The sequence below is a fragment of the Asticcacaulis endophyticus genome (assembly GCF_014652575.1).
Lineage (GTDB): Bacteria > Pseudomonadota > Alphaproteobacteria > Caulobacterales > Caulobacteraceae > Asticcacaulis > Asticcacaulis endophyticus.
Genome location: NZ_BMZB01000001.1, coordinates 1,752,641 through 1,810,311, shown reverse-complemented (window position 1 = coordinate 1,810,311; position 57,671 = coordinate 1,752,641). Strand labels below are relative to the sequence as shown.

Annotated in this window: 43 protein-coding genes and 1 tRNA gene (2 of these 44 running past the window's edge); 22 read left to right on the top strand and 22 right to left on the bottom strand. The window is 56.3% G+C overall.

The features are described from left to right. The 6 genes from IE102_RS08115 to hutI all read right to left on the bottom strand — a co-directional run. A protein-coding gene (locus tag IE102_RS08115; protein ID WP_189485879.1) for a TonB-dependent receptor crosses the window boundary here: on the bottom strand, nucleotides 1–1,832 show its 5' portion. 481 nt of this gene lie to the left of the window's left edge; the window shows 1,832 of its 2,313 coding nt (coding positions 1–1,832); its start codon is at nucleotides 1,830–1,832; the stop codon falls past the left edge of the window. A gap of 467 nt (nucleotides 1,833–2,299) precedes the next feature. Further along, nucleotides 2,300–2,845, bottom strand: a complete 546-nt coding sequence (locus IE102_RS08110; protein WP_229807625.1) for a HutD/Ves family protein — start codon at nucleotides 2,843–2,845, stop codon at nucleotides 2,300–2,302. Further along, nucleotides 2,842–4,521, bottom strand: a complete 1,680-nt coding sequence (gene hutU, locus IE102_RS08105; RefSeq protein ID WP_189485878.1) for a urocanate hydratase — start codon at nucleotides 4,519–4,521, stop codon at nucleotides 2,842–2,844. Before hutU ends, IE102_RS08110 begins: the two co-directional genes overlap by 4 nt. Before the next feature lie 12 nt (nucleotides 4,522–4,533). Further along, nucleotides 4,534–5,346: an N-formylglutamate deformylase gene (gene hutG / locus IE102_RS08100; protein ID WP_189485877.1), complete on the bottom strand. Its 813-nt coding sequence runs from the start codon at nucleotides 5,344–5,346 to the stop codon at nucleotides 4,534–4,536. Continuing rightward, the gene (gene hutH / locus IE102_RS08095) at nucleotides 5,343–6,887 is read right to left on the bottom strand and encodes a histidine ammonia-lyase (protein ID WP_189485876.1); all 1,545 of its coding nucleotides are present in this window, start codon (nucleotides 6,885–6,887) and stop codon (nucleotides 5,343–5,345) included. The genes hutG and hutH overlap by 4 nt, the downstream gene beginning before the upstream one ends. After that, nucleotides 6,868–8,076, bottom strand: coding sequence for an imidazolonepropionase (hutI, locus tag IE102_RS08090; protein WP_189485875.1), 1,209 nt, complete (start codon nucleotides 8,074–8,076; stop codon nucleotides 6,868–6,870). Before hutI ends, hutH begins: the two co-directional genes overlap by 20 nt. A gap of 146 nt (nucleotides 8,077–8,222) precedes the next feature. On the opposite strand from hutI, the gene IE102_RS08085 reads away from it, so the two are divergent. Continuing rightward, on the top strand, nucleotides 8,223–9,581 hold the full coding sequence (locus IE102_RS08085) for a formimidoylglutamate deiminase (protein WP_189485874.1): 1,359 nt from the start codon (nucleotides 8,223–8,225) through the stop codon (nucleotides 9,579–9,581). Continuing rightward, nucleotides 9,578–10,327 carry a histidine utilization transcriptional repressor HutC gene (gene hutC, locus IE102_RS08080; protein WP_189485873.1) on the top strand — a complete coding sequence of 250 codons (750 nt, stop codon included), beginning with the start codon at nucleotides 9,578–9,580 and terminating at the stop codon, nucleotides 10,325–10,327. The genes IE102_RS08085 and hutC overlap by 4 nt, the downstream gene beginning before the upstream one ends. A 9-nt stretch (nucleotides 10,328–10,336) precedes the next feature. On the opposite strand, the gene IE102_RS08075 is transcribed toward hutC, so the two are convergent. The 5 genes from IE102_RS08075 to IE102_RS08055 all read right to left on the bottom strand — a co-directional run bounded on the left by IE102_RS08075 (nucleotide 10,337) and on the right by IE102_RS08055 (nucleotide 20,047). Continuing rightward, complete coding sequence (locus IE102_RS08075; protein ID WP_189485872.1) at nucleotides 10,337–11,914, bottom strand: alpha-amylase family glycosyl hydrolase; 1,578 nt, start codon at nucleotides 11,912–11,914, stop codon at nucleotides 10,337–10,339. A gap of 85 nt (nucleotides 11,915–11,999) precedes the next feature. Further along, nucleotides 12,000–13,508 (bottom strand): tryptophan halogenase family protein, encoded by a 1,509-nt coding sequence (locus tag IE102_RS08070; protein WP_189485871.1) that lies wholly within the window; start codon nucleotides 13,506–13,508, stop codon nucleotides 12,000–12,002. A 102-nt stretch (nucleotides 13,509–13,610) separates the two neighbouring features. Beyond that, on the bottom strand, nucleotides 13,611–16,427 hold the full coding sequence (locus IE102_RS08065; RefSeq protein WP_189485870.1) for a TonB-dependent receptor: 2,817 nt from the start codon (nucleotides 16,425–16,427) through the stop codon (nucleotides 13,611–13,613). Between the two features lie 436 nt (nucleotides 16,428–16,863). After that, a complete protein-coding gene (locus tag IE102_RS08060; protein ID WP_189485869.1) occupies nucleotides 16,864–17,877 on the bottom strand; it encodes a LacI family DNA-binding transcriptional regulator in 1,014 nt (337 codons plus the stop codon). Nucleotides 17,878–17,977: 100 nt separating this feature from the next. Continuing rightward, nucleotides 17,978–20,047 (bottom strand): glycoside hydrolase family 97 protein, encoded by a 2,070-nt coding sequence (locus IE102_RS08055; RefSeq protein ID WP_189485868.1) that lies wholly within the window; start codon nucleotides 20,045–20,047, stop codon nucleotides 17,978–17,980. A 633-nt stretch (nucleotides 20,048–20,680) separates the two neighbouring features. Here IE102_RS08055 and IE102_RS08050 point away from each other — a divergent pair. Beyond that, complete coding sequence (locus IE102_RS08050) at nucleotides 20,681–23,095, top strand: glucan 1,4-alpha-glucosidase (protein ID WP_189485867.1); 2,415 nt, start codon at nucleotides 20,681–20,683, stop codon at nucleotides 23,093–23,095. 151 nt (nucleotides 23,096–23,246) lie between these two features. Here the strand turns inward: IE102_RS08050 and IE102_RS08045 are convergent, their stop codons facing one another. Continuing rightward, nucleotides 23,247–24,272, bottom strand: a complete 1,026-nt coding sequence (locus IE102_RS08045) for a LacI family DNA-binding transcriptional regulator (RefSeq protein WP_189485866.1) — start codon at nucleotides 24,270–24,272, stop codon at nucleotides 23,247–23,249. A gap of 189 nt (nucleotides 24,273–24,461) precedes the next feature. On the opposite strand from IE102_RS08045, the gene IE102_RS08040 reads away from it, so the two are divergent. From IE102_RS08040 to IE102_RS08020, 5 genes are all read left to right on the top strand, one after another. Further along, complete coding sequence (locus tag IE102_RS08040; RefSeq protein WP_189485865.1) at nucleotides 24,462–25,037, top strand: RNA polymerase sigma factor; 576 nt, start codon at nucleotides 24,462–24,464, stop codon at nucleotides 25,035–25,037. Continuing rightward, nucleotides 25,012–25,980, top strand: coding sequence for a FecR family protein (locus IE102_RS08035; RefSeq protein ID WP_189485864.1), 969 nt, complete (start codon nucleotides 25,012–25,014; stop codon nucleotides 25,978–25,980). The genes IE102_RS08040 and IE102_RS08035 overlap by 26 nt, the downstream gene beginning before the upstream one ends. Before the next feature lie 107 nt (nucleotides 25,981–26,087). Continuing rightward, a complete protein-coding gene (locus tag IE102_RS08030; protein ID WP_189485863.1) occupies nucleotides 26,088–29,102 on the top strand; it encodes a TonB-dependent receptor in 3,015 nt (1,004 codons plus the stop codon). A 65-nt stretch (nucleotides 29,103–29,167) separates the two neighbouring features. Continuing rightward, nucleotides 29,168–30,121 (top strand): alpha/beta hydrolase, encoded by a 954-nt coding sequence (locus IE102_RS08025; RefSeq protein WP_189485862.1) that lies wholly within the window; start codon nucleotides 29,168–29,170, stop codon nucleotides 30,119–30,121. Nucleotides 30,122–30,132: 11 nt separating this feature from the next. Then, a complete protein-coding gene (locus tag IE102_RS08020) occupies nucleotides 30,133–31,248 on the top strand; it encodes a pectinesterase family protein (RefSeq protein WP_189485861.1) in 1,116 nt (371 codons plus the stop codon). On the opposite strand, the gene IE102_RS08015 is transcribed toward IE102_RS08020, so the two are convergent. Continuing rightward, nucleotides 31,245–31,385, bottom strand: coding sequence for a hypothetical protein (locus tag IE102_RS08015; protein WP_189485860.1), 141 nt, complete (start codon nucleotides 31,383–31,385; stop codon nucleotides 31,245–31,247). The genes IE102_RS08020 and IE102_RS08015 overlap by 4 nt on opposite strands. A 212-nt stretch (nucleotides 31,386–31,597) precedes the next feature. Between IE102_RS08015 and IE102_RS08010 the strand changes: the two genes are divergently transcribed. Next, nucleotides 31,598–33,427: a site-specific integrase gene (locus IE102_RS08010; protein ID WP_189485859.1), complete on the top strand. Its 1,830-nt coding sequence runs from the start codon at nucleotides 31,598–31,600 to the stop codon at nucleotides 33,425–33,427. Between the two features lie 164 nt (nucleotides 33,428–33,591). Then, nucleotides 33,592–36,645 (top strand): type ISP restriction/modification enzyme, encoded by a 3,054-nt coding sequence (locus IE102_RS08005; RefSeq protein ID WP_189485858.1) that lies wholly within the window; start codon nucleotides 33,592–33,594, stop codon nucleotides 36,643–36,645. Between the two features lie 204 nt (nucleotides 36,646–36,849). Here the strand turns inward: IE102_RS08005 and IE102_RS08000 are convergent, their stop codons facing one another. Further along, on the bottom strand, nucleotides 36,850–38,280 hold the full coding sequence (locus IE102_RS08000) for a DUF8370 family protein (protein WP_189485857.1): 1,431 nt from the start codon (nucleotides 38,278–38,280) through the stop codon (nucleotides 36,850–36,852). 249 nt (nucleotides 38,281–38,529) lie between these two features. Here IE102_RS08000 and IE102_RS07995 point away from each other — a divergent pair, with 249 nt between their 5' ends. Together IE102_RS07995 and IE102_RS07990 are read left to right on the top strand one after the other, a co-directional pair. Continuing rightward, entirely contained in the window at nucleotides 38,530–39,090 is a 561-nt protein-coding gene (locus tag IE102_RS07995; protein WP_189485856.1) for a recombinase family protein, read from the top strand. Nucleotides 39,091–39,477: 387 nt separating this feature from the next. Then, nucleotides 39,478–40,611, top strand: coding sequence for a hypothetical protein (locus IE102_RS07990; RefSeq protein WP_189485855.1), 1,134 nt, complete (start codon nucleotides 39,478–39,480; stop codon nucleotides 40,609–40,611). Between the two features lie 220 nt (nucleotides 40,612–40,831). On the opposite strand, the gene IE102_RS07985 is transcribed toward IE102_RS07990, so the two are convergent. Both IE102_RS07985 and IE102_RS07980 read right to left on the bottom strand, forming a co-directional pair. Further along, nucleotides 40,832–41,986, bottom strand: a complete 1,155-nt coding sequence (locus IE102_RS07985; RefSeq protein ID WP_189485854.1) for an acyltransferase family protein — start codon at nucleotides 41,984–41,986, stop codon at nucleotides 40,832–40,834. 417 nt (nucleotides 41,987–42,403) lie between these two features. Beyond that, nucleotides 42,404–42,495, bottom strand: a tRNA-Ser gene (locus IE102_RS07980). Nucleotides 42,496–42,735: 240 nt separating this feature from the next. On the opposite strand from IE102_RS07980, the gene IE102_RS07975 reads away from it, so the two are divergent. Then, nucleotides 42,736–44,274, top strand: a complete 1,539-nt coding sequence (locus IE102_RS07975; RefSeq protein WP_189485853.1) for an undecaprenyl-phosphate glucose phosphotransferase — start codon at nucleotides 42,736–42,738, stop codon at nucleotides 44,272–44,274. A gap of 10 nt (nucleotides 44,275–44,284) precedes the next feature. Here IE102_RS07975 and IE102_RS07970 read toward each other — a convergent pair whose 3' ends face one another. Beyond that, entirely contained in the window at nucleotides 44,285–46,351 is a 2,067-nt protein-coding gene (locus tag IE102_RS07970) for an AsmA family protein (RefSeq protein ID WP_229807624.1), read from the bottom strand. A 132-nt stretch (nucleotides 46,352–46,483) separates the two neighbouring features. Between IE102_RS07970 and IE102_RS07965 the strand changes: the two genes are divergently transcribed. Genes IE102_RS07965 through IE102_RS07955 form a run of 3 tightly spaced genes read left to right on the top strand, consistent with a single transcriptional unit; the run spans nucleotide 46,484 to nucleotide 49,673 of the window. Continuing rightward, on the top strand, nucleotides 46,484–47,953 hold the full coding sequence (locus IE102_RS07965; protein ID WP_189485852.1) for a lipopolysaccharide biosynthesis protein: 1,470 nt from the start codon (nucleotides 46,484–46,486) through the stop codon (nucleotides 47,951–47,953). Between the two features lie 2 nt (nucleotides 47,954–47,955). Further along, nucleotides 47,956–48,906, top strand: coding sequence for a glycosyltransferase family 2 protein (locus IE102_RS07960; protein ID WP_189485851.1), 951 nt, complete (start codon nucleotides 47,956–47,958; stop codon nucleotides 48,904–48,906). After that, nucleotides 48,903–49,673 carry a polysaccharide deacetylase family protein gene (locus IE102_RS07955; protein WP_189485850.1) on the top strand — a complete coding sequence of 257 codons (771 nt, stop codon included), beginning with the start codon at nucleotides 48,903–48,905 and terminating at the stop codon, nucleotides 49,671–49,673. Before IE102_RS07960 ends, IE102_RS07955 begins: the two co-directional genes overlap by 4 nt. 6 nt (nucleotides 49,674–49,679) lie before the next feature. On the opposite strand, the gene IE102_RS07950 is transcribed toward IE102_RS07955, so the two are convergent. After that, nucleotides 49,680–50,216 carry a hypothetical protein gene (locus IE102_RS07950; RefSeq protein ID WP_189485849.1) on the bottom strand — a complete coding sequence of 179 codons (537 nt, stop codon included), beginning with the start codon at nucleotides 50,214–50,216 and terminating at the stop codon, nucleotides 49,680–49,682. A gap of 164 nt (nucleotides 50,217–50,380) precedes the next feature. Here IE102_RS07950 and IE102_RS07945 point away from each other — a divergent pair, with 164 nt between their 5' ends. The 4 genes from IE102_RS07945 (at nucleotide 50,381) to IE102_RS07930 (ending at nucleotide 54,026) form a co-directional block, all read left to right on the top strand. Next, nucleotides 50,381–51,097: a glycosyltransferase family protein gene (locus IE102_RS07945; RefSeq protein WP_189485848.1), complete on the top strand. Its 717-nt coding sequence runs from the start codon at nucleotides 50,381–50,383 to the stop codon at nucleotides 51,095–51,097. Nucleotides 51,098–51,106: 9 nt separating this feature from the next. Next, nucleotides 51,107–52,462 carry a M48 family metallopeptidase gene (locus tag IE102_RS07940; protein ID WP_189485847.1) on the top strand — a complete coding sequence of 452 codons (1,356 nt, stop codon included), beginning with the start codon at nucleotides 51,107–51,109 and terminating at the stop codon, nucleotides 52,460–52,462. Nucleotide 52,463: 1 nt separating this feature from the next. Then, on the top strand, nucleotides 52,464–53,069 hold the full coding sequence (locus tag IE102_RS07935; protein WP_189485846.1) for a hypothetical protein: 606 nt from the start codon (nucleotides 52,464–52,466) through the stop codon (nucleotides 53,067–53,069). Between the two features lie 78 nt (nucleotides 53,070–53,147). After that, the gene (locus tag IE102_RS07930; RefSeq protein WP_189485845.1) at nucleotides 53,148–54,026 is read left to right on the top strand and encodes a tetratricopeptide repeat protein; all 879 of its coding nucleotides are present in this window, start codon (nucleotides 53,148–53,150) and stop codon (nucleotides 54,024–54,026) included. A 3-nt stretch (nucleotides 54,027–54,029) separates the two neighbouring features. Here the strand turns inward: IE102_RS07930 and IE102_RS07925 are convergent, their stop codons facing one another. Further along, nucleotides 54,030–54,470 (bottom strand): GNAT family N-acetyltransferase, encoded by a 441-nt coding sequence (locus IE102_RS07925; RefSeq protein WP_189485844.1) that lies wholly within the window; start codon nucleotides 54,468–54,470, stop codon nucleotides 54,030–54,032. 209 nt (nucleotides 54,471–54,679) lie between these two features. Here IE102_RS07925 and IE102_RS07920 point away from each other — a divergent pair, with 209 nt between their 5' ends. Continuing rightward, a complete protein-coding gene (locus IE102_RS07920; protein ID WP_189485843.1) occupies nucleotides 54,680–56,203 on the top strand; it encodes a catalase in 1,524 nt (507 codons plus the stop codon). A gap of 62 nt (nucleotides 56,204–56,265) precedes the next feature. Here IE102_RS07920 and IE102_RS07915 read toward each other — a convergent pair whose 3' ends face one another. From IE102_RS07915 to IE102_RS07905, 3 genes are read right to left on the bottom strand one after another with little or no spacing between them, the layout of a single operon-like run. Then, nucleotides 56,266–56,631: a TspO-related membrane protein gene (locus IE102_RS07915; RefSeq protein ID WP_189485842.1), complete on the bottom strand. Its 366-nt coding sequence runs from the start codon at nucleotides 56,629–56,631 to the stop codon at nucleotides 56,266–56,268. Beyond that, nucleotides 56,631–56,864 carry an alkylphosphonate utilization protein gene (locus IE102_RS07910; protein WP_189485841.1) on the bottom strand — a complete coding sequence of 78 codons (234 nt, stop codon included), beginning with the start codon at nucleotides 56,862–56,864 and terminating at the stop codon, nucleotides 56,631–56,633. The genes IE102_RS07915 and IE102_RS07910 overlap by 1 nt, the downstream gene beginning before the upstream one ends. A gap of 44 nt (nucleotides 56,865–56,908) precedes the next feature. After that, a complete protein-coding gene (locus IE102_RS07905; RefSeq protein ID WP_189485840.1) occupies nucleotides 56,909–57,343 on the bottom strand; it encodes a hypothetical protein in 435 nt (144 codons plus the stop codon). A gap of 312 nt (nucleotides 57,344–57,655) precedes the next feature. On the opposite strand from IE102_RS07905, the gene IE102_RS07900 reads away from it, so the two are divergent. Further along, on the top strand, nucleotides 57,656–57,671 hold the 5' end (the start) of the coding sequence (locus IE102_RS07900) for a UbiA family prenyltransferase (RefSeq protein ID WP_189485839.1). It continues 1,445 nt past the right edge of the window; only the first 16 of its 1,461 coding nucleotides appear in the window; the start codon lies at nucleotides 57,656–57,658; its stop codon lies off the right edge, out of view.

The following is a 57,671-nucleotide window of genomic DNA, read 5'->3' as shown; positions in this document are numbered from 1 at the left end:
AAGCCCTTGACCTCAGCCGCACCGGCATTAGAGATGAAGCTGAACGCACCGTTGGGGGTACGGCCCGACACCTGCATGTTCTCCCACTTAACCATGTAGAGCGCGGCGTTGACATACAGGGCACGGTCGAACCAGCCCGTCTTGATACCGGCTTCGTAGTTGGTCAGACTGTCGGACTCATAGGGGATAAGGGCATCCGGCAGGCCAAAGGTCTGGTTGACGCCGCCGGGACGATAGCCTTCGGCCACGTTCACATAGGCCATGATATCATCATTGAATTCATAGCTGGCATTGACCTTCAGCAGGGTGCCGTCTTCCTTGGTCCGGCGCACATAGTACGGACGGTAGGTTGCGCCGATCAGATCCCAAGGCACATCGGTCTCACCACCCACGGACTTTTCATACTCAAAGTAACGGCCGCCCAGAGTGACCTTCAACTTATCGGTTACGTCATAATTGACTTCACCAAATATCGCCTTTTGCTCCAGATGATCATCGACATAGCGGTGATAGATGAACTTGATCGGCTTGATCAGCTCACCCGTGGCTTCATCGGCCAGAACGTCGGAACCGACCGTGTCCTGATCTCGGTTTTCGTAATAGACACCCGCCGTGAAGTTGATCGGGCCGGAATAGTTGGAGCTGACGCGGATTTCGTTGGTCCAGTTGCGCACTTCGTCCGGGTAATAGATCGCTGCCGGATAGTAGGAATTCACATAGGCCAGATAGTCTGTGTATTGCTGGGTGCCCGCCACGCAGGTCACGCCCAGATAGGCCGAGCAGCGCGCCGGTGTGCGGTAGCTGGCCACATAGGAGGTATCGTCCGCCGCATAGATCGACTTAGCTACGAAATAGCTTGATGACCCGGTGATGGTGTAGTCGCCGATATCCCAGTTGGCCGACAGCGAATAGACCTTAGTGTCTTCTTCGTAAGGCAGCAGCAGCTTTGATTCCTGCACATAGTCGCCGTAGGCCGGGTTCCAGTTGTTGTTGGATACGGCATCCGTGCTCTGAACAAAGGCCGCGGCATCGATGGTCAGGTTATCGAGCGGGGTATAGCGCAGCAGCAGGCGCCCGCCCTTAGTCGTGCTTTTATTGATGTCTTCGCGGTCAAGGTAGCGGTTGTCGATCCAGCCGCCCTGCTCACGCTCATACATCACCACACGGGCCGCCAGTTTATCCTCGATCAGCGGCACGTTGGCCATCGCCGATAACTGATGATTAGCCTTGCCGCCGTCAACGCTGGAATAATTGCCGGAGACAAAGCCTTCATAGACCTGACGCGGCTTTTTCATGATGATGCGAACCGCGCCGCCCATGGTTGAACCGCCGTACATGGTGCCTTGCGGGCCGCGCAGGACCTCGATGCGCTCAACGTCGGTCGCCGTCGTGTCCGGGTTACGGCCACCGGCATCCGAAGACACGCCGACCGAACCGGTGATCGGGGCTTCGTCGTAGAACACGCCGACCAGAGCTTCGCCAGTGCCCTGAATACCACGAAGGCTGATCCGGCCACGGCCAGGACCGTCATCGGAGACTTTCAGCGACGGCACGAACTTGACATATTCGTCCATGGTCATGGCGCCAACCTTGGCCAGGGTATCACCAGTGACCGCCGAAATCGCCATCGGGGTTTTCTGAAGCTTGGTGTTACGCTTGGTGGCTGTGACCACCACTTCCGCGACCGGTTCATCTGCGGCAACGGCATCTGCGGGATCAGCCGCGTCATTAGCATAGGCGAAACTTGCCGCCGCCATCATAGAAGTGGTCAGCAAGGCCAGACGTAAAGATTGGACGCGCATACCGTGGAACGCTTTCGTGTTGGTCGCCATCTGAATATCCCCTTTCAGATTCCCACAGCCCCGAACTGATCACCGGATCAGACAGCGTGAGAAATTATGTCTAGACATATTCACAACGACATTCAGACATCGTCAACTCTTTTTACGCATCCGCGAAGCCGTATCCATCGCAACAAATATTCTTTATTATGTATACATAATTTGGATTAAATTATTTATTTTCAATTCATTACAATACGGGTCATTTTATGCAATGACCTGATATTTCATATTTTTACAGTTGCGTGAACTGCAATTGTCACGCACTGCAACAATTAATTACACATAAGTGAAAACCGTCGTCGTATTTTTTTCACAATGCGGAACCGTGACCTCATCGCGGCTCAACCCAGAGGCTAAATGACTCAACTCGCTCATAATAGGTTCTGTGAAACGTACGCTAAAAAAGGCCGCAGATCGAAATCTGCGGCCCTTATTCGAGACTAAACATAGTTATTTCAGACGCTCAGAATATCGATGCGGATCAGCTTACCCGCGCCGTTCACCGCACCGTCGGTCGGCCAGTCATCCAGCCACAGCGCGTCATAGATGTTAAACTTATGACTGCACACGACCGTGGGCGCGCAGGCCAGCAAAACCGTCGCCCCGGCAAAGGGCGTAAGTCTCGCCTGCGGTGCCACAACCGTAACCGTGGCCATAAACCGCCCCCGCTGGGTCATGACGTTCAGATCAGTGACCGGCCCGCCTAGCGGCTCGCCCTGCGCCGGAACATCACCGGCAAAGGCCAGCCCCTGCTCGGCCTGTAACGGATGCGCATAGCCGTCCACCGTCAGGTGTAAATACCCTTCCAGCACCGTCAAATGCCGGTCGATGCCCTCAAAGGCCGAAAACGGCCCCGCGATATCCACCGTGGCCATGCTGATGCGCCAGTCGAAATCGGTCATGGACGCACCGGGAGGCGACACAGCGATCTCACGCGTGACCCCGCCGCCGTTTTTCCACGGCTGAGGCACGCGCGCGCTGGCGGGCAAATAGCGGATCACCCCAATATGCCGGGCAAATCGAGACCCTTTTCGCGGGCGCAATCAAGCGCAATATCGTATCCGGCATCGGCGTGACGCATGACGCCGGTGGCCGGATCATTCCACAACACTCGCCCCAGACGCTGAGCCGCATCTTCGGTGCCATCAGCGACGATGACCATGCCCGAATGCTGCGAATAGCCCATGCCGACCCCGCCGCCGTGGTGCAAAGACACCCAGGTCGCACCGGACGCCGTATTCAGCAGCGCATTGAGCAGCGGCCAGTCAGACACCGCGTCCGATCCGTCCTTCATGGCCTCGGTCTCACGGTTAGGCGACGCGACCGACCCCGAATCGAGGTGGTCACGGCCAATGACGATCGGCGCTTTCAGTTCACCGCTTTTGACCATCTCATTGAAGGCCAGACCCAGACGATGACGATCGCCCAGACCGACCCAGCAAATCCGCGCCGGCAGGCCCTGAAACTTGATCTTCTCGCGCGCCATATCCAGCCAGTTATGCAAGTGCGCGTTGTCGGGCAGCAATTCTTTGACCTTGGCGTCGGTTTTGTAGATATCTTCAGGATCGCCCGACAGGGCCACCCAACGGAAGGGCCCGACTCCGCGGCAGAACAGCGGACGGATATAGGCCGGCACAAACCCAGGAAAATCAAAGGCATTCTCCACACCTTCGTCCTTGGCGACCTGACGGATATTGTTGCCATAGTCGGTCGTCGGCACACCGGCCTTAGCGAAATCGAGCATGGCCCGAACGTGCTGGGCCATCGACGCCTTAGCCGCCTTGGCAACCGATTCCGGGTCAGTTTCGCGTACAGTTTGCCACTGATCCACGCTCCAGCCCGACGGCAGGTAACCGTTGATCGGGTCATGGGCCGAGGTCTGATCGGTCAGCAAATCAGGGCGCACCCCGCGCTTAAATAATTCCGGCAGAATGTCGGCAGCGTTGCCGAGCAAGCCGACCGAAATCGGTGTCTTGGCCGTGCACGACTCTTCGATCCACGCCAGCGCCTCATCAATGCTTTCGGTCGAACGATCAAGGTATCCCGTGCGCAGGCGCATATCGATGCGCGACGCCTGACACTCGATGGCCAGACATGACGCCCCTGCCATGACAGCCGCCAGAGGTTGCGCCCCGCCCATGCCGCCCAGCCCTGCGGTCAGCAGCCATTTACCGGCCAATGAGCCGTTATAATGCTGACGGCCCATCTCGACAAAGGTCTCATAGGTGCCCTGCACGATGCCTTGCGTACCTATATAGATCCACGATCCGGCCGTCATCTGGCCGTACATCATCAAACCCTTTTTATCGAGTTCGTTGAAGTGTTCCCAGTTCGCCCATTTCGGCACCAGATTAGAGTTGGCGATCAGCACGCGTGGAGCATTTTCATGGGTTTGGAACACACCGACCGGCTTGCCTGACTGGACTAATAAGGTCTGATCATTTTCCAGACGCTTGAGGGTCTCGACGATCTTGTCGTAGCTGTCCCAATCGCGGGCGGCACGGCCAATGCCACCGTAAACCACCAGATCTTCGGGGCGCTCAGCGACATCGGGATGCAGGTTGTTCATCAGCATCCGTAAGGGCGCTTCGGTCAGCCAGCTTTTGGCGGATAGTTGCGTGCCGGTGGACGGTTTGATAACGCGGACATTGCCCGGAAATGTGGGGTGCGGGTTCATCTTGGGTACTCCTTAATTGCGGGCAGCGAACGCCAGAACGGCGGCGATAATATGAGAAAGCTGGGCTTGCAAAGCGCCGGCGCGGTCTGCGTCAAAGGGCGTGGGCCAATTATCCAAATCAACTGTTGACGGCTCATCCATATAGCCGCGACAAGCCAGTTCCATCTGGATGGCGTGTACCCCAATAAGCGGCTGACCATAGTGGCGAGTGGTCCAGCCGCCCTTGAATCGGCCATTCAGGACATGGCTGAAACCGCTTTGTTCACAAACGCTTTTTACCGCTTTGCTTAAAGCCAGATCGCAGGTGGTGTCGTCATTTGTGCCGATATTGAACTGCGGCAGTTCACCTTCAAACAGGCGCGGTACATTTGAGCGGATTGAGTGCGCATCATAGAGTACAACCGTGTCATGGACCGCTTTCAGACGCGCGATCTCGGCCTCAAGGGCTTCATGATAGGGATCAAACCAAACGGTACGGCGATGGCTGATTTCAGTCTCATCCGGTGCCCAGCCGTGCCGATACAGAGGCTCACCATCAAAGGTAGTGGTCGGACACAACTCCGTCGTCGCCTGCCCCGGATAGAGCGACGCGCCGGACGGATCTCGGTTCACGTCTATAACTGTGCGCGACATCGCCGTGCGGACGGTGGTCGCCCCCATGTCACGCACAAAGCTGTACAACTGATCAATCCACCAGTCGCAATCCTTACGCGCCCGCCACGGATCAACCAGACGCGCTTCGATATCGGGCGGAATCTCCGTGCCGGTATGCGGAAACGCGACGATCAGCGGGGCGTCGCCGCGATGGATTTCAAGGCCACTCATGCCGCGACATCCGGCAGTTTAAGTTCGGCCACCGCGGCAATCGCGCCTGAGCGCACCAGGGTGATTGCCTTCTGCATATCCGGATGGAAATGGCGGTCGTGATCCAGCGACGGCACCGCCCGGCGGGTGAGTTCACGCACACGCTCCAGAGCCTCAGATGAGGTCAGCGGCGCGTGGAAATCAACCCCTTGCGCGGCCGCCAGAAGCTCAATCCCGATGACGGCAAAGGCGTTTTCGCACATCTCCATCAATCGGCGCGCCCCGTGGGCGGCCATGGAGACGTGATCCTCCTGATTGGCTGAGGTCGGTATAGAATCAACGCTGGCCGGATAGGCGCGCTGCTTGTTTTCCGACACAAGGGCCGCCGCCGTAACCTGCGGGATCATGAAGCCGGAATTGAGCCCCGGACGCGGTGTCAAGAATGCGGGTAAGCCTGACAACGCCGGATCAACCAGCATTGCAATGCGGCGTTCCGACAGAGACCCGATTTCACACACCGCCATGGCGATCATGTCAGCAGCGAAGGCGACCGGCTCGGCGTGGAAATTTCCGCCAGACAGGGCCTCATCCGGGTCCGTGAAAATCAGCGGATTATCCGTCACGCCATTGGCTTCGGTCAGGAGCGTCACCGCCGCCTGACGCAGGATATCCAATATCGCGCCCATGACCTGCGGCTGGCAGCGCAGACAGTACGGGTCTTGTACGCGCTCATCGCCCTTGAGGTGGGAGGCGCGGATGGCCGAGCCGCTCATTAACTCCCGCAAAGACGCCGCTGTGTCGATCTGGCCCTTATGGCGGCGCAGATTGTGGATGCGCGCATCAAACGGCGCATCCGATCCCTTGGCCGCTTCGGTCGATAAGGCCCCGGTGACCAGCGCCGTCTGCATCAGAACTTCGGCTTCAAACAGACCTGCCAGAGCGTTGGCGGTCGAAAACTGCGTGCCGTTGAGCAGCGCAAGCCCCTCCTTCGGGCCGGGGGTGAGCGGCGACAGACCGGCTGAGGTCAGGGCCTCCATCGCGGACATAACCACGCCGGACGCGTCTATATCGCCCACCCCGATCATAGCGGCTGCCATATGCGACAGAGGTGCCAGATCGCCTGACGCGCCCACACTGCCCTGACACGGCACCACCGGGATCAGGTCGTGATCGAGCATGGCCTGCATCAGTTCCAGCGTCTCAGGCCGAATGCCGGAGGCGCCCTGGGCCAGACTGACCAACTTAAGCGCCATCATCAGGCGCACCACCGATTTGGGCGACGGCGCGCCAACCCCGGCAGCATGGCTGAGGATGATATTACGCTGCAAGGTCGCAAGGTCCGCATCGTCGATGCGCGTCGAAGCCAGCTTACCAAAGCCGGTATTGATGCCGTAGACCGGCTCACCTTTTGAGAGGATGCGGCTAACAGCAGCGGCACTTTCCGCGACCTTGGGCAGGCACTGCGCATCCAGCCGGAACGTCGCCCCGCGATAGATGGCCCGCCACTCAGCTAATGATACCGCGCCCGCGACTAGAACCAACTCACTCATAATGTACTCCATTGAAAACGCGCGCGAAAAGTGGATTAAAGCCGATGCGGTAGACCAGTTGTTCCGGCGTCTCGACGTCCCAGATCGCCAGATCACAGGCCTTTCCGGCTTCAAGACTGCCGGTTTCAGCGTGCAGGCCCAAGGCACGGGCCGCGTGCAGCGTCACCCCCAGCAGGCACTCATCGACCGTCATACGAAACAGGGTCGCGGCCATGTTCATGACCAGCAGCAGCGACGTCAGCGGCGACGTGCCCGGATTACAGTCGGTCGCCAGCGCCATCGGCACGCGGGCGTCGCGCAAAGCCTGAATCGGCGGCAGCTTTGTTTCCCGCACAAAATAAAACGCCCCCGGCAGCAGGGTCGCCACCGTGCCGGACGCCTTCATGGCGGCGATGCCCGCCTCATCCAGGTATTCAAGGTGATCCGCCGACAGGGCGCTATATCGCGCCGCCAGTGCCGATCCGCTCAGGTTCGATAGCTGCTCGGCATGGAGTTTAACGCGCAAACCCTCCGCCCGCGCCGCCTGAAATACCCGCTCGGTCTGAGCGGGGCTAAATCCGATGCCTTCGCAAAATACATCGACCGCATCGGCCAGCCCTTCGACGGCCACAGCCGGGATCATGACCTCGCAAACTTCAGTGATATAGTCGTCAGCGCGACAGGCATATTCCGGCGGCAGGGCATGGGCACCCAGAAACGTCGTTTTGATACGCACCGACCGTAAACGCTCTAACGCCCGCGCCGCCCGCAGCATCTTAAGCTCATCCTCAAGCGTCAGGCCATAACCGGACTTTATCTCAATGGTTGATACCCCCTCCGCCAACAGCGCATCGAGCCGCGGCAAGGCCTGGGCGATCAGCTCCGCCTCACTGGCCGCGCGGGTCGCTTTCATGGTCGAAACGATCCCGCCGCCCGCGCGGGCGATCTCTTCATAGGACGCCCCTTCAAGCCGCAGCTTGAACTCATGGGCGCGGTCGCCGCCGTAGATAAGGTGGGTGTGCGGATCAATAATACCCGGCGTGATCAGCCGCCCCCCAACGTCATAAACCCTGTCAGTTTGCAGATTATCCCGCGCTGGCCCGGCATAGACAATGCGCCCATCAGCCGCCGCCACCACGCCGCCGTCAATGATGACAAAGCCAGTCTCATCCGGTCGCGTGACCAGCAAACGGGCATTTTTCCAGAGGCAATCGCAGTGCATGACAGTCAGCCTGTGTCAGGAGGAAACCATGACGAAAATAAGTCTAGACATTTTTGATAATGTATAGACATATCCATTGGCAAGCGCGATTATGCTGCCGTGCAAAATATTTTTAGGTTACCCGTAAACATCAGTGGAACAACAGGATGAGCCGTTCGCATCTATGGTTTGACCGCGCCCTTCTGAGCCACGGCTGGGCGCACGGGGTACGCCTTAAGATCGAGGGTGGCCGGATCATTTCGATTGCGGCAGACACCCTGCCCGAAGCCGATGATGAGCGCCATGCCATAGGTGTGCCGGGTATGCCCAACCTTCACAGCCATGCCTTTCAGCGGGTGATTGCGGGCCTTACCGAACGGCGGGGGCCAAATGCCGATTCCTTCTGGAGCTGGCGCGAACAGATGTACCGCCTTCAGGGCCGCATCGGGCCGGATGAGCTTAAAATTATCGCTTCGCTGGCCTATATGGAGATGCTGGAGGCGGGCTTTACGCGCGTCGGGGAATTTCATTACCTGCATCACGATCAGGCCGGTCAGGCCTTTGCTGATCCGGCAGAAATGTCGGCCATGATCTGCGCAGCCGCCGACACGACCGGTATCGGCCTGACGCTGCTGCCGGTGTTTTACGCTCACTCCGGTTTTGGTGGTCAGACGCCCACCGCCGGGCAGGCGCGTTTCATCCACGATATCAGCGGATTTTCACGGTTACTTGAGAGTGCACGTCGGCACGCTGCACACCTGCCGGATGCCGTGGTCGGCATCGCCCCCCATTCCCTGCGGGCGGTGACGGGTGACGAACTGAACGCCCTCATCCCTTTGGCCGAAGGCGCACCGATTCACATTCATATCGCCGAACAGACGCGGGAGGTTGAGGATTGTTTGGCCCACAGCGGGCAGCGCCCGGTCGAATGGCTGCTTAATCACCTCACCGTTGATGCCCAGTGGTGTCTGGTGCACGCCACCCACATGACCCAAGATGAAACCCTGCGGCTGGCCCGTTCCAAAGCTGTGGCCGGCCTGTGCCCGATCACCGAAGCCAATCTGGGCGACGGCATTTTCCCGGCGGCAGATTACCTTAAACACGGCGGCAGGTTCGGGATTGGCTCGGATTCCAACGTCCTGATCAGTATGGTTGAGGAACTGCGGATGCTGGAATACCCGCAACGCCTGCACCACCGCGCCCGCAATGTTTTGGCGACGTCTGGCGGCTCGACCGGAGAGCGGCTGTTTTCCGGCGCTCTCTCCGGCGGGGGCCAAGCTTTGGGCACGGGCGCAGGCCTTGCCGTTGGCCACAGTGCGGATATAGTCAGCCTCAAGGCCCGCCATCCCTCACTGGCGGGTAAGGGGGACAAAGACGTGATCGACAGCCTGATTTTTGCGACCTCAACGGGCGCGATTGACTGCGTCTGGCGGCATGGACGCAAATGGGTCAGCGACGGACGGCATGCGACACGTGATGCGATCACAGATGACTATGCTCGCCTGATGGAGCGGCTGTTGTCATGACCGCCCTCAGCGACCCTGGTAAGCCCGCCCTACCGCTGCATGTCCAGATCCGCCGCGACCTTGAGGATCAAATCCGCTCCGGCGTGCTGATGCCGGGGCAAAAGGTGGCTTTTGAGCATGAACTGATGACGGTCTATAACTGCTCACGCATGACGGTCAATAAGGCCATGTCGGCGTTATCGGCGGCGGGCCTGATTGAGCGCCGTAAACGGGCGGGCACCTTTGTCAAACTGCCACGGCTGGACTCTACCGTCATCGACATTCCCGATATCCAGATAGACATTACCGCGCGCGGCGAGTCTTACGGCTTTGAACTGACCGAACGGCGTGTGCGCACCGCCGTGACAGCAAAAGAGCGCGAACTGGCCGGAGAGGATGGCCGCGTCTTATGCCTGACCGGCCTTCATCTGGCTTCCGGAAAACCGCTGGCGGTCGAGGAACGGCTGATCAATCTGGCCGCTGTGCCGCAAGCCGAAGCCGTCGATTTCAGCCACATGTCGCCCGGCCACTGGTTGCTGGAGGCGGTGCCGTGGACGCAAGTGGAAAATGAGATCAGCGCGACCGAGGCCGATGCCGAACTGACGCGACGGCTGGGGATTGAAAAAGGACAAGCCTGCCTCGTGCTCGACCGACGCACCTGGAGCGGGCCTGAGCGCATCACGACGGTGCGCCAGACCTATGACGGCACGCGCTACCGGCTTGTGGCCCACTTTGATACCCTCAGACGCAGCGCCCCGCGGCCTTAACCCTGCGCCCTACTTAACCTGAACATAGGCGGCGACGCCGTGGGGCGCCAAGGAGACCACCACCGTGCCGCTCCGCGCCGTCAGTTGCGTGGTATCCAGCGCGGATGTCCACGCACCCGTCCCGGCCATAGACAGAGTTTTCGGGGCGCCGGTCAGGTTGATCAGCACCCGCGCCTGGGCGCCGTCTTTTTGACGGGCAAAGATCAGATGGTCATCACCGGCTTTGGAGAGAAGGGTGAATTGCCCATCCGCCAGCACCGGATGGTTTTGCCTCGCCAGATAAAGCGCGCGGTAGTATTCCAGCAGGCTGTCTTTGACGCCGGCTTGGGCCGCGACGGTATGGGTAGCGGCATTGACGGCATAGGGACGATAGGGCTTAGAAGCGGTCGTAAAGCCGTGCCCCGCCGATGCATCCCACGACATCGGTGCGCGCAGGCCCGGATCATCATATTTGCCATTATTGGCCATCCCGATTTCTTCGCCATAGTAAGAAAATGGCGTGTCCGATGCCAGAATAGAAATGGCCGCCGCCACACGGCAAGCCCCCTCATTGCCGGCAAACTCATGGATCAGCCGGTCGCCGACGTAACTGTCATGGCTTTGCAGCACCAGCGGCATCAACGGGCGTTTTTCACTACTGAGCACCGCGGCCAGCTTTTCCGACAGGTGGCCTGATTTGGCGCTGTCCTTGATCTCTTTTTGGGTGCCGAACGCAAACGAATTGGTGCAGGCCTCACCGGCATAGAGGGCGGGCTGCTCCGACGCCTCACAGATCAGATAGCGGTTGCCATAGGATTTCACCACCGCGTTTAAATGTTTCAAAATCTCAAGGTTTTCGGGCTGATCCATATAGGCAGTAGGGCCATTTTCCACCAGCATGGTCACGGCGTCGATGCGGAAGCCATCGACGCCCTTATTCAGCCAGAAGCGGAAATTATCAGCATGATAGGCCAGAGCCTTGGGGTTTTTGAGGTTGAAATCCGGCATCTGATCATCGAACAGGCCGTAAAAATAGCCGCCCCCGACCTTATTCTGACGCCACGGCCCCCAGGAAAAGCCCTGCCACTTCGGATCGGTATCCGCGAATATGTACCAGTCACGATAGTGGCTTGATGTAGAGCGTGCCGCATCCAAAAAGATCGGGTTATCATTGGCCGAGTGATTGATCACATAGTCGATGATGACGCCAATGCCGCGCTTATGGGCCTCGGCCAGAAAGCGCTCGAAATCGGCCATGGTGCCAAAATCAGGGTTGATGGCCCGGTAATCCGAAACCGCATAGTTGTGGTCCTTATCGGCTGACGGATGAATGGGCATCAGCCAGATACCGGTCACGCCTAAGCCTTTCAGGTAATCAAGGCGCGCGGTCAGGCCGTTGAAATCACCGATGCCGTCACCGTTACTGTCCTGATAGGAGCGCACGAAGATTTCCATAAAGGTCGCACGCGTGTTCCAGCCTGCCCCAAGACCGGTATCTTTGGGTTGAGCAGCGACCGTTGAGACATCGATGGCGGGCGCGGCTTCGGCGCATGCGGCCGCAGACAGGCATAGCGCAGCGATAGAGGCGGCGAAGGTTTTGAAGGTCATTAGGTTTCTCCCTGAGTTTTAGGGAACAAACCACACGGCGCATCGCCTGCCTACCATGCCCGCCGATGAATACGTATGCAGGTGGTCAGAGAACTTTGGCCCGGCAATTTTGCGCCACATAGGCCCCATGATCGGGCAGGCCCGCCACTGTGGTGCTGAGGAGCTGGCGGATATTATTCATATATTCGGCGAGCTTGTCGTCGCTCACCGCCAGGGTCAGGGGCGACGGTGATTTCGGGATAATCCCCTGCCCGATCAGTACCTGCGCCCAGTTGCTGTCGCGGAACAGGTCGGCCTCTTCGATGATCAGACGGCCATGCTCACGGAAATAGTCGATCTTGTGCGCCAGACTATCGGGGATCGCCATAGTGCGGCAATGGTTCCAGAACTCGCTGTCGTCGCGCTGCGTCGCCTTATAGTGCAGCACCAGAAAATCGCGGATCAGCTCATATTCATGGGCGGTCAGGCGGTTATATTCGGCGATCTCACGCGCACTAAACCCCTTATCCGGAAAGAATTTTAAGAACCGGGTCATGCCCGATTGCACCAGATGGATACTGGTCGATTCCAGCGGTTCCATAAAGCCGGACGACAGGCCAAAGGCGACGCAGTTTTTGACCCAACTGGCTTTGCGCCGCCCTGTGGTGAAGCTTAGGGTTCTGGGGTCAGCCAAGGCTTTGCCGTCCAGATTAGTCATCAGGATATCGCGCGCCTCATCCTCGGCCATAAAGGCGCTAGAGAACACATGACCATTGCCGATACGGTGCTGCAAGGGAATGCGCCATTGCCAGCCCGCGCTATGGGCCGTGGCGCGCGTGTAGGGCAGCAGCGTCTGCGTTGACGCGCACGGCACAGCAATCGCCCGGTCGCACGGCAATACGTGCGTCCAGTCCTCATATCCGGCCTTGAGCGCGCCCTCGATCAACAGCCCCCGGAAACCGGAGCAATCGATAAACAGGTTGCCATTGATTACGGCCCCATCGCTCAGGGTCAGACTGTCGATAAAGCCATCCTCGGCCCGCAGATTGACGCCGGCAACCATCCCCTCGCGCCGCGTGACCCCTTGCGCCTCGCACACCCGCCGCAGGTACTTAGCCAGCAGCCCCGCATCGAAATGCCAGGCATGGGTAAGGCCTGCCATCGGCGCGTTTGGAAGCTGTTTCAGCGGCGCAAACCGGCCCGCCTGAGCGGCCAGATCATTGAGGCTGTAGTCCCACAGAGATCCGCCCCGCCCGGCCAGATGTTCTTTCAGCCAGTATTCGTAAAACGGCACGATACCCAGATCACGGCCCGGACTGCCGAAGGCATGGGTGTAGCGATGCCCCTTCTGGTACCAGTCGACAAATTCGATCCCCAGCTTATAGGTGCCCTGAACCGCCGCCAGCATCTCATGCTCAGGGATGCTCAGAAAGATAAACAGATTGGCCAGTGGCGGGATGGTCGCTTCGCCCACCCCGACCGTGCCGATCTCATCAGACTCAACCAGCACAATCTCCATGGACCGGTTGACCACCCGCGCCAGCATGGCCGCTGACAGCCAACCCGCCGTGCCGCCGCCAACAATCACTACCCGTTTAATCGCCTGATCGTTCATGGGGCGCTTCCTGTTTTCCCGCCAATCTGCCTCAATATTAAAGAAAACACCTGCCGAAATTGCTTCCGGCAGGTGCCTGCTCACTCTGGTCTTTTATAGGATTTAGAACTTGTAGCTCAGGCCCACCAGATAGGTGGAACCGTACTTCTCTTCCTTGACCACGTTGTTGCCCTTATAGAGATAGAACGGCTCATTGGTCAGGTTGGAACCGGACACCGAAATGGCCAGATCCTTCAGCGGGCCATCCTGGAAGGTATAGCTCATCTGGGCATCGACGACCGTTTCCTCACGCACCGTGCGGTTTTGCAGGGCGTTGGTGAAGTCCGGCACTTCGCCGGTGAAGTCGCCGCGGTAACGGCTCGACACCCGCGCCGAGAAGCCATGCTTTTCGTAATAGACCGTGCTGTTGATGATCTTTTCCGACAGGCCCGGCACCGGAATGACGGCGCTGCCCGACGGATTGATCTCAGAATCGTTGAAACTGGCGGTCAGGATGGCGCCGAAACCATCCAGAATCGGATGGATCATTTCCCCCGGCACCGAGACGGTGAACTCCGCCCCCTTGATCCAGCCGCCTTCGCCATTGGCCTGCGCCGAGGTGATGCCTATGCGGTTGGCGTCCGCCAGCGAGCAGACCCAGATATTGGTGACCGGATCAATGCGCTGAACCGTGTTGTTCGTGCCGGATTCATAGCATTTGCTGGGCAGCGGCGCGCCCGTATAGTCCTTAAGCACTGTGCGGTTATAGATGAACGATGTCAGATCCTTATAGAACAGGGCCGCCGACACATAGCCTTTACGGCCGAAATACTTCTCAACCGAAAGATCAAAGGCATTGGCTTTCCACGGACGGATCTGGGCGTTGCCGCCATTACCCGACCAGCCATAGGCATTGCCACTGAACAGCACGGGCGCTTCGGTGTTCATCTTGGCATCGTAGGTGGTGCCCGCCGACATGTCATCCATGCGCGGCCGCGCCAGTGTGGTGCCTGCCCCTACCCGCACCGTCATGTCTTCGGCAACCTGAAAGTTGAGGTTCAGGCTCGGCAAGGTTTCCATATAGTCGTCGCCATCGGTGACGATGCGACGTTCCGTGTCACTGAGGAACAGTGAGGTGGCTTCCTGCTCGGCCTTTTGCACCTGAATGCCGACATTACCGCTGACGGGAATACCAAACAGCGTCGTGTCGATATCGCCCTTAAGGAAGATGACATCGATGGTTTCCGACACCGACCAGTCGCGCTTCAGTTCGGTGGAATCGGTCGATTGCACCAGCGTAAACAGGCCGTCGCGGTACATGGCCAGCGAGTCATAGGAAATCATGCCCGATGTATTGCCAAGGAAGGACGCATCGGTCGTGCCCAGACGGTATTTTTCCGGCACCACCAGTTGGGCGACCGAGCCTAGACTCATATAGGCGGCATAGTCGTCCTTGGACTTGGTATGATCGTTGCGGCTGGCGCCAAAGGTGACCTTATTGATCGGTCCGGCACCGACGGTGCGTTCCACCGCCAGCTTGATGATGTCCATCTCATCTTCGACGTGCGGTGCCCGGAAGAAGCCCGCCCGGTTGGTCACCCCGCCCCACCCGCCCGGATCAGTCAGGAAGACGGTGTTAAAGTCGGAATAGTCGAGCACGCCTGACAGCACATAGGCATTGTTCTCACCGGTGTTGCGGAAGTCGATGGTGTCGGTAGCACCACTGCCCGAAGGGCCTGTGCCGGCGGTCGATTCAATGATGATATCGTCGCGTTCTACCTTTTGGGTCGAGATATCGGCGATCAGAGTCCACTGATCGTTCAGATTATAGACCGTGTTAACCCCAAAGGCCTGCACGGTCGACTGGCGCTGGTTGGTGTAGTTTTCTACCACCGTCTTGACGCCGGTAAAGGTGCCAGAGGTCACATAGCCGTCCTCAGTCGTATAGCCCGGTTGCAGGGCCGATGACGACCAGTACAGCGGATATTCAAGGCGGGCTATACGCTGCAATTCTTCAAATTCGGAATAGTAGGCATCAAAGGTCATGCGCAGGCGATCATTAGGCCGCCATTCGACCACCGCCATATAGCCGTCACGCTCAAGGTTTGAGGACTGAACGGCACTTTTCTGGCCGCCGGGGATGAACTCACCGGTAGACAGGGCCGGAAGATCACCGTCACCCCACGGCTCAAGGCGCGTGACCTGATAGGGCGAGGTGGTGCGGGCATAGCCAAGCGCCACGCCCAAAGTCTTGTTAAAAAACTGATCGATATAGTTGATCGAATAGCGCTCGCCCTCATTGCTCAGGCCCGCGACCGCGGCCTCTTCGGAGTTGAACTCCTTACGCACATTAAGGGCAATGGCGCGCTTGCCATAGGCCAGCGGGCGCACGGTTTGCAGGTCGGCGGTACCGGCAATGCCCTGGGTGGTCATGGCGGCATTCGGGGTTTTATAGATCAGCACCTGATTGATAAGTTCGGACGGGAACTGGTCAAATTCGACGGAGCGATTGTCATTGGTCGAGACCTGCTCACGCCCGTTCAGGGTGGTCACCGTATAGTCAGGGCCAAGGCCGCGGATCGACAGGGTCTGGGCGCGACCATTGGTGCGCTGGGCAGCGATTCCCGGCAGGCGCGCGATGGATTCGGCGATCGACTGATCCGGCAGCTTACCGATGTCTTCGGCAGAGACCACTTCGACGATATTGGAATTGCCCTTCTTGGTGGCTATGGCGTTCTGGATACCCCGACGGATGCCGGTGACGACGACTTCGGTGACATCGGAGTCCGCCGCAGCCACGGGTGCAGCGTCCTGCGCAAAGGCGGGTGCGGAAAACCCGCAGGCCACGGTAAGGGCGATAGCGCTGACCGCCAATTTCGCTGTGGCCAGTTTTTTAGGTTTACGAATGTGGGGGGATTCAGAGCCTGAGATATAGAACATGTGAGCCTTCCTGGTTGTTATTATAAAAGCTTTTCGCAACACAGACGACGACGCACCGCCTCCCGCGCAATAGGCGGAAACACGCGGCGGCTGCGTAGAAAATCTGTGTCCCTGTATTTTTATTCTCAGCTTTTGCGAGGCTCTTGCGGCCCCATGAGGCATTTATCTACATGGGCGCCTAAAATTTGCAAGTGTTTGCAAAATTACAGACAGTTTAGGAAGTGCTTTGCCATGCGCTGTGGCCAAGAGGATACAATTACGGCCCATTTCGGCGCTTAAATCGTATATTTTGTTTGATTTACCGCATTGCAGCGCGAATTTCGGCCTTAGAATTCTTGAAATATTTTTTGCAATATAATGCAAATTTATGCAAATCCATGCAAAATTTCACGCCGGAAACGATGGTTGCGCTAACATTTTTGAGCTAAAAAAACGGCTATCCGCCGCACGACTCACGCACCACCAGTTCGGTGGATAAACGCTCAGAGCGGATCTCGGTATTCGACAGGGCACCGATCAGTTTGGAGACCATCAGCTTACCGGCCCGGCTTAAGTCCTGAGAGATGGTCGTCAGCGCCGGATGGGTAAAACTGGAAAGCTGGATATTGTCATAGCCGACGACCGAGACATCTTGCGGCACCCGAAGTCCCGCCCGCGTCAGCCCCTTAATGGCCCCGACCGCAATGACATCGGAGGCGGCAAAGACGCCATCGATCTTAATGCCCTTAGCCAGCAAACCCGCAATGGCAGCTTCTCCGGCGGCTATATCAAAGTGCGCCGGCACGACCAGACGCGGATCGAATTCAAGGCCATAGTCACTCAGGCCATTAACATAGCCCTCATAGCGCTGCTTGATTTCCGGCGCTTCGGTATCGCCCAGAAAGACGATTTTACGCCGCCCCAACCGCGCCAGATGGGCCGTGGCCCGCGCCCCGCCCTGGACATTGTTGGACCCGATCGAACAATAGGTCTGCCCGTTCAGTTCAGCCCCCCAGACAATGAACTTATGCGGCCCTCTGGCCAGTTGGTTGAAGCGTTCGTGAAAATAGCTCTGGCCCAGAAAAATCACCCCGTCGGCGCGGATGTTCTGCATCAGTTTCGACAGGTCATGCTGGTTGCGCGGCGTCAGGTGCGACAGCAACAAATCGCAGCCCATGTCGCGGGCCGCCTCCCCCACCCCTGAGATCAGCTCCAGATAAAACGGATCGTTAAAGCGCCCCTCGCGTCCCTGCGGCGGCGGAATGACAATGGCAATCGTCGCCTGAATACCACTTAAGGAAATGGGCAGGTCATGGCCGGAAAAGTAGTGGTTTTCGCGCGCAATATCCCAGATTCGCCGTTTGGTCACACGGTTGATCGCCGGTGAATCATTGAGCGCCCGCGATACGGTCGCCACCGACACACCGGCGATTTTGGCCAGATCTTCCAGACGGGTCTTAGTTTTATTCACGAAATTTACGCTCAATACTCAGAGGTGGGCCGGTTCCTGCCGCTATAGAGTGCCAAGCCGTCAGTGGCGTCAAGAACCTTCCGAACCCATCCCTAACTGCCTATCTGGATTTTGCCGCCACAAACCGGATGGCCTGCCCGCCACCGGGTGCGAGCTTAAGCGTCAGGCGGTCGGCGGCGGTCACCGTCTTTTGCTCGATGACATGGTGGTGGCGGGTATCGGTGCGGTAGTCAGTATCGTCCGCGTCACGATATATTTGCGCCATATAGACCTTGCCCGGCTCAAGGAAACTGAGTGTCACCTCAAGTGTGCGGCCCGCCTCATCGGTGGCCGCCCCCAGATACCAGTCGGCCGAGGCCTTATCCTTACGGACGATGGTGACATAATCGCCAACTTCACCATTGAGCACCTGAGTGTCCGCCCAGTCGGTCGGTACATCCTTAATGAACTGGAACGGTTTCATGTGCTTGCCGTAGTTCTCAATCGTATCCGCCGCCATCTGAATGGGCGAATAGATCACGACATAGAGCGCCAGTTGCCGCGCTACGGTTGATTGCAGAGGCTGGCCCGCGCCCTCAAGGCTTAAGACCCCCGGCGTATAGTCCATTGGCCCGGACAACAGGCGCGTAAAAACCAGATTGATCTCATGCTCCGGCGGATTGGGCGGCTGGCCCCAGGCATTATACTCCATCCCGCGCGCACCTTCGCGTGCCACCCAGTTGGGATAGGTCCGGCGCAAGCCCGTATCCTTGATCGGCTCATGCGGATTGATGGCGATTTTGCGCTTGGCGGCCTCAACGACGACTTTCAAATGATGACGCGCCATGACCTGACCGTCATGCCAGGTGTAGAAAATATTACCGTCGGCATCGCGGGCCTTAACCCCGCCCGCGTCAGCGACATATCCGGTCTTGATGCTGTCGATGCCGAGGCGCTGATAGAGATCAAGCGCGGCCTCAAGCTGCGGCTCGTAAACCGCGATATTGCCCGCCGTTTCATGGTGGCCAACGATATGGACCCTCTTCTTTTTGGCATAGGCGGCCAGTTCTTCGATATCGAAATCAGGATAGGCCTTGGTGAAATCAAAGTCATTGCCGCTTGCGAACCAGTCGCCGTCCCACCCCAGGTTCCAGCCTTCGACCAGCACCCCGCGCAGGCCGTTTTGGGCCGCAAAATCAATATAGTCCTTGGTCTTCTTCGTGTTGGCGCCATGCTTTGGGCCGGAGCCCCAGGTGTTGTTATTCAGATGCATATCCCACCAGATGCCGACATATTTGTAGGGCTTAACCCAACTCACGTCCCCCAGCGCATTGGGTTCATTGAGGTTCAGCACCAGATCATTTTCGACCAGCCCCCCGGCCGTATCGGCCATCTGCACGGTGCGCCACGGGGTGTTAAACGGGGCCGTGCGCGTAACCTTGGGGCCATCGCCATGAGGCGACAGATTGGCCTTAAGCGTTTGCCCGCTCACCCGACGCAGCCACATCGCTGAGTAATCCACCAGCGCGGCTTCGTGAAACGCCATATGCAGGCCGGAGGTGGTTTTGAGGGTTATGGGCGTATGGGCCTGACTGACCTCAGTAAGCGGGGTCTTGTTATAGAGATACTCATAGCGGTTCCATTCCCCCGCCGGTATCCACCAGGCGGTTGCCGGTTCCGCGACCGCAAACTCGGTCAGTTCCTCAACGATCTTCACCGTCTTTAACTGCGGCTGGTCGGGGAACTCATAGCGAAAGCCAAAGCCGTTGTCATAAAGCCGGAACACGACCGTCAACTGCCGCTTAAGGCCGGTCTTTTCGGTAAAGCCAAGGCGCAATTCGTTATAATCATTGCGTACAAACTGCCGCTCCCCCCACGGCAGTTCCCAGGTCTCATCGTGGCGGGATTGCGCCTGCGAGGTCAGGGCCATGTTGCGTTCCAGCTTAGGCTGATCGGCCAGAATGAAGCCCAGCTTTGAGGGCGAAATGACCTCAACACCCTTGCGATCGATAGCATAGGTGATGTGGCCTTCATTGCCGGTCATGATGCGCACCGACAGTTCCCCGCCGGGTGACGTGGCGGTAGCAACCTGATCCGCCTGCGCGGCCATTGTAACCAGCAGACTGGCGATCAGAGCGAACACGAATAGAAAGACGGCTTTTAATAAGCCCGTGGCGAGTGATATGCGCATGACGTTTCCAACGATTGCGCGCCTTTGTGAGCGGCGCTTTATGGAGGCGACCATAACCAGCTTTTGCGCAAACGCCGCCTGAATACGTATTCATGACCGGCAACCGTCTGTGAATACGTATTCGCGTTGCACCGGCGTCGCCTCAATGAAATAGGCTTAACCCTAAGATGTGGTCGCAAGCTGCGCGTGAATGTTGTCCCTGACATTTGCGCACAGTGTGTGGCCACGGTCTTTAGTATCGGGATTGATCTGGCGGGTGCCGTTAACACCTGACAGGGGTCAGTCCTGCGGCTCATGGATGGTAACATTCATGAGTGCCTGTAGTTTACGGCTCATTTTGGTGGGTGGTAAGCGTCTTTCTCAGCACACCTGCCCCTTGTCCGTATGCGATGGACAGGGGGTATTTTTTTGCCCGCAAATCACAGGAAAACCGGGCCTTAAGGTTTTGTAACCCGCCTGCATACGTATTCACATTGCCGGTAGGTTTCCAAATCCATATGACAGGTGAGACGCGTTTTTCAGGGACAACGCGACGGGTGACTTTCAGCACCCACCATAATTAAAAACAGTTCAAACACATGTCACGCACAGCCCAAATCAGGGCTTTAGCGAACGGCAGGGAGCTTACCCATCATGACGTCCAAACTACCCAAAACCGTTGTCCTTTTGATGTGCAGTGCTGCCACCGGCGTATTGGCTATGACCGCCGCCGCTCAAGACACTGCGTCCAACGCCGCCCACACGCCCAACCAGATCGTGCAGAAAGAGGCCACTGACGGCCCCGGCGAGGTTTCGCCCTGGGCCTATTCGGCCAAGCAGGGGATCGGCGCATCCTATGAAGCCTATAAGGACTTCCACTATTCAGACGATGCCGCCACCGGCAAGGTGTCAAAGGTATGGTTCTCACTGGCCGACGGCATAGTCACGGAAACCATGTCCGGCCTGATCCATGAGGCTCAGATCCGCGAACTTCAAATCGCCATTGCCGGTAAAGGCTATGTCGCGCTGGAGGCCACCGACACGACCTCAAAGATTGAATATATCCATATTGATTCTGAGGGCCGGCCGCTGTCGCCCGCCTACCGCCTGACCAATACCGATAAGCAGGGTCGGTTCGTGATCGTGAAAGACATCTTCACCGATCCGGACCAACAGACCTTGATGATGCGCGTGACAGTCACGGCGCTAAAGGGGCCGGTCACGCCCTATATCGTGCTTGATCCCTCAGTCGCCAATACCTCCGGCGACGATCAGGGCCGCGCCAGCCCCGCCGCCTTGCAGGCGTTTGAAGGCAAAGCCGCTTTGTCGCTCAAAGCCAGCGCGCCCTTCAAAAAAGCCACGGTCGGCTTTACGGGTAAGGACGGTTTGGCTGATTTACTGGCGGCCAAAAAATTCGGCAAACTTTCGTCAGACACCGGCGGCGTCAAAGGCAATATCCGCCTGATCGGTGAGTTGCCGCCAGTCACCTCAAGCACGACCTTTGATGTCGCTCTGGGCTTTGGCGCGACCCCTGCCGCCGCTGATGCTGAGGCTGCCGCGACCCTAAAGACCGGCTACACTAAGGTTCTGGCCAATTATAATGGCGAAGGGGCGGCCATCGGCTGGGAAGACTATCTGGCCTCACTGAGCGAGTTGAAATCCCTCATTCCGGTGACCGAGGATAACGGTAAGTTGATCTATGCGTCGGCACTGGCGCTTAAGGTTCAGGAAGACCGCACCTATTCCGGCGCCCTGATTGCCTCTCTGTCTAATCCGTGGGGCGATACGACAACGCCCAAGGTTGGGGCCACCGGCTATAAGGCGGTCTGGCCGCGCGACTTCTATCAGGTGGCGATGGCGATGGCCGCACTAGGCGATAAGGAAACACCGGTTGCGGCCTTTCGTTATCTGCCCAAGGTTCAGGTCGGCCCGCACACGCCGGGCAATAAGGGCGACGGCGGCTGGTATCTGCAAAAAGCCCATGTTGACGGCACGCCCGAATGGGTCGGCGTTCAGCTTGACCAGACGGCCATGCCGATCATGCTCGGCTGGAAGCTAGAAAACCTTGGCCTGATCTCAAAGGACGAACTGATCGGCTCATATAAAACGTCACTGAAAAAAGCGGCCGATTTCCTGAGCTTTGGTGGCACGCCCAACCTTGGCTGGAACAACCAGAAAATCACCCCGCCCTATAGCCAGCAGGAGCGCTGGGAGGAACAGGAAGGCCATTCGCCGTCCACCACCGCCGCGGTGATCGCGGGTCTGCTGGTGGCGTCCGATATCGCCACACAGGCCGGTGATGCCACCTCTGCCGCGACCTATAAATCCAAAGCGCTCGACTATTCGGCTAAGCTGGATCAGCGCCTTTACACCACCAAGGGCGAAGTCACCGGCAGCCCGCAATCTTACTATCTGCGCATCAGCCGGTCTGAGGACGCCAATAATCCCGGCGCGCAGGATGAGCGTAACGGCCGGGTCGGCCTGCGCGGCGACAAGGTCATCGATGCCGGATTCTTAGAACTGGTGCGCTACGGCGTGCGGCCGGCCACTGATGCGAAAATCGCCCAGTCTCTGACTGTCATTGATGATGAAAGCCTCGCGGAAAACCTGCGCGTCAAATACACGTTTGAGGGCAAGTATCCGGGTTTCCGTCGCTACGGCAATGACGGCTACGGCGAAGATCAGGTCACCGGCGGCAACTACGCCGTCTTTGGCCAAAGCTCACCCAACCAACGCGGCCGCGTCTGGCCGATCTTCACCGGCGAGCGCGGTCACTACGAAGTCGCTCTGGCCGCAGCCAAAGGGGCAACGGATGCCGATATTGCCCGCATCCGCGACACCTATGTGGCCGCAATGGAATATTTCGCCAATGATGGCCTGATGCTGCCTGAGCAGGTCTGGGACGGGGTGGGCGCGGCCTCCCCCCACGGCTATGCGGTAGGCGACGGCACCGACAGCGCCACGCCTCTGGCCTGGAGCCATGCCGAATATGTAAAGCTGCTGCGCTCGGTCCACGACCGTAAGGTGTGGGATCATTACCCGGTCGTGGCGGATCAGTTGACTAAATAGCAGGTTTAGAACTCCCCCTCTTGGAGGGGGAGCTTTGTGGGTATCTTTGATACACGCAAAGAGGGGGTAAATAACTCAGAAGGCTTGACTAAGCTTACTGTTTTGCCCCTCACCCTAACCCTCTCCCCGCTTGCGGGGAGAGGGAGTTAATCTATCCCCCGCAGGATTCCCGAATAATCAACTGCGTCGGGATGCGTTTTAACTCCACTGGGTGACCGCTGATCAGAACATCCAGCGCATCGACCAGCACATGGGCGGCCTCAGTCGTATCCTGCCGCACCGTCGACAGCATCGGGCTGGTGCAGGTGCAGACCCACAGGTCGTCAAACCCCATGACCGACACGTCCTTTGGTACTGACCGTCCGGCCCGCAGCAATTGCTGGATGGCCCCCACCGCCAAAAGGTCAGCCACAGCAAACACGGCATCGAACGCGACGCCTTGCGACATCAGGCGCTCAATCGCCGCCACACCGTCCTCACGCGAAATAAAGCAGTCGATCATCAGTTCCGGGTCCGGCGTGATCCCGGCCTCGGTCAGGGCGCGAACATAGCCTTCAAAGCGTTCCTTATATTCCAGATGACTAGCCGACGGCTCGCCCAGAAAGGCAATCCGGCGACGCCCCAGACCGATCAGGTGCTTGACCGCGCTATAGGCCCCGCCTTCGTTATCTGAGCCGATGACCAGATTGGGATGCTCAGGGATCACCGGCCCCCACAGCACCCACGGTTCCCCCATCTCGCCCAGCACCGCAACCTTTTTGGTGTAGGTATCATAATCATTATAGCCCAAGAAAATAATTCCATCGGCCCGGCGCGCATGGCCGTAGTCCGAGCCCCAGTTATCGCTTTGCTTTTGCAGCGACACCAGCACATCATAGCCTTTTGATCCGGCGTATTTCAGAATCGATCCGATCATCGGCATGAAGAACGGATTGATCGGACTGTCGGTCTTATCCATGTCCTCGGAAATGAGGACCGCGATGGTGTTGATCTTTTTGGAACGCAGTTTGCGGGCATTGACATCGACGGTGTAATTCAATTGGGCGGCGGCATCGACCACGCGCTGGCGCACCGCCTCACTGACAACCCCGCCCTGACTGAGCGCGCGCGACACCGTCGCCTGAGATACCCCTGCAAGGGCCGCAATATCAAAAGACGTTGGCCGTTTTCCGGTCATTATTTATCCCTGTAACGCCGTTTGGCGTGCCCGAACAAGATAGAGCAATTTACGTCTTAGACAAGGCGCGCCTCAACCGCATCGCGCACGCTCAGCGCATAGTGACGTAAACGTCAACGGCACTCATTTTTTGAAAAGATAATTTTACGGAACGGCTCGTCTCAGGCATCGTCTAGGTAGGAGGCTTTTATGGTTTCTGCGCCGGGACACATTGTAAGCTGGGTAGGTACTCAGATTTTGCCGCATGAGGCTGATGTGCGCCGGTGGCTGTTGCGCGCCCGTTTGGGACGCGATGACATCGAAGACATCCTTCAGGAATCCTACTGTCGGATGGCGGAACTGATAAGCGTGGATCATATCTCTTCGCCGCGGGCCTATTTCTTTACGGTCGCCCGCAACATCGCCCTGATGCGCTTAAGGCGCGCGCGGATCGTGAGCATGGAGTCAGTGGATGAGATCGATCGGCTGGAGATCAGCAGTGATCTGCCCTCGCCGGAGCAGGTGACGGTGGCCCGGTCGGATCTGGCCCGTCTCAAGCGGGTGATCGCAGGCCTGCCCACGCGCTGCCGCCAGATATTTGAGATGCGCCGGATTGAAGGCCTGCCCCAAAAGGAAATCGCCCGGATCATGGGCCTGAGTGAACATATTGTTGAAAATGATGCGGCCAAGGCCCTTCGGCTTATCATGAAAGAGATAGCGTCCGAAGACAGCCGTTTCCAACCCCAAAAGGAGTTTAAGCGTGGCACCGACGCCGGTCGAAACTAGCGAGCAGATTGAGCACGCGGCCAGTCTATGGGCGGTAAAGGAATATCCTTTGTCCGCTGATGATGAGGCCGTCTTGCAAGACTGGCTGGCGGGCGATCCACGCCGTCGGGGTGCGCTGTTGCGGGCGCAGGCGGGCTGGCACGCCCTGTCGCGGGCGCGGGCCCTTGGGCCGTCGGCGGAGTGGCAGGGGGCCTCACGGTTGCCAGTGCCTAACCTGTCACGGCGCAGGCTGTTTGCGGCTGCGGGCGGGCTTGGGCTGGTGGCCGCCAGTGTGCTGGCCGTGATTGGGCTCAGGACGCATGAGACCATGACCCATACCGGTGAAATCCGCCGCCTGCCCATGAGTGATGGCTCGATCGCCGCTATGAACACCGAAAGCCGTCTGCGCATCGACATGGCCGAGACTGAGCGCCGCATTGAACTGGTCAAGGGCGAAGCGTGGTTCAAGGTCGCCAAGAACAAAGAGCGGCCCTTCATCGTCGCGGCTGGCACGGCGCGCGTCAGAGCGGTTGGCACAGCCTTTTCGGTCAAGAAGCTTGAGGACGGCGTTGAGGTTCTGGTGACCGAAGGCACGGTCATGGCCTGGTCCACCCAAGATGGCGGCGATGAGCGGGCGATACGGCTGAATGCCGGTGACCGCACGATCATCAGCGATCATAAGCCCGCGCACATTCGCCACGCCCCCGATGATATTGACGACGATCTGGCCTGGCGTGAAGGCCAGATTGCCCTGAACGGCAAGAGCCTGTCAGAGGTGGCGGGCGAGTTCAATCGCTACAACCAGATCAAGATTGTCATTCAGGACAGTGATCTGGCCAAAGAGCGCCTGATTGGCCGCTTAAGCGCCAATGATCCGGAGGCGTTTTCCAATGCGATCCAGCAAGCTTATGGTGCCAACATAAGCCGAACCGAAAAAATAATCCTCATAGGGACAAAAAAATGAATAACGGCGTACGGAAGTGCGCGGGCAAGACATCGTAGTTAAAGAAGGCCTAAAGTCTTCGAAAATAAAAAAGCGCGACACAGCGCAAACATACAGGGATTATTTTAATGACGAATGCATTCATGCGCGCGTTTAACGGCCCTTTGCTGCTCGCCAGTGGGACGTTGCTTATGGTTTCGGCTTCGCCTGTTCTGGCTCAGAACGCGGTCAAGTCATTTAGTGTACCGGCGCAAGCGGCTGAAAAAGGGATACCTCAGTTCGCCCAGCAGGCCAATATCCAACTCATGGCCCCCGAAAAACTCGTCAAGGGCAAGCAGACTTCGGCGGTTGAGGGCAATATGCCGGTGCGCGAAGGTCTAGAGCGCCTGCTGGCAGGCACCAACCTGACACCGGTTACCCAGTCCAACAATATCATTGTCCTGGCCGAAAACACCCCGGCGCCTGCGGCCCGCGCGCCGTCCGTCATCAAGACCGCCTATGAGGCGACCGCGACCGCTGCGGACGAACCGGTCAGTGACGGCGATGTCACCGAAGTTATCGTCACCGGTATTCGCGGCTCGCTCAGCAAGGCGCGCTCCATCAAGCGCCGGGCCCCGAACGCCATTGAGAGCATCGTCGCCGAAGATATCGGCAAGATGCCGGATCTCAATCTGGCCGAATCCATCCAGCGCGTTCCGGGTGTGGCCATGTCACGCGAAGGCGGCGAAGGCCGTAACATCACCCTGCGCGGCTTTGGCCCGGACTTTACCCGCACCACGCTCAACGGCATGGAAGTGCCCGCCAGCAGTGATGGTCTCGATACCGGCGGTGTCACGCTGAATGCCGGACGCGCCTTTGATTTCCATCTGTTTGCGTCAGAGCTTTTCAATCGCATCGACATCGAAAAGAGCCAGAAGGCTTCCACCGAAGAAGGCGGCATTGCCGGTACGGTCAATCTCTATTCGGCCCGCCCGTTCGATTTCCGCAAAGACTTCACCGTCTCGGCCTCGGCTCAGGGCAATTACAATACCCTGAACAAGAAGGTTGATCCGCGCGTCGCCTTACTGGTGAGCAAGACCTTTGCCGACGGAAAGTTCGGGGCTCTGGTCTCCATCGCCGCCTCTGAGCGCACCGTGCATCAGGAAGGCTATTCCAGCGTCCGTTGGACCTCACCGTTCGTCAACGGCGATTCCTGGGCTGATACCAATCCGACCGTCACCGGCACGCCTTCTGGCGATTGCGGTGCGGCTGATCCGCTCGATTGCCTGTGGGCACCACGGCTGCCACGCGCCGACTATTTCGGCAATGACCAAAAACGGGTCGGCCTGACCGGCTCATTTCAGTACCGGCCGTCTGACGATCTGCTGATCACACTCGATGTGCTCCATTCGGAACTGACTAATGATCGCCTGAGCTATAATTCCATGGAATGGCTGCTGACCCACGGCGTTGCCGGAAACTATACCGGCCAAACACCACGGTCCTTTACGGTCGGTGCCGATGGCAAGACCCTGGTGGCCGCCGCCTTTGACGATGTCACCTCCTGGTACGAAAGCCGTCATCAGAAGTCAGAGTCGGCCTTTGATCAGGTCGTCCTGTCGGGCAAGTATAATGTCAATGACAGCCTGACGCTTGAGGCCATGATCGGTAAGGCGGTAGATGACGCCGACCGCTCGGAACTGCGTTTCTATTACCGCTCGGTGCCGCACTATTACGCCTATGACTACAGTGGCAACGAATATGTGCCGGAAATCAGCTTCGGCAGCTATGACCCCAACAATGCCGACAACTATATCAATGCCCAGACCGCTTCTAACCGCATCAACACGGTCAAGAAGGAAAACTTCACCTCACGCTTTGACGCCACCTATGCGGTTGATCGCCTGTCGATTAAGGCAGGCCTGAGCTATAATGACCGCACGGTCAGCTATACCGAAGGCTTGGGTGCTGCCCCGACCTTTGATCCGTCGGACTATACCAAGCCGTTCCCGGTGTCCGATTTCGGTGATGGTCTGGATGGTCCCGGCCTGTTGCCGTTCCGGGTGGCTGATTTCGACGCCATTGCCGCCGCAGGCATTATACCGGCAGGCTATACCAACAATGCCGGTGCCGCCTGGAAAGTCGGCGAAGAAACCATCGGCGCTTACGGCGAGATCAATGCCGAATTTGACATCGCCGGTATGCCGCTGCGCACCAATGCGGGCTTGCGGTACGTCAAGACCAATGTGACCTCTCAGGCTCTGGTCAGCGGCACGCCGGTTGAGGTCAATGTCTCCTATGACAACTACCTGCCGTCGATCAATGCCGCCCTTGATGTCCGCAGCGATCTGGTGGTGCGGGCCTCCTATGGCCGCAGCATGACCCGCCCGGGCCTGAGCACGCTGAACATTGCAGGGCCTGTGTTTGGCTATACCACCCGCACGGTCGGCAATGTCGGCAACCCGTCGCTGAAACCCTATGAGTCCAACGATCTTGATCTGGGTGTGGAATGGTACTTCGGCAGCGAAGGCCTGCTGGCCCTGACCGTGTTCAACAAAGACATTGTGCGCTCATTGCGGACGGATGTTGTCACCCAGATGATCGATCCGTCGTTCTGGCCGGCCATCTATGCAGATCCGCTCTATGACACGTCTTATAATGCCGATCCGGCGACTGTGCCCTATACCTTCACCATCCCGGTCAATAATGATGACGGCAATAACGTCAAGGGCTTTGAAATCACCTATAACCAGCCCTTTACCTTCCTGCCGGGGATATGGTCGAACTTCGGGGTCGCCTCCAACTACACCCATGTTGAGGCCGAGGATTCGACGGGTTTGTCGCCCAATTCGTACAATATGACGCTCTATTACGACACCGAGACCTTCGGGGCCCGTCTGTCGGTCAACAAGCGCGACGACTATCTGCTGAGCGAACCGGGCGGTAATGGTCACGTTCAGGAGCGTAAATACGGCCCGACCCATGTTGATCTGGCGTCGTTCTACAATGTCACGCCCCGTCTGACCCTGACCTTTGAAGGCATCAACATCACTGATGAGGTCGAGCGCATCTATGGCACTGGCGATACCGGCAGTATGGACCTGACGCGGGAATATACCCACACCGGTGCCCAGTGGATCTTGGGCCTGCGTTATAAGTACTGATAGACTGAACGCGGCCTCTGGTGCAGATGTCACCGGAGGCCGCAGCTACTAAAACGGGGTAAAAGATGCGTTTGTTCTTGGCGAAACTGGCAGTAGTTATGGCCCTGTCCGGCCCCGCGCTGGCGGGTGAGCTTATCCCCGTTGACGACAGCTATACGATTTCCCAGCGCTATGAACGCTACAAGAATGAGTTTGCGGGCATCACCTGGCCCGTCTCCACGTTTCAGACCGGCCAGCAGGTTCTGTTCGATCGCCACTATAAGTCGGTGGGCGCGCGCGAACTGCATATTGATATTTTCCTACCGCCGCCCGAAGTCAAAAATGGCAAAGGCATTGTTCTGGTCCATGGCGGGGGCTGGCGTTCCGGCGGCAAATCTCATTTTTACGGACTGGCCAATCGGCTGGCGCAAAAGGGCTATGCGGTCTTTTTGCCGGAGTTTCGCCTGTCGCCCGAAGCGCCCTATCCGGCAGGACTGATTGATGTCAACGACGCCATTGTGTGGGTTAAATCTCAGGCCGACACCTTTGGCATCGACCGCGATAAACTGGCGTTGGGCGGTGCCTCATCCGGGGGGCAAATGGCCGCATTGCTGGCCTATAGCGCCGATAAGCCGCTGTTCAAGACCCACGCCAATGACGATACGCGGGTCAGTGCATTGATTGATATCGACGGCGTGCTGGATTTCACCACACCGCTGGCCTTGCAGTTTGAGAACGCGGCCGGGAAGACCTCGGCCGCCGGTCTGTGGCTGGGCGGGGCAATGGAAGATGTCCCCGATCGCTGGCGCGAGGCCAGTGCCGCCCAACATGCCGGGCCGCAGTCGCCACCTACCCTGGTCATCAGCAGCGGCATCCCGCGTTTTACCGCCGGTCGTGAGATCGTCGAGGCTAAACTCAAAGCGCAGGGCGTGCGCTACCGCTACACGACCTTTGAAAACGCCCCGCACGATGTCTGGTTGTTCGATCCGTGGTTCGGCCAGATTGTCGATCAGATCGATTCCTTTCTGACTGAGAAATAAGGCTTTTTGCTATGTTGCTGCGCGCCGCCTGTCTTGCCCCAGTCCTTACTATTCTGGCACTTGCCGCTCCGGCGATGGCCGATACGCACTATACCGTCAGCCCGTCATGCGGGGAGCAAAAGCACTGCTTTACTAAGGTGCAATCCGCGCTCGATACAGCCAAGGCCGATACCACCGACCAGTGGATCACGATCAAGATCGCGGCGGGCGATTACTATGAAAAGGTCACGATTAGCAGGAGCAAAATCCGCCTCATCGGCGCTGGCCCCGACAGCACCCGCCTGCACTTTGATGCGGTGGCGCAAACCGCCGGCAAATACCACCGCCGTAACTGGGGCACGCCTGGGTCTGCCACCCTCACCGTCAATGCCGATCAGGTGACCATCGACGGCATCACGATTGAGAACACCTTTGACTATCTATCGAACGACGCCCTGCCCGACGCCGACGCTAAAAAGATTTCAAATTCCCAAGGGGTCGCCGTCCTGCTCGATATCGACAGCGATCGTGTGCTGATCCGTGACGCGGCCCTCATCGGCTATCAGGACACCCTGTTTGCCAATGGTAAGCGCGCCGTGATCCGCGACAGCCTGATTTCTGGCAATATCGATTTCATTTTCGGCAATGGTCAGGTTCTGATCGAAGACAGTGAAATCCGCACCCGCAACCGTGCCGCCCCCTTAGCCACTGGCGAATTCCATTCCTTCCTGCTGGCCCCCTCTACGCCGCTGATCCAGCCGGTTGGCATCGTGGTCTATCGCTCAAAGCTTACCCGTGAAGCCGGTGTGCCGGATCATTCGGTGGCCCTTGGTCGCCCCTGGCATCCGACCACCCTCTTTGCCGATGGCCGCTACGCTGACCCGGATGCGGTGGGACAGGCGTCTTTCATTGACTGCGTTATGGACGCCCACATCCACCCCGACCATTGGACCAGCATGAACGGCACCGCCCGCGACGGCACCAAAACCGCTGTGTTTTCCCCGCAGGAGTCGCGCTTTTTTGAAACCGGCTCCACAGGCCCGGGTGCCGCCCACCGCGACATCGGCATCACCTGGAAAGACGCGCTGGACATCAAAGCCGTGCGCCGCCACCTATCCCACGGCTGGCCCGAAGCGTCCGCCCCTTAAGCCACAACCCGATCCGACGCCTCTTCCCCGTTGATGCGTCCAGCCTTAACCGCTTTGTCTTCGTGACAAAGCGGTCTTTTCGTTGAGGTCATACCGGCGGCCATGATCACCAAAGCCGCCTTCTTAAGTAAAATCATGGGGACCGCAACGCAACATTGCCACGCAACACCAAACAAAGGAGCAGCCATCAACTTATTGAATTTATTTGGAAAAAAGTGAATGGCGGAGACGCAGGGAGATTCCGCCACTTTCATCATATGTGGATGATTTTTAATAACTATTTGTTTTGAAACAATTAAGTTATATTAAATTGCAGACATTTTGCGGACAAATTGCAGACAATTCTAATATGGCTACTGTTAAAAACTATATCAAAAAACGTGGATCAACTTATCACTATGAGCGACGTTATCCAGTTACAGTCACCAGACTGACTGATTTCGATAAAGGTCTGAAGTTTCAAATTTCTCTTGGAACATCAGACATTCGGGTAGCTCGTAGCCGAGCCATCGAAAAAGATAGGGAGTTTGACCGGATTTGTGCCGAAGCTCTCAAATGGGCACCCAGCAAACCAATTGCCTCAGCTACACCGTTGGCTCCATCAGCCGAACCCGTGAATCTGACTGATAGCTTTTTACATAGGCTATCGGAACAGTATTTTCGTGAATTTGTTCAAAGGGATACTGAACTAGAACAACGTGCGGAGACGGACGAGTTCGCTGCGGACGAGTTGGAATTTAAGGCCACTCGTTACGCTCCTGTTCGCCGTCTTGACGTAAATGGAAATCCAGTCGATGAGGCTCTTGATGATGCCAGACATAAAAGATTTCTTCTCAAGGAATTTACCTCAGATACCGATCATCTTGTAGAAGATGAGGCTCGTAAGCGTGGCATAGAAATAGGCTCTTCCAATTATAAACTCATTGAAAAGGCAATCGTGAAGGCTAGGTTACGCGCTTACCACGCCGGATACGACAAGAAACCCGGCGACATGTTTCCTCCCGGATATTCTCCCGGCGCGCCGCCAATCAACCTTGCGCTTGAAATTGAGTGGTCACTAAGACGCCTATCTGAAGAATATATCAAGAATAATAAGCTTAAACCGGCTTGGTTGGATAAAGTTAAGAAAGCGGTGGCGACATTCGAAGACTATAATGGCGCTGCAAAGCTAGCCACTTCAATAGACCGTAAAAAGGTAAAATCATTCACTAGATTCCTACTCCAAGCCCCAATAAACGCCACCCAGTATTTTCCGGGAATGTCGCTCACCGGCGCGACCGAGGCCAACAATAAGCGTTCCAAACCATATCCGACGATTGCCCCCAACACTGTCAAGAATGGATATATCGGGCCTTTGCGAAAGGTTTTTTCCTACGCAGTAGCCGAACTCGATTATTCTGAAAATCCATTCGCAAATACAACTGTGGAAGGAGCCAAACGCAACACGAAGAAAACGATATTTGACACCCATGAACTTAATGCGCTCTTCGCGCTTCCGCTTTATCGCGGATGTAGGTCAAGTCACTTCCGACTCACTCCGGGCAACTACCAAGTTGATGACGAGGCATTTTGGACACCCCTGCTTATGCTGTTCACTGGTGCGCGTGTCAGTGAGATCGCTCAGCTAGCAATAAGTGACATTAAATTAGAAACCAAAGTACCTTATATAGACATTCTAACGGAATATGATCCTAACGATCCTGACGACAAGCCATTTGTGCTATCTGGTAAATCAGACAATGCAAAGCGCCGCATTCCGATACACCCCCAGCTTCTTCGGATTGGATTTTCGGCTTATGTGGAAAAAGTTCGTAAAACCGGTCAACCGCGTCTGTTCCCAAAATGGAAAAAGTCATCGAATGAAATGAAGCTCTACTCCTCTGCCAGCTGGTGCAACCAATTTAACCAAAAACTGGTACGGGCAATCACTGCAAGGAAACCTAAACCGACCCTATATTCACTACGCCACGTCTTTAAAACTCGGATGGCTATGTGCGGTGTAAGCCCTCAATTTCAAAACGAAATTCTGGGGCATACACAGGCGGGGATGGACTCGACATATCTGCATCTCGCTCAAGACATTGAAGCTTTGCAGCGGGCAATCAACCTTGTTCAATATGAAGGTTTAAATTTGCCAGACCGCAGCATGAAACACCTAAGACTGTCCGGTTATCAATAAGAGCATTGATCGAGCGATAGTGGATAACGCCTATCGTCGGCTTCCTTTCCCACTAACAGTCTGATAGCCAATCCCTTAATCGGTGATCAGTGGTATTCATGGTTGCATTCAGCGGCTGACCTGCGCCACTGTGGCGGCGCGAATCGCCGCGGGGAGCGCCACCAGTGAGCCAGATACTGATCCAGCAGTTTCTTAACGAACTGACCACCTTGAAAAAGGTGTCCGGTTCTCTCTCGGAAACGGTCATCCGAGAAGCCTTCAAAGATCTGCTAAAAAACTGGGCACGGCAATCTGGCCTTATCTTTGTCGCTGAACTTCGCATGCAGTCGGTACAAAAGACGGCCATCATTCCTGATGGCACGGTCCTGCATGACCTGCGCGTACCCCTAGGCTACTGGGAGGCCAAGGACACCGCCGACGACCTTGAGGACGAAATCCGCAAAAAGTTCCTCAAAGGCTACCCGCAGGACAATATCATTTTTGAGAACGCCCACACGGCCATTCTGTACCAGAACCGTCAGGAGGTGTGGCGCGCGGACATGCAGGACGTCGCCCAACTGGGTAAGCTCCTGACCCTGTTCTTTGGCTATGAGCGTCAGGAAATTGCCGACTTCCGCAAGGCGGTGGCGCAGTTCAAGCACGACCTGCCGGCGGTGCTTGAGACATTGCGCAACCGTATCGACGACGCCTATGCCACCAATGAGCCCTTTCAGACCGCGGCGGCGGCCTTTCTGGCGCAATCCAAGGCCACCATTAATCCAGCGGTCACGGAAATTGATGTGCGCGAAATGCTGATTCAGCACATCCTGACCGAAGAAATTTTCGCCCACGTCTTTAACGAAGGCGATTTCCATCGCGAAAACAACATCGCCAAATCGCTGTATGAGCTGGAGGGCCATTTCTTTAAAGGCCCGGTTAAGCGCGAAACGCTCAAGGCCATGGAGGCCTATTACGCCGCCATTCGCGCCAACGCCGCCCAGATCACCAACCATTCTGAGAAACAGACCTTTCTCAAGGTCATCTATGAGAACTTCTATAAGGTTTATAATCCCAAAGCCGCCGACCGCTTAGGCGTCGTCTATACGCCCAATGAGATCGTGCGTTTCATGATCGAAGGCGCGGATTTTCTGACGCAAAAGCATTTCGGGCGCGGCCTGATCGATAAGGACGTGCAAATCCTTGATCCGGCCACAGGCACCGGCACCTTTATTTGTGAGCTGATCGACTATTTCAAAGGCCAGCCGGATAAGCTGGCCCGCAAGTATAAGGAAGAACTGCACGCCAACGAAGTGGCCATCCTGCCCTATTATGTCGCCAATCTGAACATCGAAGCGACCTATGCTGCGGCTTCGGGGCAATTTGCCGAATACCCGAGCTTATGTTTTGTGGATACGCTGGATAATGTCGCGGCCCTTGGCTTACATTCCGGCTATCAGCACGACCTGTTTGGCGCCATTTCCGATGAGAACGTCGCCCGCGTTAAGCGCCAGAACCAGAAGACCATCAGCGTCGTCATCGGCAACCCGCCATATAATGCCTGGCAGGAAAGCTTTAGTAATCGCAATCCTAATCGGGCCTATAAACGCATCGATGAGCGGATTAAAGACACCTATGTCAAGCAAGGCACTTCGCAGAATCAGAACAGCGTTTACGACATGTACACGCGCTTTATCCGCTGGGCCTCTGATCGCGTTGATAAGGACGGCATCATTACCTTTATCACCGGACGCAAACCCTTTGCCAAAGACTCTTATAATGGGTTCCGCAAAGCGGTCGCGAAGGAGTTTAGCGAAATCTGGGTCGTCGATCTGGGCGGCGATGTGCGTGATAATCCTAAATTGTCCGGTACCAAGCACAATGTCTTTGGCATCCAGACCGGCGTATCTATTTTCTTCATGGTAAAAAGAGCAAAATCGAAAGATTGCAAGATTTTCTATGCCCGTAGACCGGAGATGGATACAGCCGAAGACAAGCTGGCCTGGCTGGCATCCCAGCGTCTGTCCGGCTTAACCATGGAAAGAATTGAACCTGATAAAAAGGGCAATTGGCTTAACCTGACCGACAATGACTGGGATAGTCTGATCCCGCTGGCGGACAAGATCACTAAGACGGCCAAGGCCAAGGGGCAAGAAAAAGCCATCTTCAAGCTGTTTTCCAGTGGCTTGAAAACTCAGCGCGACGACTGGGTGTGGGATTTTGACAAAAATACACTCGAAGCCAAAATGTTGTTGATGGTCGCAGGCTACGAGTCCGTGCGTAAAGGGACTGACGGTTTTGACAAGGACAGCCTGAAATGGGATCGAGAGCTTGAGAAATATCTCCGTTCCGGCGTGATCAAAAGCTATGATCCAAAAGCGATCCGCTTGGCTGCCTACCGACCCTACACCTCAATGTGGTTGTATTTTGACAAGCATTTCAATGGGATGACATACCAACTGCCAAGTACATTTCCGCCTGGGATAGCGAATCCAACAATTGCTTTTCTCGGTATGGCCTCAAGCAATCTTTTGTCTGTACTCGGAGTCAAAGAGGTCTTTGATCTTTGTCTGTTAAAGCAGGGTAATGGCGGCACTCAGGGCGTGCCCCGTTATCGCTATACCGCCGAAGGCCAGCCAATCGACAATATTACCGACTGGGGCCTGAAACAGTTTGAGGCGAGATACGGTAAGGGCAAAGTAACAAAGGACGATATCTTTGCCTATTGCTACGGCGTGCTGCATGATCCCGTCTACCGCGACACATACACGCAGAACCTGAAACGCGACTTTCCGCGCGTGCCGCTCTATGACGATTTTACCCAATGGTGCGACTGGGGCCAGACTCTGCTCGAACTGCATATCGGCTATGAAAGCGTTGAACCGTTTGGCCTGACGCGCACCGATACGCCTGACCTTAAGGCGCACGGGGCCGGGCTTAAGCCTGCGCCCAAGCTGAAATCCGATCCGGCGGCGGGCACCATCACCCTGGATTCTGAGACCGCACTCACCGGCGTCCCGCCTGAGGCCTATAACTACCGCCTCGGCAACCGTTCGGCCATCGATTGGGTGCTGGATCAATACAAAGAAAAGACGCCCAAGGACAAAACCATCCGCGAAAAGTTCAACACCTACCGCTTTGCCGACTATAAGGAACAGGTGATCGACCTCCTGCAGCGGGTAACCACGGTCAGCATGAAGACAGTGGCTATCACACAGGCGATGAAGGCCCTGAAAAGGTAACTTTCGGCGCGATTATGAGAAGCAGGAGGCAGACTGAAGCCCTCAAAAACCATCGTTTGTAATAGATACCGTGTCCGGATTGAACGATTCAGTAAAGGCTTATCCCAACGTCTTAAAGCTGTGTCTCGCAATTGCAACTCTGATACATGGTGATCGACAGGTTACTGACAGAACGCAGTGATTTTAATAAAAGTCCTCTGTATCTCAGCGTTTGCTTGCCGAAGCCTTTTGACTAGCGTCAATTATGACGATTTCTGAGGCATTTTCTTTCGCCGCTCGGCGCTGACGCTGGATTTCCAAGATGGTTTTTATTTTTTCGTCGCCATCCCCGTAGTCTATAACGATGAATATCCCATATTCAGTTCGACTGGCGGCCTTGTATACTTCAAGCTGTTTCTCATATCCGTGGACCACCTGACCACTTGAACGCTTGATCTCGACGACGATCCTAGCCTCGTATCCCTTCGAAAACTTAAAGTCTACTGGGCCTCCCCCCATATGAGCTTCTGGTGAAATATCTATGTTATTCGCTATACAAAATGAGTCAGCAATCGCAAAGTACAGTAACTGCGAAGCTCGTTCACGTTTGGGTTTGCCGTCTCCCCATAGCATCTCCCACAAATTCCCATCCTCGACGTGATGCCGAAACATATCGATGGTGCCTTTTACCACTCGCTCCATTTCCTCGATGCCACTAGAGACATTAAAGGGGCCTTGCCCCTTCATTTTATCCGGCATCTTCATTAGCAATTGGCGAAAGGTAAAATAACCTAGAGCATCTGAGTTCGGGTCATAACTTTCGGCACCATCCTTCAGTGCAGCGACAAACGCGTTGAATAATTCTGCAGATTGCAGTGCGGCAGATCGGATAGCAGCCTTCCTATCGGTGACGGTCGGTTTAGCAATAGCTGAAAGGAACTCGCTCACGCGGCGACGGATTGCATCATTTGCGCTAGCCGCTCGCTCTACATCCGACCAATCATTCGCAATTGGTAGGTCTTGAAGAATATCGAGAGGCACGAGCACAATCCCTCGCTCGCGTCCATTCGCATACTTATAGTGAGGCAGCGCGTGGACAGGTGACGATTTAGAGGTTTTTACGTCAATATTATACTCGGCGCAGAACTGCTGTGTGATTTTGGCAAGTTGCGGTTCAATGTAACTGGTCGTCAGGTCGCTAATGGTGTCAGGCCCAACATCCTCTTCGAAAAACGCCATCAGCGAGATCATTTCCGGGTCCTCCGCTCCTAACGCCAAAATCTCTTTCGATGTTCGCAAAATGGCATCTCGGATTTCATCCGAGCGACGTGTACCATTACGTTCGCCCGATCCATACCCCAAGCCGTTAGAAAGAGCTTCGTCAAGTGGAAGCTGCCGTTGCGCCCCCTTCCACGCTGCGTCCCCCTCGCGCGCGGATATCTTTAACAATCTCAGTACTGTTTCAAAACGAGTTTTGAAGGTGTCATACGCTTCATTACGGATCACGTCATTTGCTGATTTATCGAGCAAAACCGGATCAATAAAAAGTGGTGTGTCAACATTCAGAAATGGATCGATAAACCGATGCTCTCGTAAAATCTCAGGCGGTAAATTGAAATAACTAGAGAATAGTACTGGCCTTGAAAAAGATTTCATACCCACTCCGGAGCGGTTACAGCATTGTTCAGCGCATCAAAAACAATGCCTCTAAATAGAAACATTAGCAATAACAACCCAACGCTATTATAGGCAGCTACTAATTTTGGCATCACCGAACGACGATGTCTCGTAAGACTATACCCCTATGAGGCGTCTCTAAATCCCACGCCATGTGTCTCATTTGGGTTGACGCCGCATTTTTGGGACAATAAGGTCTCAGGGTTATAAACCTTATGAGACATTCGAATGACCCTAGTTGCCTATGCCCGTGTCAGCTCCAGCGGACAATCACTTGACGTTCAATTAGACCAGCTACGCGCCGCCGGATGCGAAAAGATATTTGCGGAGAAAAAGAGCGGCACGTCCACAACCGGGCGTGAAGAGCTGGAACGCGCATTAGACTATGTAAGAGAAGGCGACATCTTTGTGGTCACGCGTCTGGATCGTCTGGCCCGTTCGATAACTGACTTAAGGCAGATCATTGATCGACTAGCGGCTAAGGGCGTGGATTTCCGGTGCCTCCAACAGAGCGGATTAGACACCACCAAAGCCGAAGGTCGGCTGATGCTGAACATCCTTGCCAGTTTTGCTGAGTTTGAAACCGAACTGCGTAAAGAGCGTCAGCGCGAGGGCATAGATAAAGCCAAAGCTCAGGGAAGATATAACGGACGCCCCAAATCTATCGACGCCACCCTTGTTAAAACCATGAAAAATGATGGCGTAGGTGCCACCGAGATATCAAAGCGTTTAGGTATAGGACGCGCGTCAGTCTACCGTATGCTCACTGAAACAGAAAGTGTGTCATGAGGGCATAAGTTGACAGTTGTTTACGCTAAGTTGACAGTTGTTTACGCTAAGTTGACAGTTGTTTACGCTAAGTTGACAGAAAAACCATGTTTTCACGATTTTCCCGCTTAAATACTGCCTTTAATTCCTATGATGATGGAATTAAAATCATCTAAAATAAGGTTTTGCGAGACCTATAAGTTTAACGAGATCAACTTCAATATATTCGCATGGGTCTCTTAAGCGCCTTATTTTAATTTCTGAGATTTTTCTTCTACCTTATAGCTAGGTATGGCCCCAACGACATAGAAGTCAGTTTATGGTCTTTCGCGTCGTGTCGGGCTGATGTATGATTTGCTTACTCACCAGACCTATGTGCTCCGGTGATGGTTCAAGCCCTTCGGGAAGATGGGCTACATACCCACCTATATCACTCGAAAACTAATGTATGACACAGATGCAGGCTACGGCCTGACACTGCCCGCAGACGTAACTGCGGGCATTGAAGACTTTTTGCACGACATCCCCAAACCACTAAAACGAAGCGCCGCGCGTAAGCTTTATGGTGAGGCATATGCAAAAGAGAGGTTCAAATCCACCCATAAAAAGGCATATGGCGAGGCGGTTCGGAGCCGCCACCCCCGCCCGGAGGTATTTGCCAAAAACGCCGCTCTTAAAGAGGCAATCGAGAGAAGGGATAAAAACCGTACAGAGGCACGAGAAAGACGTGAAGAGCTACGGCAACAAAAGCGACTGAATAAGCACTGCCTCAAGCGTGAGATCGCGGCAGTGGCATGTTCACGCCGTAAAAAATTGGTCGGTGGTGTGTCCAAACTTGCGCCGCAACCCGTACGCAGGGTTCCGCAAAAAGATAAAGTATTCCTTGATATTATTGGGAAATGCGAACGAGGCGGGCAACTCGGTAGAGCGCCTTTAGTATTGTCATTTCTTACAGATAAACCACTCTTACGAGATTACACGTTACCTTGCTGGGATAAGACATCTAGCACATTGAAGATCATGGCTATGTCTCATCAAAGTCATATCTCCGGTGGTATAACCATAAACCTACATCTAAGTCCCAACGTGCATCAGCAAGCCATGACATCTTCCAAAGGGCCTGCTCCCTATATGCAGGACAGAATACGCAAAGCGTTTATGGATGCCCTTGATACTGTTCTCCCGTTCTGGTTCATTCTTGAATACTCCAGGAAAACTAAGACATATCATTTGCATGGGGCGGTGGTGTTACCATCCGTTCCGGATGCACAAATACATGTTGACCAAGCTCTAAGGATTGCCGGTGGGAAATGGGATCATGACAAGGCTCAGTATCATCAGCAAAAATCAAAGCCTCTTAATGATCCCTTTGTTTGGGCTTCTTACGCTGTCAAAGCCATGAACATCACCAGACACAAGCTTTTCCCAGATCAGAGTGATGACAACAAAAAGATATTCGCTGCCTCAAATGAGATGCGACGCTTAGCAAAGGATGGTTGGGATAAACTTCGGGGAGGTTTACCTCAACCCGGTAAACGCTAGAGCATTGTCAGATGCGGACATTGGGGAAGATTCCGCATCTGACTTTGAGCGAAAACGTCTATAAGACACAGTTATTATACAATAACTCTCTGAGATAACCAAACCGCAGGATGATTAAAGCTCATAAGTCGAAGTCTTAGAAATCGGCACTGTCATCTTACCCGGTTGCCTTTTGTCGGCGGTGGTAAAGATCACATGGGGCCTTACAGGGGTAAGGCTGTTAATCCGGCACCGTTCCGGTTTTGACCTGAAACCACGCTACAGCGCGTTTATGGACTTGGGCACACACACCTAGCAAAAACCCTTCAATCGCTGCCAGCGGTCGCCTGAGAGTCATGGCGGGCCTTTCAACAAGCATCCAAGACAGCCAGCTAATCATGAGACATATTGGCGTAGCTATTAAGAGGTTCCAATACCATTCCCGGTGCTCCGGGAAGGCAAAAACTACGGCTTGCTGGATAACCCCGCCCCACAGATAGATCGCATATGAATAATCCCCCATCGCACTGACACCGGTGCGCTTAGGGTTCAATGTACCCAGATAGACAGTTACATATGCCGTGGGCAGTACGGCGATATATTCACCACCTTTGACATAACCCAGGAACACCACCGACAGGGCGGCGGATAGAACGAACAGTGGCAGGTTATGGGGCACCCAAGCCCTATAGAAATATAGCCCCGCCCCACACAGAAACAGCGGCATGAGAAATTCCCCGCCGGTGCTCATAGGGGCTTCAAAGGTTGATCCTTCTGAAAACTTCCTGAACAGATCACGTCCCAACAATGCAACCGCCGCCAATAAAGCCAGATAGCCGCGCTTTGAAACTCCCAAAACCATCAAGACGCCCAGAATAAAATAGGCTTTGATCTCGTAAGGTATTGTCCAGAGCTGAGAATTGACATTGTTTGGATAGGGTAGGTCTGTGAACACCCCCGGCAACGTAAAGCCCAAATGCCCAAACACGCCCATGAGATAGCGCGTAAACTCGCTGTCTTTGAAATACGCCTGCAATGGCAGTGATGTTGTCATTGGGCCAATTACAAACGCCGTGACGATGACCAGCCCCGCCAGAGCAGGGAATATCCGGATAGCCCGCAGGCCCATGTAACTGATTGCGCTTTTTGAACGGTCAAGACTGCCCGCCACCAGAAATCCAGACAGGGCAAAGAACATCGGCACGAGCCATTTAAGGAAAGGCCTTGCCGGACTATCCCAAAACGCAAAGCCTGCCGGATCACCGTAGTTATATAGGACGGAATGACTGACCAGAACGCCCACCGACAGGATGAGGCGCATATAGTCGAAACCGCTTGGCCTATTGTCCGCCTCAGACAAGACCTTGCTCAAAGTCCGATAGCCTTGCCACGCCATAAATCCCCCAGAATCGCAGCCCCGCGCCTACATTTCTGGTATGATTTGCCCGCTACGCCGTCAAGTTGATTTGAGGCGGTTCTGGCGGAAAGGTTGAGAAAGAGAGATGCGCAAAGTCTCGAAATAAGAGCCGCGCTGATTTGGAAGCCGTTCGACTTTCTCGCAGCCTAGCATCCTCAAGCCCTAATAATTTGTGGAGACATCAGGTGGAACACATGTCGGCTCACAGGCACGCAACCACTCCAACTCGCGCTCACCATCATAGATGCAGGGAATTTTCACTGCATGGCGTAAATGATTTACGCCACCCCTGTGGATTAACCTGTGAATGAATTGCAGACAAATTGCAGACTATTTGCAGACAATGCCGGTGCAGCACCACGCAAACCAATTGAATTTATTGATAAAAAAAGTGATTGGCGGAGACGCAGGGATTCGAACCCTGGGTACCCCTTACAGGGTACGACGATTTAGCAAACCGTTGCCTTCAGCCACTCGGCCACGTCTCCGTTATGGCTGATTTAGCGTGTCCGTTTCCAAAAGGCAACGGCCTGCGATAAATTGTACACAAGTCGCCGTTATAGTTTTATATCGCTAGGGCTCAAAACCCCGGCGCAGCATCCTGAAGACGATCCAAATCAACTTTAAATTGCATCAATTCCCCTGATGCATGTGCGTTAACGCCGCCATAAGGGATGTATGGTATTCGTAGTGTAAAATAAAAACGCTTGTGATGGTTTCGCCCCAAGATGCTTATCGACCTTATTCGGCCTGAAGCGACAAATGCGGGCCTCAACCAGACGCAGGCCGATCAACGCGCCCGCCTGACCGAAGCGCTGCACGTCCGGCGCGGGCCGTTCCGTCCGCAGCGGCTGGTGTCTTTGCGTGAACGCAAGAGCGGTTACTGGGCGGCCTATGTTTTCCGTATGGTCGATATCTGCGCCCTTGTTTTCTTTGGCTTTCTGGGCATCAGCGCCCATTCCGCCGGTCAGATACTGGCGCTGCCGGTCGGTGATGTCCTGCCGTTTCTGTGCGCCACAATTACGGTCGCCATGAGCCTGTCGGCGTTCGGGCTTTACCGTCTCAACCGTACCGAAAAACTGTGGGAACGGCTGATGAAGGTCGCTGGTTCCGTCGGGATGGGTGCCATCGCTGGCTTTGCCGTCACCAGCCTGATCCATGGGGCCACGGCCTTCCCCCCGGCCCTTGAGATGTGGGCGGCGGCGACACTGGCCTTTTTCAGCCTGCTGCATCTGCTGTGGTTCACCACCGTGGCGCGCTGGCGTAGGCAAGGGCGCCTGACGCCGAACATCGTCATAGTGGGCGCGACCAAGCACGCTCAGCGCCTGATTGACGGAGCCTTGGCGCGGCGCGATGTCAACATATTGGGTATTTTCGATGACCGGCTGGCGCGCAATCCGGACACCGTTCTGGGTGTTCCAGTGCTAGGCGACACCAATGCGCTTTTAAGCCACAAGATCACCCCCTATGTCGATCAGATCGTGGTGGCGCTTGATCCGTCGGCCAAGGGACGGGTCAAGGACATTATAACCCGCCTCAAAAGCCTGCCGAACGAGGTTTCGCTGCTGGTTGACATGCATAATGATGAAGGCCGCGAAGCCGCCCTGTCGCGTATGGCCGATCAGCCTTTGGCCCGCGTGTCCGGCATTACCGAAGACGACAAACGCGCCTTTAATAAGCGTATTCAGGATATGATCATTGGCCTGATCGCCCTGATCGTGTTTGCACCGATCATGGTGGTGATCGCGGCGTTAATCAAGCTGGACAGCCCCGGCCCGGTCTTCTTCCGTCAACGCCGCCACGGCTTTAATAACGAAGCTATTATGGTGTGGAAGTTCCGCTCGATGCGCACCGATGCCGAAGATGCGACGGCGGCTCAGCAGGTCACGGCCGGTGATGAACGCGTCACCCGCATCGGCCGGATAATCCGCAAGACCAGCCTTGATGAACTGCCGCAGCTATTCAACGTCATCATGGGCGAGATGTCGCTGGTGGGCCCCCGCCCCCACGCTATCGGTATGAAAACCGGCCCGGACGAGTCGGCACGTCTGGTGGCCGAATACGCCTGGCGCCACCGCATGAAACCCGGCATGACCGGCTGGGCGGCGGTCAATGGCTCTCGCGGTCCGCTGCATAATGCCGATGATGTGCGCCGCCGCATAAGCCTTGATGTTGATTACATTGAGCGGCAGTCGTTGTGGCTTGATCTCTACATCATGATGATGACCCTGCCGTGTATACTGGGCGACCGTAAAGCGATCCGTTAACTACCTGTAATTACCTGCCGACCTTGGATTGGGTTTGCGCCTCCAGCGCTGCGCAGTTGGCGTCACCGGCATAGTCAAGATTGATGAATGGCAGGACGCTGTTGAATGCCGCCGCAATCCCGCCCTGGGCAATCGCGGTTTTGGCATCCAGGCCAATCTTTGGCTGGGTCAGATTGCCGCCGATAACGATCGGGACATCGACCCGCACCAGCCGGAATTTCTTGGGCTTACCCTCAAACACCAGATCAAGACTTTCGTCCTTGAGGTTGATGCGCCCGGAACCACTGACGCGCACGACCTCGGTATCAAAGACAATATTCTGAGCGCGCATGACGCCATCCGTGATCTTAAAACCGGCAATGGCGCAGCGCACGGGCGTTTCCTTTGGGTCTTTTGAGATCAACATAAACAGCCCCTTGGTAGCGTTGACGCCCATCAGTTCCGCAAAGCTTTGGCGGATGGTGCCTTGCGGCATGACCAACGCGAAATCACCATTGGCAGACGCTGCCGCGTCATGAACCGTGTGGCCGGTGCCGGTGGCACGAATACGGGCATCAAGCCTGCCTTCGACCGGCTCAGCACCGCTAATGATCGGTGTGAAATCCTGTATGCGCAGGCCCTTCAGGCGCATGTCGATATGGTTGGTCTGAACGTCAGTGCGTGCGTCAATATCGGCCATGCCGGTCAGGCGACCATGCGGGAAGTCGAACTCAACCGGATTAAGCGTTAAGCGGCCTTTGTCGAGCATAATCCCCAGACTAACCTGACGTAGCGGCAGATTGGGACGCGCCTTAACGGACAAGGCCTTATAATTTACCTTAGCATCCATACCGCGCACCCGCGCCACATCAAGTGGCACATCGGGCAACAGACGCCGCACCGCGCGGGTCGGGTCGGGTGAAGCATCCAGTTCAGGCGCCTGCGGGGCATTGGCGGCGGTCGCCCCAAACAGTGTCCCCATATCTTTAAAATCGAGCATTTTTGAACTGATGTCGCCGGTCAGATAGGGCCGCCCCTCATTATTCAGATCGACCTTGAGATCGCCTGCCACATCGCTGCCGCCGACCCGGCCATTGATGCGATTGATGTGATAGATGCGCTCATCACGGCCCACGCGGGCGGTGATTTTATAGGCTGGTGTGTTGGGCAGGGTCAGGCCGGTGATCTCATAAAGCTCCGCCAGACTACGTCCGCTGACTGAGACATCACCGTCAAGCTGGCCCAGATTGAACGGTTTCAAAACGCGGCCCTTGGCGGTCAGTCGCGTCGGGCCGGCGCGTACACTCATATCAAATGGATAGGGTTTATCAGTGCGCACATTGAGCAGCGGCCCGCCTGTGGCCTCAAGTTCAAACACGCGCTGATTTAACCGGCCATCGCCATTGAGATTAAAGGCATATTTGCGGCCCGCGCCTGGAGTTTCCTGCGCGCTAACCGTGCCGGTAAAGTTCAGACGGCGGCTCAGACTGTTATAGCTAAGCTGGCCATCATTGATGATAAACGTTTTGATCGGCGGCAGCTTGAACGGCTTGGCGGATTTGGCACCGGTGCCGAAGTTCCAGTTGGCGCGGCCGGTCTTGTCCTGAAACAAGGTGACCACGGGCTGGGTGATCTCGACGCGCGGCAGCACCACCCGCCCGATAAACAGCGGCATAAGCTCGGTCGTGATATTGAGTTGCTGAACCTCCGCCATGTTGGTCTTTAGCGTGGGTTTCGCCCAATCCGGCTGGCCGATTTTAAGGCCACCGATCCGCGCATTGGGCGTGAAGCTGAACAGCCTGACCCGTAAATTGCCGGTAATCTCGACTGGCCGATTAAGCCGATCTGAGACTATCGACGACAAGGTTGGCCGGAACCAGTTCCAGTTGGGCTGGGCCAGAAAGATGATGATAGCCAGCAGAACGGCCAGACCAGCGCCGATCCCCCACAACACCTTGCGAGGCACATGCGAAACACCATTTCGCACCCGCACGGCCTGCACACCCGCCCATTGCCTAGACCACGCCGCACCTGTGGCTAGTCGGATCTTGGCGGCCTCCATTACCTGGCCGAAACGGTCTTTGTTCCAGACTGACATACTCACGACTTAGACATACAGATCATCAGAAATCGATCCTGTTAGTTTAGCGTCATATAAACCCTTGCATATTCAAGTCTTTTAAATATCTCCGTGCCATAGTGGCGTGACCATTCACACGTAAGACTTCGCATGTTCCGCAAAGGCCTGATCGGCTATCTGCCCGCCAATATTCTGCAAGGGTTGATCGGGTTCGCCACCTTGATGGTGTTCACCCGCATCCTGTCACCAGAGGATTATGGCCGCTATGCGCTGGCGTTCGGGGTGTCGTCGCTGGCCCAGACGGTATGTTTCACCTGGCTGGAAGCGGCGATGGCGCGCTTTTATCCCGCCGAGGCCAGAGATGATGTGACCGCACCCGCCCTGTACGGTAGCGTCTACCTCCTGTTTGCCGGGGTGACGATTCTGTTCGCGGTCATTTGCGGAATCGGCCTGTGGCTATGGCCCGCCGGAAACGATTTAACTGATGATCCCGCGCTCAAAATCGCGGTCGCTTACGGGCTTGGGGCCGTGGTGTTCCGCAGCCTGATCAAGCTGGTGCAGGAACAGCGTCGTTCCGAAGGCCGTGTCGGGGCGGCCTCCATCCTTGATATGTTGCAAACCGCAGGTGGGTTCGGTTTTGGGGTTATGCTTGCCCTGCTCGGCACAGGCGGCGGATCGCCGCTGTTGGGGGCCGCCGTCATCGCCCTGATCTGCTTGCCGTTTTTTGCGCGTGAAGACTGGAGCCGCGCCGTCCGTGGCCGGTTTGATGCCGAACGCGCCAGACAATACGCCCACTATGGCTTTCCGATTGCCGCCTCACTGGTGCTGACGCTGGCGCTCTATACCGCTGACCGGTTTTTGATCGCGCATTATCTGAGTGAGGCCGATGCCGGGGCCTATCATGCCGGCTACAGTCTGGCGTCACGTATACTGGATGTGCTGTTCATCTGGTTCGGGGCGGCGGGCACACCGGCCATGGTCCACGCCCTGGAATCCGGCGGCGAAAAAGCGTTTAAAACCACCGCCGCAGAGCAGATCAAGACCATGAGCTTTATCCTGTTCCCGGCGGTCGGCGGTCTGATCATGGTCGCCCCCGCCTTCGGGGAACTGATGATCGGCGAAGACCTGCGCGCCAAAGCCGTCAGCATCACGACATTGGTGGCGTTGGGGGCACTGTTTTCGGGCCTGAATACCTATTACTTCCTTCAGGCCTTTACGCTGGCTAAAAAAACTCGCCTGCTGGTGGTGGCCATGCTGATCCCGGCGGTCGCCAATATCGCGCTTAACGTGCTGCTAATCCCGCGCTTGGGCCTGATCGGGGCGGCATGGGCGTGCGCTTTGAGTTTCGGGGCCGGTTTGATCGGCTCGTGGCTGCTGGGCCTGCGCACCCTGCCCTTGCCTGTACCCGCCGCAGATCTGGCTAAAACCGCGCTGTGTACCGCCGTGATGATGGCGGCGATATCCGTCCTGCCCTCACATGGCGGTATCATCGAACTGGTGCTGAAATCGGCCACAGGCGCGATTATTTACGGATTTTGCGCGTATTTCTGCAATTTGCACGGTATTCGGGCACACTTACTAAGATTTTATAATCTATTTCGCGCTAAATTCGGCCTATGATCATGCAGGACACCCGCCTCGACATCGAAGCGACGCTGATTTTCAACAGCGTGCATGAGCGCGTGTCCCCGCGCCTGTCGGTGCTGATCCCGTTTTTCCGCGAGTCTCCCGCCGAACTGATGAAGGCGCTTAACACCATCGCCACCGATGTGCGTGATGAGATCGAAGTGGTCGTACTGGATGACGGGTCGCGCCGGCCGGAACTGAGCCTTGAGGTCATGGACCTGCTCGATACCTTAAATATCGCCATCTGCTTTATCGAGCTAAAGCACAACGTCGGGCGCGCCAAGGGCCGCAATCGCCTGGTTGATGCGGCGCGCGGGGCCTATGTACTGTTTCTCGATGCGGACATGCTACCCGATCAGGATAATTTCCTGGAGCGCTGGGTTGATATGACCCGCGCCGAAGCCCCCGTAGTGTTTGGCGGGTTTTCGCTGCTGAAAGCGCCCAAATCCAAAGCCTACGCCCTGCACACCCAGATGGCCGGGCACAGCGATTGCTTAGATGCCGCCAAACGATTGGAATCGCCTGAGAAATATGTGTTCACGTCGAACCTTTTGGTGCGCAAGGACGTCTTCAAAACTCACGACTTTGACCCGGAATTTCGTGGCTGGGGTTGGGAAGATGTCGAATGGGCCATGCGCGTCTCGGCCGATTTTGGCATTGACCATATCGACAATACCGCGACCCACATGGGCTTGGATACCGCCGATGTGCTGCTGTCAAAATATGAGCAGTCCGGTGCCAATTTCGCCCGCGTCGTGCGCAAACACCCTGAGATCGTCACCCGCTACCCAAGCTATAAAATGGCCCGCCTGATCAAGGCGTTACCGTTTGGTGGCTCCTTGCGCGGCGCATTGAAATCGACCGTGCAAAGCCAGAGCCTGCCGCTGAAAGCCCGCGCGTTTGCCCTGCGGCTTTACCGCGCCGCCATCTATGCCAATGCCTTATGAGTGAGCCCATATATAGCGCCGACCGTTCGCTTTATGGCAAACTCAGGCGGCGAGCCTCAAAGCTCATCTACCGCAAGCGCGCGCGGCTTGAGGGGCTGAAACGTCCCCTTATCACCTTTAGCTTTGATGATGCGCCGCAGTCGGCCTTGACGGAAGGGGCGCGGATTCTGGAAGCCTATGATGCGCGCGGCACCTATTTTATCTCGACCGGACTAATGGGTAATGAGAGCCATCTGGGGAAATACCTCACCGGTGATGAGGTCCGCGCACTATCGGATCGCGGCCACGAAATCGCCTGCCATACCTATGAGCATCTCGATTGCGGGCGCACCGACGCCAATACCATCGCCCATAGCCTTGCGCGAAACCGCGCTGAATTGTCAGCACTCGGTGTCACCGGCATCAGCACCTTCGCCTATCCTTATGGTGATGTCTCCCCGCAGGCCAAGTCGGTGTTAAGCCGCACCTACGCCTCCGCCCGCGCCCTGCACCACGGCCTGATCACCACCGGCACCGACCTCAATCAGGCCCCCGCCATTGGTATTGAAGGCGAAAACGGCGAAGCGGTAGGTATCAAATGGATTGAAGCCGCCCGCGCCACCAAAGACGCGTGGCTGGTGCTCTACACCCATGATGTGCGCGAAGCCCCAAGCACCTGGGGCTGCACCATCAAAACTTTTGAGCGCCTCGTCAGATGCGCCCGCGAACATGATTTCGAGATCGTGACCTATGCTGAGGGCGTGCGTCGCGCCACAGGCACGGCATAAGCGGCACTACTGCATCTTACGCATTTTGGCTAAGGGTTCAAAATCGAGCTTGGCCTTGGCCGGCACCCACATCAGGCCGCGTGAGCAGAACACTTCGGTCGCAAAGCTGCGCTTGGCCGTACTGCCGCAATTAGCACCTGCCACATCGACCCACAGCTTGGCGCTGGCGGCGGATTTATCAAGATTGGCCGCGTAGACATAGCCGCCCCACGCCTCTTTATAGCCCGCAGGCCCGGACACAAAAACCGTCAGCGGTGACCCGGCATTGCCGCCATAAAGCGAGGCCGCGCCATCGCAGATCAGTTCGCCCTGATAGACACCGTAATCCGCCCGTCCGTCACCGTTGAAATCGGCCACCCGCATGGCTGAGGCCGGATCAAGGAAACGCCCGCCGACTTCAGCGCACATCAGTGACAAGGATTTGAGGTGATCCTGCACCGGCTTTGGGTATCCTTTGGCCCCTTGCGCCGAAGCCGGGACCGCAAAGCTCAAAACCACCGCGCACGCGACGGCTACACTCATTACGCTTTTGAAATTCAACATCGTAAATCCCCCTGATATTTTGACTATAAGACTATAGCCGATAAAGCCTTCATAGCATATCCACAGGAAATAACCGTAACGTATCGGCTACATATCTCAACCCTCTGTTGACTAAATTTTAGGCTCATATATAAATGCCGCCGGGAGACTGTTGGGGGAACCTTATGAAATTGAAACGTTTTTTGGCCGCCGCCACTCTGGCGACCGCTGTCTGCGTGTGTGCGCCGCAGGCCTTTGCCGCTAAGACCGAAACTTTTGTAAAAATCGAAAAACCGGCGGCGGGCACGCCTGTATTGCTGATCAAGCCGGAAGCCGACCTGAGCATGCTGACGGCATCAGGGGTGACGGAACCCAAGGTCGAATGGTCGGATAATGCCGAAAAATACCTGGCCGAAGCACTTGAGGCGGCCATCAAGGCTCGCAGCTACACCACCCATTCCGTGCCGATCGAATCCTATCAGGAACCCCGCGCGGTCCAATTGGTTAAACTCAATACGGTTGTGACCTCTTCCATCGCTATGCAGGAATGGCCGGCACTTCGCCTGCCCACCAAGACGGCGTTCGACTGGACCCTGGGCGAAGGCACGCAGGTTCTGATCCCGCAGGTGGCCGAGGGTACTGCCGCCCCGCAATATGTGATCTTCCTGCGCGCTACGGGGTCCTATTCCAGCGGCGGGCGCGCGGCCTTGGCCGTCGGTGCGGCGCTTCTGGGCGCCGGTGTACCTCTGGGCGGTCAGTTCGTGCAGGCGACACTGGTTGACCTCAAAACGGGAAAAGTCGTGTGGTACGAATTCGATAAGGTCCCGACCGGCGAAGACATCCGCACCCCCGAAGGGGCGACGGCCACCGTCACGCGCCTGTTCAAAAAGCTGCCGATCTAAGGTCGCGTCATGAAACGCTTAACCCTTAGCGCGCTGATGTCGGCGGTCGCATTTTCTGCGATCCTGCCCGCACCGGTGCTGGCCCAAACGGCCGCCAAACCGGCCAAAGACCTTGATGAGCGCACTCCCGGTCAGAAACCGGCTGATAACAGTCTGGAGCATAGCCTGTGGGACCAGTCAGAAAAGGCTGAATACAAGGCCCAGACCTCCGGCGAACGCAACCGCGATCCGGCGCTCAACGCCTATGTCGACAGCGTGGTTGATAAGGTCACCGGCCCCTACAGCGGCGATGTACGGGTCTATGTCATGGATCGGCCGTTTTTCAACGCCTCCATGGCGCCCAACGGCTATACCGAAGTGTGGTCGGGCCTGCTGCTGCGGGCGGAAACCGAAGATGAACTGGCCTTTGTTCTGGGGCACGAATTCGCTCACTTTCGCCAAACCCATTCGCTTCAGGCCTACAAGAACTTCAAGTCAAACCGCGATGCGGTGCTGGCAGCCACCATGCTTATAACCGCAGTGGGTGTAGGTGCGGCAGGCAATGCCGGTAGCTATGCCGCTGCCCGCGACATCTCAAACCTGACGCGCGGCCTGATCGACGTGGTCTATCTGGGGTCGATTGCCGCCTATTTCGGCTATTCGCGGGAGACGGAAACCGAAGCTGACAGGTTCGGCAGCCAATATGCCCATCAGGCCGGTTACACCTCTCTGGCCGGGTCGCGGCTGTGGCGTACCCTGCTGGATGAAACCGCCGCCTCTGATTACCGGCGGGTGCGCAATTCCCCGACGCGCATCAATATTTTCGGCTCTCACCCTTTGGAAACCGACCGCATCACCGCCATTCAGGGCTATGATAAGGCGCTGAACGGCGGTAAGGCCAGCGCCTTTGATGACGCGGCCCTTAAACCCGCGCGCGCCGCCTACCGCGCCCACATCCGCGCCCATCTGGGTGACTGGCTTAAGGACGATCTGCGCCGGATGGACTATGGCCAGACCCTGTTTACCATCAAGCGCCTGAGCCGCGACGGTGAGGATCTGGGCCTGCTCAACTTCTATGCCGGTGAGGCCTATCGTCTGCGGGTCAAGGAAGCGAAAACAACCGAGACCAATGCCGATAAGCTCGACCGGTTTGAGGTCGATAAGACTAAGAACCTTGAGGCCGCCGTAGAGGCTTATAAAACCGCGCTGCAACATGCCGATGCGCCCGCTGAGACTTACCGCCAGCTTGGTGATGTCTACCGTAAGCTGGAGCGCAAACCTGATGCCATTGAGGCACTCACCAAATACATCAAAGCCCATCCCGACGCCGAAGACGCCTGGATGGTCGAAGACCAGATCGCGACATTAAATAAGGGGGGCGCGTGATATGAACCTTAAATCGAAATTGAAAACCGTAGCCGTGATCGGCGTATCCGTAGCGGTTCTGGCCGCCTGCGGGTCCGGGCCAAGGCTAGTGCCCGCGGGCAAGCTGACGTTCGGCAATGCCAGCGTGACCTTTAGCCGCGACTGGTCTGACATCGGGGTGCTATCCTATCACAAGGCCAAAAAGGTCAGAATCCTGTCGATCGACGGGCCGGGCCTGAACCGGCTTTATATCTCTGACGGCCTGACCAGTGACGATCCGTTAATGGTATCGCCCACCGCCGGCGACCGCAAAAACGCGCCCGCCCCGCGCGGCAAGAAGGACATGTCCCTGTCCGAGCAGATGGAGTTCGTGGCCACCAGCCTGAATGTGCTTGAGTACCAAAAGGTCGAGACCGATAACCCCAAGCCGGTAACTGTTGGCGATTCCCGCGGCGTGCGCTTTGACTTCACCGCCAAGACCTCGGACGGCCTTGACATAAAGGGTGTCGCTCAGGCCGTCAGCAAGGGCGGATTGAACTACTACATCGTCTATCTGGCCCCGGCTGAGCACTATTTCGACGCCAGCCTGAAGGACGCGTTGGCGGTCATGGACGGGGCCAAGGTTTAAGTCAGCCAGTTGAAACGGGAAGCCATGCTCAAAACCATCCAACATCTTGTTTTGAGCATGTTTACCGCCGTTTGTGTCATGGCAGCCGTCCCAGCCATGGCGCAAACCCATCAGGAGACGCGCGGTCAGGCCGAAGATGGGAATCCTGACTCACAAAGCTCACTGGCAGATGCCTATTTTCATGGTCGGGACGGCTTTGAGCAAAATGATTATCTGGCCCTGCACTGGTATAAGAAAATTGCTGAACGTGGCGATGACTTCGCCATACAGCAGGTCGGCAGGCTATTATTGACCGGTGATTTCGATGTCGCACCGGAGGCCGCCAAAGATCGCGCGATCAAGTGGTATCAGGACGCTCTGGCTAAAGGACACAGCACATCAAAACGACAGATCGAAAAAATAACCGCAATGTCAGCCGAAGACGTGGCTGCGCTTAGGTTAGAGTCACAGCTTGAAAAGGCGTTGGCTATACTCGAATGCAATAAGGGCGACACCCTCCCTTGTGGGGATGAGCCTCAAAAGTCAGCGCTCCTGAAAATAAAAACTCTGGCGGATCAGGAATTGACCTCAGCCCAATCCGTATGGGGAAGCCTGCTGTTCGATGAAGGCGCTATGGCAAAACTAGGTGGCAAACCTGACCCAAACGCCGCCATTGCTTACCTTACCAAAGCCGCTAACAAAGGCGATGAAACCGCCATGCTGTTTCTGGCGCGGGTGTATGAGCACGGCCGGGGCGTACCCAAAGACACCGCCGCCGCCCTGATGTGGTATGATCGCGCGATGGCCAAAATGACGGCGGAGAGAGCCGAGGCAGCAAAGAACAATGTGATTATCTCCGGTGGCAATGACACCCTTATTCAGTGCAAGCTCCATTTCCTGCGTGGCGATAAAATCGCCGAACACACCCGTCAAGAATGTACCGCCTGGGACCGCGAAGCCTTTTACAGAGCCTACTAACGTCTAAACCACCTTATGATAGGTATAAAAGTCGGTGCGGGTTGCGACCTTATCGTACAGGGCCTGAGCGTTAGTATTGTGGGTATGGGTGACCCAGTAGACCCGCTCAGCCCCCAGTTCACGGGCCTGCGCGGTTACGCCATCGATCAGGGCGCGGGCAATGCCTTTTCCCCGCTGGGCCTCACTCACGAAAAGGTCCTCCAGATAGACATAGCCCCCGCGTGCCCAGGTCGAGCGATGAAACATGAAGCTGACAAAGCCGGTCACTTCATCCCCCGTCCGCGCGATCAGCAGATACATATGCTCATCCGGATTGAGACACCGGGCCCAGGTCAGATCGGTGACCTCAGCCGGCAGATCCTGCTGATAAAACTCAAGATAGGCGTTCCACAGTGGCAGCCACGCCGCCTTATCAGCGTCGCGCGCGTAAGCGATATCAACCATGCCCCATCCCTTCAAAAGATCAGCATAGCGCGATATCTGGGCCGCGCACAGCCCCCCATTTCACCCCCATTTTCATAGATTTTGCTTATCCACATTTCAATTATAATTGAATTTCCTTATTCGCCTGACGGGCGCAATATCCACTCGCTGACCGGCTTAAGACAACCCATGTCTGAGATGGCGATCGGCTGAAACGACGGAGACACCCCATGAGCGCAGACAATCCCCAACCTTCACAATGTCCGGTAACAGGCCTCACTACCACTGCCGGTGCGCCGGTATCCGACAACCAGAACAGCTTAACCGCCGGTGCGCGGGGACCGGTTCTGTTGCAGGACTATCAGTTGCTGGAAAAGCTGGCCCACCAGAACCGTGAGCGCATCCCCGAACGCGTCGTCCATGCCAAGGGCTGGGGCGCCTATGGGACGCTGACCATTACCCACGACATTACCCCATATACCCGCGCCAAGGTGTTCGAGGTCGGCAAACAGACGCCTATGTTGCTGCGCTTTTCGACCGTCGCCGGGGAGCAAGGCGCCGCCGATGCCGAGCGCGATGTGCGCGGCTTTGCCATGAAATTCTATACCGAAGAGGGCAACTGGGATCTGGTCGGCAACAATACGCCGGTGTTCTTCATTCGCGATCCGTATAAGTTCCCGGATTTCATCCGCACCCAAAAACGCCACCCGCGCACCAATCTGAGATCACCGACCGCCATGTGGGATTTCTGGTCGCTGTCGCCGGAAAGCCTGCATCAGGTGACCATCCTGATGTCAGACCGCGGCATTCCGGTCGATCCGACCCACATGAACGGCTATGGATCGCACACCTACAGCTTCATCAATGCGGCAAACGAGCGCTTCTGGGTCAAGTTCCACTTTAAGACGCAGCAAGGGCATAAACACTACACTAATGCCGAATCTGCCGACGTGATCGCCCAGTCGCGCGAATCCTACCAGGAAGCCCTGTTCGGTAAGGTCGAGCGTGGCGCGTTCCCGCGCTGGGACGTGCAGGTCCAGATCATGCCGGAAGAAGACGCCGATAAGACGTCATACAACCCCTTTGACCTGACCAAGGTGTGGCCGCACGACGAATATCCGGTCATTCCGGTCGGCGTACTTGAGCTTAACCGCAACGCCGATAACTATTTCGCGGAGATCGAACAGGCTGCATTTTCGCCGTCCAACATCGTGCCGGGGATCGGTTTCTCGCCGGATAAGGTGTTGCAAGGGCGTATCTTTGCCTATGCCGATGCGCACCGTCACCGTCTGGGCACCCACTATGAGGCCCTGCCGGTCAATGCGCCGAAATGCCCGGTCCATCACTATCATAAGGACGGAGCTATGCGCTTCTTCAAGAACGATACCGGTAACCCGGATGTCTATTATGAGCCCAACAGCTTCGGAGGGCCGGTGCAGACGGAGACCTATGCTGAGCCGCCGCTGAAAATCTCAGGCGATGCCGACCGCTATAATCACCGCGACGGTAATGACGACTATGTCCAGCCACGGGCGCTGTTCAACCTGTTCGACGCGGATCAGAAGGCGCGCCTGTTTGGCAATATCGCCGCAGCTATGGATGGGGTGCCGGACTTTATTATCGAGCGGGCTTTGGGGCACTTTGACAAGATCCATCCCGATTACGGCAACGGCATTCGCGCCGCCCTGAAACGGCCGGTCAAGAATGACACGGTCACCGTCGGGCCGGATGCCGTTCCCACACCGGCGCAATAAGAAAAAACGGCCCTCTGCGAACCTATCCCACACAGCCGCTAACTGTGTGGGATTTTCGCCAGTCAGGCTTCGTCGGGTTTTCTGACCTTGGCCCAGATCAGATTGGCCGCCAGAAGGGCAATACCTGCCCCGGCTACAATCGTCAGCAACCCTGCTCCCGGTTGGTTAAGGTTGGCGGCGATGATGCCCTGCAACGCCCACATACCGGCGATGGCGTAAAACATCTGCCCGCCCAACCGGGTCATGGCCAGCGCAAACGCCAGTGCGGCCAGCAAAAACCCAATCGCCACATCGGGACGCAGCGGGTCAAGCTGATCAATGCCATAGGTACGAAGGGTCGAGGCGGCATTGACGAACGCCGCCGCACTCACCCACCCCGCCAACAGGCTGACCGGCATCAGCATCAGCGTATCCTCGGCCCGTCTCATCACGCTTTTTTCACGAACTCAGTCCGCAGTACCAGACCGCGCACCTTTTCGTGGTTGCACTCGATCTCCTCCTCATCAGGGGTCAGGCGGATATTCTTGATCAGCGTGCCGCGCTTCAATGTCACCCCGCCGGAACCCTTGACCTTAAGATCCTTGACCAGGGTTACGCTATCTCCGTCAGCCAGACGGGTGCCATTGGCGTCCTTTACCACGATATCGTCATCATCAGCCATGTCAGGCTCCCATAAATCTAAGGGTTCCCTGCTAACCGATCAGGCTATCCGCGGCAATAGCCTTCGCCGGTCATGACGATCAGGCAGTTGGTTTTATCGGCCAGCCATTTCATGCCGGTGTCTGCGCCGCTGCCTGCGCGGATGATATGCTCAGCGCCGTCACGAGTGAAGGCCAGCCCGCCCTGCTGGAATGCGGCCGGAAAGGTGCGCACGCCGTCAAGGTTCTGGATCGCCACTTCAAAGCCACCGTTCAGTGGCTTGACCTCCAGCCACGTCCCTTCGGGGCCCGTCCATTTTCCGGTCCAGTCGGGCACAGATGAGGCCGCCGCAGACGCCGAAACCGGTGCCTCAGCACTGACCGGCGGTAATTCTGGCGGGTTTTGCGGTGGCTCCGGCGCGCGTGAGCAGGCACTAATCGCCACGCTAAGCCCCACAATGACGGGTGCCATGTGCGCGCGTATGAGGGGTAATAGGGTCATGAAAATCTCGTCCTTAAGTGCATAGCCTTGCCGACCATTCCCGCTTCAGTGTAACATAATGCCACCGTCGCGATATGTTTTTTGAGCTCATTTGACTGGCGGATTTTTTGCAGCGGCGAAGACCATATCCGCATGTGCGATTTAAAACGGCACATCAGATAACACTGGTCTTTGTGGCGCACACGCTACAGTATCAGTGTATCAGGGATAGGCGCCAATTTAAGGTTGCTGATGGCCCGATTTAAAACTAACTTGCCTATGGCGCAGTGCACAAATTTTTATTGATTATTTATGTGCAAAAGGGGTTATTTTATGAAATTCGATGCGC

Excerpts from the sequence above, each read along its gene's own strand:
- hutU (WP_189485878.1), bottom strand. The coding sequence starts at position 4,521 with ATGAACCCGCACCCCACATTTCCGGGCAATGTCCGCGTTATCAAACCG.
- hutG (WP_189485877.1), bottom strand. The coding sequence starts at position 5,346 with ATGAGTGGCCTTGAAATCCATCGCGGCGACGCCCCGCTGATCGTCGCG.
- hutH (WP_189485876.1), bottom strand. The coding sequence starts at position 6,887 with ATGGAGTACATTATGAGTGAGTTGGTTCTAGTCGCGGGCGCGGTATCA.
- hutI (WP_189485875.1), bottom strand. The coding sequence starts at position 8,076 with ATGCACTGCGATTGCCTCTGGAAAAATGCCCGTTTGCTGGTCACGCGA.
- IE102_RS08085 (WP_189485874.1), top strand. The coding sequence starts at position 8,223 with ATGAGCCGTTCGCATCTATGGTTTGACCGCGCCCTTCTGAGCCACGGC.
- hutC (WP_189485873.1), top strand. The coding sequence starts at position 9,578 with ATGACCGCCCTCAGCGACCCTGGTAAGCCCGCCCTACCGCTGCATGTC.
- IE102_RS08075 (WP_189485872.1), bottom strand. The coding sequence starts at position 11,914 with ATGACCTTCAAAACCTTCGCCGCCTCTATCGCTGCGCTATGCCTGTCT.
- IE102_RS08070 (WP_189485871.1), bottom strand. The coding sequence starts at position 13,508 with ATGAACGATCAGGCGATTAAACGGGTAGTGATTGTTGGCGGCGGCACG.
- IE102_RS08065 (WP_189485870.1), bottom strand. The coding sequence starts at position 16,427 with ATGTTCTATATCTCAGGCTCTGAATCCCCCCACATTCGTAAACCTAAA.
- IE102_RS08055 (WP_189485868.1), bottom strand. The coding sequence starts at position 20,047 with ATGCGCATATCACTCGCCACGGGCTTATTAAAAGCCGTCTTTCTATTC.
- IE102_RS08050 (WP_189485867.1), top strand. The coding sequence starts at position 20,681 with ATGACGTCCAAACTACCCAAAACCGTTGTCCTTTTGATGTGCAGTGCT.
- IE102_RS08045 (WP_189485866.1), bottom strand. The coding sequence starts at position 24,272 with ATGACCGGAAAACGGCCAACGTCTTTTGATATTGCGGCCCTTGCAGGG.
- IE102_RS08040 (WP_189485865.1), top strand. The coding sequence starts at position 24,462 with ATGGTTTCTGCGCCGGGACACATTGTAAGCTGGGTAGGTACTCAGATT.
- IE102_RS08030 (WP_189485863.1), top strand. The coding sequence starts at position 26,088 with ATGACGAATGCATTCATGCGCGCGTTTAACGGCCCTTTGCTGCTCGCC.
- IE102_RS08025 (WP_189485862.1), top strand. The coding sequence starts at position 29,168 with ATGCGTTTGTTCTTGGCGAAACTGGCAGTAGTTATGGCCCTGTCCGGC.
- IE102_RS08020 (WP_189485861.1), top strand. The coding sequence starts at position 30,133 with ATGTTGCTGCGCGCCGCCTGTCTTGCCCCAGTCCTTACTATTCTGGCA.
- IE102_RS08015 (WP_189485860.1), bottom strand. The coding sequence starts at position 31,385 with ATGATTTTACTTAAGAAGGCGGCTTTGGTGATCATGGCCGCCGGTATG.
- IE102_RS08010 (WP_189485859.1), top strand. The coding sequence starts at position 31,598 with ATGGCTACTGTTAAAAACTATATCAAAAAACGTGGATCAACTTATCAC.
- IE102_RS08000 (WP_189485857.1), bottom strand. The coding sequence starts at position 38,280 with ATGAAATCTTTTTCAAGGCCAGTACTATTCTCTAGTTATTTCAATTTA.
- IE102_RS07995 (WP_189485856.1), top strand. The coding sequence starts at position 38,530 with ATGACCCTAGTTGCCTATGCCCGTGTCAGCTCCAGCGGACAATCACTT.
- IE102_RS07990 (WP_189485855.1), top strand. The coding sequence starts at position 39,478 with ATGGGCTACATACCCACCTATATCACTCGAAAACTAATGTATGACACA.
- IE102_RS07985 (WP_189485854.1), bottom strand. The coding sequence starts at position 41,986 with ATGGCGTGGCAAGGCTATCGGACTTTGAGCAAGGTCTTGTCTGAGGCG.
- IE102_RS07975 (WP_189485853.1), top strand. The coding sequence starts at position 42,736 with ATGCTTATCGACCTTATTCGGCCTGAAGCGACAAATGCGGGCCTCAAC.
- IE102_RS07970 (WP_229807624.1), bottom strand. The coding sequence starts at position 46,351 with ATGTCAGTCTGGAACAAAGACCGTTTCGGCCAGGTAATGGAGGCCGCC.
- IE102_RS07965 (WP_189485852.1), top strand. The coding sequence starts at position 46,484 with ATGTTCCGCAAAGGCCTGATCGGCTATCTGCCCGCCAATATTCTGCAA.
- IE102_RS07960 (WP_189485851.1), top strand. The coding sequence starts at position 47,956 with ATGCAGGACACCCGCCTCGACATCGAAGCGACGCTGATTTTCAACAGC.
- IE102_RS07955 (WP_189485850.1), top strand. The coding sequence starts at position 48,903 with ATGAGTGAGCCCATATATAGCGCCGACCGTTCGCTTTATGGCAAACTC.
- IE102_RS07950 (WP_189485849.1), bottom strand. The coding sequence starts at position 50,216 with ATGTTGAATTTCAAAAGCGTAATGAGTGTAGCCGTCGCGTGCGCGGTG.
- IE102_RS07945 (WP_189485848.1), top strand. The coding sequence starts at position 50,381 with ATGAAATTGAAACGTTTTTTGGCCGCCGCCACTCTGGCGACCGCTGTC.
- IE102_RS07940 (WP_189485847.1), top strand. The coding sequence starts at position 51,107 with ATGAAACGCTTAACCCTTAGCGCGCTGATGTCGGCGGTCGCATTTTCT.
- IE102_RS07935 (WP_189485846.1), top strand. The coding sequence starts at position 52,464 with ATGAACCTTAAATCGAAATTGAAAACCGTAGCCGTGATCGGCGTATCC.
- IE102_RS07930 (WP_189485845.1), top strand. The coding sequence starts at position 53,148 with ATGGCAGCCGTCCCAGCCATGGCGCAAACCCATCAGGAGACGCGCGGT.
- IE102_RS07925 (WP_189485844.1), bottom strand. The coding sequence starts at position 54,470 with ATGGTTGATATCGCTTACGCGCGCGACGCTGATAAGGCGGCGTGGCTG.
- IE102_RS07920 (WP_189485843.1), top strand. The coding sequence starts at position 54,680 with ATGAGCGCAGACAATCCCCAACCTTCACAATGTCCGGTAACAGGCCTC.
- IE102_RS07915 (WP_189485842.1), bottom strand. The coding sequence starts at position 56,631 with ATGAGACGGGCCGAGGATACGCTGATGCTGATGCCGGTCAGCCTGTTG.
- IE102_RS07910 (WP_189485841.1), bottom strand. The coding sequence starts at position 56,864 with ATGGCTGATGATGACGATATCGTGGTAAAGGACGCCAATGGCACCCGT.
- IE102_RS07905 (WP_189485840.1), bottom strand. The coding sequence starts at position 57,343 with ATGACCCTATTACCCCTCATACGCGCGCACATGGCACCCGTCATTGTG.